Source organism: Streptococcus sp. S5 (assembly GCF_034134805.1).
GTDB classification, from domain to species: Bacteria; Bacillota; Bacilli; order Lactobacillales; family Streptococcaceae; genus Streptococcus; species Streptococcus lingualis.
In genome coordinates this window covers 1,612,344-1,668,728 of record NZ_CP139419.1, presented here as the reverse complement: position 1 = coordinate 1,668,728, position 56,385 = coordinate 1,612,344, and the positions used below count along the sequence as shown (strand labels likewise).

Sequence of the window (56,385 nt, the reverse complement as noted above, 5' to 3'; positions counted from 1 at the left end):
CTTTTAGTATGGTGAAGACGAAAGTAGTTTCGCTGGCCTGCTGCCATAGAGTGGAGAATATCGTCTTCTAAAAAGACGAGCGGCGTAGAAGTAGCGGCCCACTTGTAAAAGTCTGTCTCAAATTGGTGGTAATTCTCCGAAAAATAATCAAATTGTAATTCGTGTTTAGTTTGAATAGGTTTCATAGGCTGTTTCCTCAGATTCAATAAAAATGATAGAGTCTACGAGGAGACGGTGGTAGTGGCCATCGCTTTTGAGAAGAACCTCAGAAGCAGATAAGGTGTGAATCGAACCTGTGTAGGTAGCAAATTGATTCCCCTCTAGAGTTGTGATCGAAATCGTCGTTTGTTGTTGAAAGGCCTGCTCCAGGAGCTGGATCTGTTCAGCAAGTGGAAGAATCATGAGCTGACTGCGGTCAATTTCTTTTGTATGCAGGGCAGTTGTGTGTTCGGATAAAAAGAAGCCGGCCCATTTGGCCATGCCACGATCTTGAAATTCGCGAGCGGATTGATAAGGGAGATAAGAACGGTCAATCATGTTAATCCATCTAAGCCTCCTGCGGAATGTCCGCCTGTTAGTTTACTGCGTGCAATGGCGCGTGAGTTTTCTAGTAATGAGGAGCCTTTCTGAAGAGAGGTAAAGCCAAATTGATCCCGAATGCGGTCAATGGTCTGCTGGAGTTTCTCCTCTTTTTCCAAGGCTACTGGGTCATCGAAGAGAGAAAGGAGTTGAAGAGACTCCTCGACAAGTTCTCCATAAAAAACACCAATCTGCCGAATGGCGCCTCCTTCGTACTTGGAGCGAAAGAGCCGCAGAACCGTATCGGATAAAACCTTGGTGGATTGGGTAGGCTCAATCTTTTGCTGGCAGTGAATGGACGGAAGCCCCTCGATTTTGGAGTAGGAGGCATGAATGGAGACCAGCTGGGTCTTCTTTTTTTTCCGTCGCAAGCGAATAGCCACCTGTTCAGCCATCTCCCGAAATACCAGTTCAATGTCGGTTTGTAGATGGTAGTCATAGGGCAAGATTTGAGAGTTGCCAATGCCTCGTGATTTCGGACGATAAGGCTTGTGGACATTGCTTTCATCAATGCCATGAGCATGGAACCACAGTTGAAGGCCCATGACTCCGAATTCTTTCTTTAAGAGATCTGGGTGAGCCTGGGCCAGTTCAGCAATCGACGTGATCCCGATCTTTTGCAATCGTTTTTCAGTACGACGTCCAATGCCCCAAAAATCAGTGAGCTGGGGCAGTTTCCAGACCTTACTTTCTACATCTTCATAAGACCAATTGGAGCGCATATTTCGGCAATGCTTAGCTTCATTGTCCAAGGCTAGCTTGGCAAGAAGGGGATTGGCATTGCTGAGGCCGATGGTAGAGTAGATTCCAGTTTCCTGCCAGATCCGTTTTTGGATTCTGGCAGAAAGGAGATCCAGTTTTTCCTTTCGAGAGAGGGAGGGATCTGGAATAAAATAATTTAAGGAAGAGGTCAGATCGATAAAGCCTTCGTCAATCGAGTAAGGGAAAATATCATCTGGTGCTGCAAATTCCTGAAAGATTTTTTGAATCTCCATATTGACCTGAATGTAAGCATTCATCCGTGGAGGCACAATCAGAGTCCTCTTGGCCCAGGATTCAATGTAGGAAACAAAGGTTGGATCCGTTGGCAATCCTTGCTTTTTGGCGACGTAGCCATTAAATTTTCTGGTTTTGAGGTCAAAAGGTAGGTCGTAGCTACGGCTGACATTCTTCTTGCCAAAGACTTGTTTGAAAACGGGAGAACTCGCTAAAATCAGGCCAGCAGAATTGTCGCTTCGACTCATGACGCAAAGAGAAGTCGTCAAGGGATTGAGCCCCAGACGGACACATTCACAACTGGCATAAAAACTTTTCATATCCACAAAAGCAATATCAGAATGAGGCTCACGTGAATAATCAAATAGCATATTTAAACCTCGAGTGGGAGAAAATGCCCGACCACAATGCCGACGATTTTGGGCTCGTCTTCATAGGGAGCAAATAAATCATCGTAGTCAGGGTTGATGGATTCTAAGCGCAAGCCTTCAGCCTCCCGATAGACTTTCTTGATATAGGTCTTTCCATTCCAGATGAGGGCGTAGACAGCCCCATCATAGTCAAAGCCAGTCTGCTTCATGAGGGCAACAGAGCCGTTGGGGTAGAGAGGTTCCATCGAATCACCTGATACCCAAGAAGCGAAATCGTGCTGGATCTCTTGGTCAAAATAGACAGTTTCATAGTCTGTTTCGTTGTCATAAAAGGTATGTCCCAAACCGGCTGCTAGTTCAATCGAAAGAACCTTATAAGCAGTCAAGGAAACAACTTTTTGCTGCTGTTCGAATAACTGGCTGGCCAACTGGTCGACTTTCTTTTGATGAGGTGGGGTTAATAAAGGGTAGGTGTAGAGTGCGGAGTCTTTGTTAATAAAGTAGTCCTCTTTAACGGAGAGGCGCTTGGCCAACCTCCTGAGATTTTTTTCGTGTGGCTCTGCTAAGCCATTCTCCCAACTGGAGTAAGTCTTGCGAGAAATCTTGAGATCCTCGTAGACATCAGCTTGGGTCAAGCCTTTTTCTAGGCGTCTTTCTTTTAGTTTTTTTGCATCAAACATGTCGCTTCTCCTATGTAACGTTTTAAAAGTTACATACAGTTTATCAAAAATGAATCCTTTTTGCAAGAGAAAAATTCAGTTGAAAACGAATGAAAAGACTTGATTTTGATTGAAAAAAGAGTATAATCATTTCTAAAATGTCTATAAATGAGGAACTATATGAAAAAAAGTTTTATCCACCAACAAAAAGAAATTTCGTTTGTTAAAACGACTTTCACACAATATTTAAAAGATAAATTGGACATCATTGAAGTCCAAGGGCCAATTTTGAGCAAGGTCGGAGACGGGATGCAGGATAACCTTTCTGGGATTGAACATCCGGTATCTGTAAAGGTCCTTCAAATTCCTGATGAGACTTATGAAGTCGTGCATTCACTCGCAAAATGGAAACGCCATACCTTGGCACGTTTTGGTTTTGGCGAAGGAGAAGGTCTCTTTGTCCATATGAAGGCTCTTCGTCCAGATGAAGATTCGCTAGACGCTATCCACTCTGTTTATGTAGACCAATGGGACTGGGAAAAAGTCATCCCAAATGGTCAACGCAATATCGCCTACCTCAAAGAAACGGTTGAAAAAATCTACAAGGCGATTCGTTTAACAGAACTAGCAGTAGAAGCGCGCTATGACATTGAGTCAGTTCTTCCAAAACAAATTACCTTCGTTCACACAGAAGAGTTGGTGGAACGCTATCCAGATTTAACTCCAAAAGAGCGTGAAAATGCCATTGCCAAAGAATTCGGAGCCGTTTTCTTGATCGGGATTGGTGGAGAGCTTGCAGATGGCAAACCACACGATGGCCGTGCACCTGACTACGATGACTGGACAACAGAGTCTGAAAATGGCTACAAGGGCTTGAATGGTGATATCCTAGTCTGGAATGACGTTCTAGGTTCAGCCTTTGAGTTGTCTTCAATGGGGATCCGTGTCGATGAAGATACGCTTCGCCGTCAAGTTGCGATTACAGGGGACGAGGATCGTCTCCAATTAGAGTGGCACAAGGCTTTGTTAAATGGTCTCTTCCCACTCACGATTGGTGGAGGGATCGGACAATCTCGTTTGGCTATGTTCTTACTTCGTAAGAAACATATCGGTGAAGTCCAAACCAGTGTCTGGCCTCAATCTGTCCGCGATGAATATGAAAATATCCTATAAGGAAGAAAGAGAGTGGGACAGAAATCGGTAATTCGTTAGAATTCGATTTCGTCGTCCTACCTCCGCACAGTTGAGTAGGGCTGTAAAAGCTGATGAAATCAGCGTAGTAGAGCCCACTCAACTACTGCGTCTTGCTCGACAATCCAAAAATAATTGAGAGGCTAGGACTTTTGTCCCAGCCTCTTTTAGTTGTCGCTTGACCATATCAAATCTCAATTTTCTGATTTTTTTTGGTATAATGGTCCCTATGAAAATAGTATCTGGAACCTATGGGGGACGTCCCCTCAAAACACTTGAAGGAAAAACAACCAGGCCGACTTCTGATAAGGTCAGAGGGGCCATGTTCAATATGATTGGTCCTTACTTTGATGGTGGGAGAGTGCTGGATCTCTATGCAGGAAGCGGTGGGCTCTCTATCGAAGCAGTTTCTCGAGGCATGTCAGAGGCCGTTCTAGTGGAAAGAGATCGTAGAGCGCAGGAGATTGTAGCAGCCAATATTGCTATGACCAAGGAAAAGGAACGGTTTCAACTGCTAAAAATGGAGGCCAAGCAGGCCTTAGGGCTTTTAACGGGCACCTTTGACTTGGTGTTCTTGGACCCTCCGTATGCCAAGGAAGAGATTGTTCGCGATATCGAAACCTTGTGCGAGCGCCATCTCTTGTCAGAGGACATCCTAATTGTGTGCGAAACTGATAAACACGTAGAACTTCCTGAGGAAATCGGACAAGTGGGAATCTGGAAAGAAAAAATCTATGGAATTAGTAAGGTAACAGTATATGTCAGATAGAAGTGGATTGTTTACAGGATCGTTTGATCCGATTACCATTGGGCATGTGCAATTGATCGAGCGAGCTAGTCGCTTGTTTGACCGTGTCTATGTCGGAATTTTTTATAATCCGGAAAAAGTCGGACTCTTTTCCATTGAGCAGCGCGTGCGCATGGTGAAAGGGGCCCTGGCTCATTTGGAAAATGTTGAAATTGTGACGTCAACTCAAGAGTTGGCTGTGACAGTGGCGCGCAATCTTGGGGTCATCACCTTGATCCGGGGCTTGCGCAATGCACAGGATCTGGTATACGAAGCCAATATGGATTATTTTAATCACCAGTTGGCGCCTGAATTGGAGACGGTTTATCTCTATGCCCAGCCTCCTTACCAGGCCATTAGTTCAACGCGTATTCGAGAGTTGCTGGCTTTTCAGCAGGATATCTCACCTTATGTACCAAAGAGTGTAATGGAGGAAATCAAAGATGACACAAGCGAATAAACCAAGCTTGACCCCTAAAAAGAAAAAGGGACGGTTGAAAGAATACCGATGGCCGATTGCAGGCGTTCTTTTCTTGCTCCTTTTGCTAGCTGCTTTTGTGATTCGCCTTCCCTATTATATTGAGATGCCAGGAACGGCCGAAGACATTCGATCGGTCATGACAGTGGATGGAAAAATGGATACCAAGTCAGGGTCTTATGAATTTGTAACCGTGGCAGTGAAAGAAGCGACTCCGGCTGATTTGATCTATGCTTGGGCGACACCTTTTACAGATATCTACTCTGCCAAGGATATGACAGGTGGTAGTTCGAGCCAAGAATTTACGCGGATTAACCAATTCTATATGGAAACCTCGCAAAATATGGCCATCTACCAAGGGTTAAAGACAGCTGGAAAAGAAACCCAGATGGACTTTCTAGGTGTTTATGTTATGCAAGTGGCAGATGACTCGACCTTTAAGGGAATCTTGAACATTGCGGATACCGTCACCGGTGTGAATGGCAAGACCTTTAAGAGTTCCAAAGAATTGATTGACTATGTCGGTTCTCAAAAAATTGGCGACCCCGTTTCAGTGACCTATATTGAGGATGGACAAACCAAGACCGCAGACGGAAAGATCATCAAATTATCCAACGGGAAAAACGGGATCGGGATTAGCCTGATCGACCGGACTGAAGCCAAAGGCGATGTTCCTGTCCAGTTTGCGACCCAAGGAATTGGTGGACCAAGTGCCGGTATGATGTTTAGCCTAGCCATCTACACCCAAGTGGCTGATCCAGATCTTCGTCAGGGACGCCATATTGCAGGGACAGGAACCATTAACCAAGATGGAACGGTTGGCGATATCGGTGGGATTGACAAGAAAGTCGTCGCAGCAGATAAAGAAGGAGCAGAAATTTTCTTTGCCCCTAATAACCCTGTTTCCAAAGAAGAAAAGAAAGCCAATCCCAAGGCTAAATCAAACTACGAAACCGCTAAAGATGCAGCAAAACAAATTCATTCGAAGATGAAAATTGTGCCCGTCAAAACCCTTCAAGACGCTATTGATTATTTGAAGAAGTAGTAGAGTAGTATGCTGGACAAGTGATGGAATGAGAGAGAATCAATTTCTCATTTTTATGAAGGATTATGGGTCAAGAAAGTAATGAGTTTATGAAATCATATAATATGTTGCTAATGAATGGGATTATTGGGATTTTAGGAGCGATCGTAATCAGCTATGCCTCTTTTCAACGGTGGGAGTGGACTTTCGTTCATGCTGTTCCTGAGCTGGTTGAAAAAGGTGATTGGGGATTGGTAATCAATACAATCAGTCTCTTGTATCTTGTTATCTCTATACTTGCAATGGCCAACTATAGTGAAAATCCAAAAGTAAATAAGAAAAGTCATAAAATTCTCTTCATTGCCTCTATAGTTGGTTTCGTTCCTTTTGTATCGTCTTTAACTAGTGTGCTAGCAATCATTTCAAGTTTGTTATATCTATTCGATTATCAACAGTTATCAAATGAAAAGGAGTAAGCTTTGAAAAAGGTATTTGGTGGTATGAAGCGACACTGCAAAATGGTATGTATCTTCCTAGCCAGTTTTGTAGCTGTAGTGCTAGCCTATCAATGGGGACATTCTTATTTAGAATCAAACAGTGCTAAATATAACGATGAGAATCCTGCAACACATTTGAATATTCAAGTTTTTGACGATCAAAAATTTGTTTTAGTTAGTCAAAAAAATAGTGAAGGTTATATTTACTTTGGTCAGGATTATGTAACAACATTTTCGGAACATTCTTTGTTTACTGGGGATTTAAAAACTCCTCCTTTAATTGGTGAAGAAGAATTTTTTAAAGTAATTAGCTATAGCCTGAATCATTTAGGACAAAAAAAAGAATTTGATATATATCGTTTATTAGGTAAAGATAATACATACCGTAGTTTTGGGAAAGTACCTGATAGCTATGGATATTATAATGGGAACGATTATCTCACCTTATATTTACAAAAAATTGATAAAGATAATTATTCTGATTTGAAAGACTCTAATAATAAGCGGATTCTTTTCACAGCAAAAGGAGAAATTTTTCAAGATGATGTTGAGTCAAAGATCAAGAAATTAGAAGAACAACCGTCGATCTATGATCTAAAAGTTGATTGGGGCAGAGGCGGGATAAATGATCAACTTGAAAAAAATTTATCTGAAAAACATCTAACGATGTTACTATACGGTATTTCTAGTGATATAAAAAATAAAAGACAAGTTGATGTCTCTGGTACAAATTTTGCACGCCTCTATCCGGATGTTGCAAAAAATATGAAATATATAGAAAAATTGTATTTCCGTCCTAAACAATACAATGAACGCGAATGGTTTGATAAAATTATTCATTGGTTTGCGCCGGAAGGTCAAGAAGTCATGGAACTGTATGCCACAGACGAAACAACTGGAGAAAAAACACAAATTCACTCGTATGACGAGTTTGTAACATGGATAAAGGCCCATCCGAAGAATTAATCACCTTCTAATCAAATTCAAGTTTTTGCTTATCAATCTCTCTATTTTTAGAGGGATTTTTTCTTTATACTGGTATCAGAAAGAAAGGGAGGTAGTGAAATGATTCAAACCAGTTTGTTTTCCATTTCAGTATTCTTAGCGGGAGTTCTATCCTTTTTCTCCCCATGTATTTTGCCACTGATGCCAGTCTATGTAGGGATTCTATTGGATTCTGAACGTGTGAAAACTGTTCGAATTTTTGGAAGAGAAATTTCTTGGTATGGCTTGGTGAAGACTCTTTGTTTTATCGCAGGTCTATCAACTGTTTTCCTGATTCTAGGATACGGTGCAGGGGCCCTTGGGCAGGTGCTTTATGCTCCATGGTTTCGCTATCTGCTAGGAGGGATTGTGATCCTATTAGGGATTCACCAAATGGAAGTGATCAATCTGAGACAACTCCAAAAACAAAAGACCATCCAACTCAAAAAGAATCGGGAGCGCAATGAATTCTTCAATGCTTTTCTGATAGGGGTCACCTTTAGTTTTGGTTGGACCCCTTGTGTCGGACCAGTTTTGAGTTCGGTTCTAGCCATTGCCGCTTCTGGAGGAAATGGTGCTTTGCAAGGCGCTCTCCTGATGCTGGTCTATACATTAGGCTTGGCGCTCCCCTTCTTAGTCTTGGCTCTAGCTTCTAGCTGGGTTCTACAACATTTTGCTAAACTCAAGCCCCACATGGGAACCTTGAAAAAAATTGGTGGTGCCCTCATCATCTTGATGGGTATCTTGCTGATGCTTGGAAATCTTAATAGCCTCGCATCCCTGTTTCACTAATCTTAAAGGATTAAAGGAGAAAAATCATGAAAAAAATTCTTACACTTACCATTGCTACGCTTAGCCTCGTTACTTTAGCAGCTTGTTCTGGTCAAAAATCGGATTCAGATATGAAAAAAATGGACAATAGTAGCATGATGAAGAAGGACGATATGAAGAAGGACGACATGAAGAAGGATAACATGAAGGATTCGTCCATGTCCGATGATAAAATGAAAAAAGAGGACAAGAAAGATTCATCTATGATGTCTGACAGCAGTTCGGAAATGAAGGACGATATGAAAAAAGATGAGATGAAATCTAGCGATTCTAGCATGAAGGAGGATACGAACAACTCATCGGAAATGAAATCAGACAAGGAATGAAAGAAGGGAGAGGTCATCTGAGGATGACTTTCTCCTTGTTTAAAGAGGTGATAATGATGAAAAAATTAGCTTTAGTAGCTACAGGATTCGTATGCGCTGGACTTTTGGGGGCTTGTTCGAGTCAAGGAATGGCTACTTCTAATAAGGGCATGAGCCAACAAACAGCCAAAGCTGGGGCTAGGCAACCATCTGACAAGAAAGTGAAGGATTTTAGCCTGCAAGGAGTGGATAGCAAGACCTACCGCTTATCCGATTACAAGGGAAAGAAAGTTTACCTCAAATTTTGGGCTTCCTGGTGCTCTATTTGCCTGTCAACGTTAGAGGATACCAATGAGTTGGCAAAAGAAGAGGAGGGTAAGGATTATGTGGTTTTATCCGTTGTAGCTCCAACCTTTAATGGCGAAAAATCAGCAGCAGATTTCAAAAACTGGTACCAGTCTTTGGATTACAAAGATTTCCCAGTCTTGCTAGATAGTAAAGGGGAACTGCTCAAAGAATATGGGATTCGTTCTTATCCATCGGCACTCTTTATCAATAGTGATGGGACTTTAGCAAAGAGCCAGATCGGCTATATGAATAAAGAGGATATCCTCAAGACCCTAGAGAACATGCAGTAAGGAGATAGACAATGGAAACAAAGTGGAAAGTGTTTGCTATCCTTCTCATTGGCTTATTATCTATTGGTTTCTTTTTCTATATTAAGGGAGCAAACGGAATGGATCAATCAGAAACAAGCACTAAGATGATTAAAAAAGCATCGATGAGTCAGACTCCAGTAGCCAAAAAGGAAACAAAGGAAACGGTTGATCCAAAGGATCAGCGTGAAATTTATTTGGCTGGTGGTTGCTTCTGGGGCGTAGAGGAATATTTCTCACGTGTTCCAGGTGTGATTGATGCCGTATCAGGCTATGCCAATGGAAAGGGAGAAACGACCAAGTATGAATTGGTCCCTCAAACAGGCCATGCTGAAACAGTTCATATCACTTACAATGTCAAGAAGGTGTCTCTGAAAGAATTGCTCCTGCATTATTTCCGGATTATCGACCCAACGTCGAAGAATCGTCAAGGAAATGATCAAGGGACTCAATACCGAACAGGTGTCTATTATGTCTCTCAAGAAGATCTTCCAACCATTAATCAAGTTTTTGAAGAAGAAGCAAAAAAATACGACAAACCGTTAGCAGTGGAAAAAGAACCACTGACCAATTTCATCAAGGCTGAGGACTACCACCAGGATTATCTAAAGAAACATCCGAATGGGTACTGCCATATCGATGTCAATCAGGCTTCTTATCCTGTTATTGATGCTAGTCGCTACTCTAAGCCAAGCGATGAGGAAATCAAAAAGAAGTTATCTCCTGAAGAGTATGCGGTGACACAAAAAAATGATACCGAACGGGCCTTCTCCAATCGTTACTGGGATCAGTTTGATGCCGGTATTTATGTAGATGTCGTGACTGGTGAGCCGCTCTTTTCCTCTAAGGATAAATTTGATTCTGGTTGTGGTTGGCCAAGTTTCAGTCGTCCTATTAGTCCTGATGTGGCCATCTATAAGGAGGATAAGAGTTTCAATATGACGCGGACAGAAGTTCGGAGCCGTGTGGGAAATTCTCATCTGGGCCATGTTTTTACCGATGGTCCCAAGGAAAAAGGCGGCCTTCGCTATTGCATCAATAGTTTGTCTATTACCTTCATTCCCAAAGCAGAAATGAAAGAAAAGGGCTACGGTTATTTATTGGACTATGTCTGAGACATTTGGAACCATAATTTGCTATAATAAGTATAGCAAAGACAAGTAGGTGAAAGACATGTATGCGATCATGATTGTGGAAGATGAAGAGCTTATCCGGCAGGGACTGACTTCCTTAGTGGATTATGAACAGTTTGGAATGACCGTCATCAACCAGGCAGAAAATGGCCGTGAGGCTTGGGAGAAGTTTCAAGAGCAACCAGCCGACATCCTTCTAACTGATATCAATATGCCACAAATGAACGGCTTGGATCTGGCCCATCTCGTCAAGGAGAAGTCTCCGTCTTGTCATATCATTTTTTTGACGGGTTATGATGACTTTGAGTTTGCGAGGAAAGCCATCAAGTTAGGTGCAGATGATTATTTGCTGAAGCCTTTTTCAAAAGATGATATTGAAGAGATGTTAGCAAAGGTGAAAGGAAAACTTGATCAAGAGCGTAAGAAAGCGCAAGTCGAAGATTTGGTCAGTCAGGGTTATTCGACAGACTTGGAAGAAGCCATTCATGCTCGTTTAGCAGACTCTCAGTTAACTCTAAAGGATCTGGCCTATCAACTTGGTTTCAGTGCCTCGTATCTAAGTGTATTGATCAAGAAAAAATTGGGACTCCCCTTCCAAGACTACCTCATTCAAGAGCGAATGAAGAAGGCTCAACTCTTGCTTCTCACGACAGATTTAAAAATTTATGAGATCGCCGATCAGGTTGGTTTTGAAGATATGAACTATTTTTCTCAACGCTTTAAGCAGGTTGTTGGGGTGACACCAAGGCAGTACAAAAAAGGAGAGCATGAATGAAACGATATCCCTTGCTGATTCAGCTGGTCCTCTACTTTTTTCTCTTCATTCTCCTACTTTTTGGTCTTATTGGTGGCCTCTATTATCAAACGAGTTCAGGGACGATCCGCCAGCAAACGGAGCGGACGACAAGAAATAGTATCGATCAAAGCAGTCAGTTTATCACCTCCTATCTAAAAAAATTAAAGCAGACCACAACGGTACTTAGCAAGGAACAGGCTGTTCGCCAATTTGCCCAAGACAAGAGTGCGAATCAAGAAACAGTTCAGCACTTGATGCGAACGATGATTGAAACAGATCCGGACTTGGTCTCTGCGGTCTTGGTGACCAAGGATGGACGTCTGGTAGCGACAGATTCCAAAATCAGCATGCAGACTTCCTCAGATATGATGAATGAAAGTTGGTATCAAGAGGCGATTAAGGAAAGAGCCATGCCAGTTTTGACGCCAGCTCGAAAGGAATCCTTGACCTCGGAAAAAGAAAAATGGGTGGTTTCTATTACCCAAGAAGTGGTCGATCAGGCTGGTCAAAATCTCGGAGTAGTACGCTTGGATATTGGCTACGATAGCCTTCAGGCTTACTTGGATCACCTGCAACTAGGGAAGCAAGGCTTTAGTTTTATCATTAATCAAAAGCATGAGTTTGTCTATCATCCTAAAAAAGCGGTCTATTCCTCCAGCCAAGAAATGCAAGCCATGCAGCCCTATATTGCTGTGACAGATGGCTATACAAAAGGAGGACAGAATTTTATCTATCAGGTTCCGATTCCAGATAGCGATTGGACCTTGATTGGAGTGGCTTCACTTGAAGGACTTCAGATGCTGCAGTCGCAACTCCTGTACTCTTTCATTGGTCTAGGATTACTAGCTTTGATCATGTGTTTGATAGGGATCGGCTTTGTTCTGCGTTTGTGGATCAAACCCTTACAAGACCTTCAGACTATCATTTTGAGGATTGGAGCAGGAGATGCTCACGTGAGGGCTGCAGCCAAAGGATCTCCAGAATTGGTGGCCCTCGCTCAAGCGTTTAATGCCATGTTGGACCAAATCGATAACCTCATGCAACAGGTCAAGGAAGAGGAACAGAACGCACGGCGGTACGAGTTGCGGGCACTTTCTGCTCAGATAAATCCGCATTTCCTCTACAATACCTTGGATACGATTGTCTGGATGGCGGAGTTTAATGATAGTCGGCGCGTGGTCGACATCACCAAGTCTCTGGCTCAATATTTTCGACTAGCTCTCAACCAAGGCCAGGAACAAATCCTACTGAGAGATGAAATTGACCATGTCCGCCAGTATCTTTTCATTCAAAAACAACGTTATGGTGAAAAGCTCAACTATGAAATTCTAGAAGATGAAAGGTTGGGCGACTATCAGCTTCCGAAATTAGTGCTTCAACCCTTAGTGGAAAATGCGATTTACCATGGCATTAAAGAGATCGATCGGCCAGGTCTCATTCGAGTGACGACTGAAGTCAGTGGAGACTCCGCCTGCGTATCGATTTTTGACAATGGACGAGGGTTTGATTTATCAGAATCAACAGCCCAAACCCTTCTTCGTTTAGGAGGTGTTGGCTTGAAAAATGTGGACCAACGATTGCATCTTCAATTTGGCGAAGCCTATCATATGGAGATTGATTCTAAGGCCAATAGCTATACGAAAATCACTCTTTTTTTGCCCCTTTCATCATCTGATGAACATGTATAGAGACAAAGATTGCCATCTTTGTCTCTTTTTCCTTTTGGAAACTTTCAATGTTGAATTTCAACTCTTTTCTAGTCAAATCTGACGCAAGTCATCAAATTTATGATAAAATAAAGTGTTACAGTAAATAGATTTTGATGAAGGAACACTATGCGAAAAGAGATTGACCCTGAATTATATAATTACAATAAATTTCCTGGACCTGTGTTTCGTCAGGTAGGAGACCAGATCCTTTCAGAAAACCTCTCCTTTGAGCTCTTGAAAAATGAGAAGGAAGCTTTTGATGCGACTGTTTTTGGTCAGCGATTTTCTGAGATTTTAACCAAGTTTGATTACATTGTTGGTGATTGGAGCAATGAGCAGTTGCGCTTGCGTGGCTTCTATAAGGAAGAGCGCGATGTTGCAACGATGGATAAATTAAGTCGCTTAGACGATTATTTGTTAGAATATTGTAGCTATGGTTGTGCTTATTTTGTCCTTGAAAATAAGGAGCCCCATCGTGCTTCTTTTGATAAGAAATCACCGGTCAAAAAAGCTCAATCAGAAGAAAGAGAGCCGAAGAAGCGTTCGCGCAATCGCAAACAAAAAGATCGTTTCCAAAAACGAGAACGCGACAAGGGACAACCAGCCAAAAACTCGAAAAAAACAAGATCGTCTGCTGAGACTAAAAAGACAACTAAGACAGACAACAAACGTCATTTTGTGATTCGACAAAAAGAGGAGTAAGAAAGAATGAAACCATCCATTTATAGTTTAACACGCCAGGATATGATTGATTGGGCGGAAGAAAACGGCGAAAAGAAATTCCGTGCAGCACAAATCTGGGAATGGCTCTATCGCAAACGCGTCCAGTCCTTCGAAGAAATGACCAACCTTTCTAAGGACTTGATTGCGAAGTTGAATGATCAGTTTGTCGTCAACCCACTCAAGCAACGGATCGTGCAAGAGTCAGCAGACGGGACGGTCAAGTACCTCTTTGAATTGCCAGACGGCATGTTGATTGAAACCGTCTTGATGCGTCAGCACTATGGATTATCTGTCTGTGTAACGACTCAAGTAGGATGTAATATCGGTTGTACCTTCTGTGCTTCTGGTTTGATCAAAAAACAACGCGATTTGAACAATGGTGAAATCGTGTCTCAAATCATGTTGGTCCAAAAATACTTTGACGAACGTGGCCAAGATGAACGGGTCAGCCATATCGTTGTCATGGGGATCGGAGAACCATTTGACAACTATAACAATGTCTTGAAATTTATCCGGACGGTCAACGATGACAAGGGATTAGCGATTGGTGCTCGCCATATTACAGTGTCAACTTCTGGTTTGGCTCATAAAATTCGTGACTTTGCAAATGAAGGTGTGCAGGTCAATTTGGCAGTGTCTCTTCATGCACCAAACAATGACTTGCGCTCTAGCATTATGAAAATCAACCGAGCTTTCCCAATTGAAAAATTGTTTGCAGCGATTGAATACTATATTGAGACTACGAACCGTCGGGTGACCTTTGAGTATATCATGCTCAATGAAGTCAATGATGGGGTCGAGCAAGCCTTAGAATTGGCAGAATTGCTTAAGAATATCAAGAAATTGTCTTATGTTAACTTGATTCCTTACAATCCTGTCAGTGAGCATGACCAATATAGCCGGAGTCCAAAAGAACGGGTCATGGCCTTCTATGATACCTTGAAAAAACAAGGTGTTAACTGTGTAGTGCGTCAAGAGCACGGTACAGATATTGATGCAGCCTGTGGTCAATTGCGTTCAAATACCATGAAACGGGATCGGGAGAAAGCGATTGTTGAACATGCGCAACCTTAAACAAGGGCTGATGGATCATACAGAACTAACAAAAAGAGGAAGAAGGCTGTTACGGAGTGGCAGCTTCTTCTATTTTATCCTTTTGTGTCTGATGTGTTTTTTGCCCCAACAGCCAGAGCCGGGTATGGAAACACCGGGTATTCAACATTTCGGTCGCATCGTCGTCCTGCTGGTTCCTCTTAATTCGGTGATGAATCTTGGTCAGATCACCAGTGTCCTCCAACTCATTAAGGTCATTCTCCAAAATATAGCCAATATCTTTTTGTTAAGCCCGCTAGTCTTTCAACTCCTTTGGCTAAGGCCCTGGTTGAGGAGCCGCAAACGGGTCTTGTGCTTCGGCTTTGGGATGAGCTTGTGGATTGAATGTAGCCAAGTTCTGTTAGATCTCTTGTTTGATGCCAATCGTGTCTTTGAGCTAGATGATTTGTGGACCAATACCTTAGGCGCTTATCTGGCTTATTTAGGCTTTCAGTATTGCAGAGCACGATTGCTAGCAAAAAATGGGGAAATGTAAAATCCGAACATTTTAACCACTTTTTAAAATTTTTGTTGACAAAGTCAGAAGCGGGAGCTATAATAACTTCAAGACATCAGAAAAGTAGAGGTTTTTCTCACTTCCAGGGAGCTTGTGGTGATTGCGAACAAGCAGTGGTGAATCTTGAAATGGGCTGATGCGTTTATGATGATGAATTTGAAACAATAAAAATTCGGTGAGCACACCTTATCGTGCACCCTGTTGTTAGACAGGTCAGAGATGTAGGAGAAAAATAGCCTCCTACAATTGAGGTGGCACCGCGGTATCGAATCGTCCTCACACAGATTTTTCTGTGTGAGGTTTTTTGTATCTCAAAGGAACCCCAGTGAGACTGCAGCTCAAAGGGTCTGCGAGAGAAAAAGATCATAAACAGGATTAAAGATATAGAAAAGAGGACACAATCATGACAGAAACAAAAGGCTATTTCGGACAATTTGGTGGATCTTTCGTACCAGAACCCATTCAAAACTTGCTCAATCAATTAGAGGAAACCTTTGAACAATATAAAAATGATCCAGAATTTATCGCAGAATACAAACATTATTTGAAAGATTACTCTGGCCGGGAAACACCGCTCTACTTTGCGGAAAGTTTAACAGAGCATTTAGGTGGGGCAAAAATTTATTTGAAGCGCGAAGACTTGAATCACCTAGGTTCGCATAAATTGAATAACGTCTTGGGGCAAATCCTCTTGGCCAAACGCATGGGTAAAACGCGCGTGATTGCTGAAACAGGAGCCGGTCAACACGGTGTGGCTACAGCAGCAGCGGCAGCTAAGTTTGGCATGGCCTGTGATGTCTACATGGGGGCAGAAGATGTGGAACGCCAACGCTTGAATGTCTTCCGCATGGAAATGATGGGGGCAACCGTCCATGCGGTTGAAACCGGTACTAAGACCTTGAAAGACGCCGTTGATGCTGCATTTGGAGCATGGATGGCGGATCTGGATGCCTTTTACGTTTTGGGTTCTGCTGTTGGCCCTCACCCTTACCCAACCATTGTGCATGAATTCCAAAAGGTGATCAGTGAAGAATCTAAACGTCAAATCTTGGAAAAAGAAGGTCGTTTGCCAGACTATGTGATTGCCTGTGTCGGTGGTGGCTCTAATGCCATCGGTGCCTTTTCTGAATATGTCGCTGAAGAGGAAGTCGGCTTGATTGGGGTAGAAGCAGCTGGTCATGGCTTGGATACCGATCAGCACGCAGCGACTATGACCAAAGGGACTATCGGAGTGGTTGATGGTATGAAGACCTATGCAGTCTTTGGCGAAGATGGAAAAGTAGCGCCAGTGTACTCGATCTCTGCTGGTTTGGACTACCCAGGGGTTGGTCCAGAGCATGCTTTCTTTAAAGATTCTGGTCGTGTCGAATACGTAGCAGCAACAGATGATGAAGCAGTAGAAGCTCTTCTTCTTCTCAGTAAGACAGAAGGGATCCTCCCAGCTATTGAAAGCTCACACGCGATTGCAGAAGCAGTCAAACGTGCTCCACAATTGGATAAAGACAAGATCATCATCATCAATGTTTCCGGACGTGGGGACAAGGATGTGGCTGCCATCGCCGATTATCTAGAAGCGAAGGCTGCAAAATAAAAAGAATTTATCTGCAAAACATCGTATAAAGCAGTAAAGCGTGATAACTGAGAAAGAGACAGGGAACAAAGGGAATCCGGTCTCTTTCTTTTTTGAGAGCAAAGACGAGAATGCCTAAGATGGATGCGATCTGAATGAGAATGAGGATCTGGGTAGAAGAAAAGGTCAGCGAAAAGGTAGCTAGTAAGAGAAAATCTCCTGCTCCCATTCCGATAAAGAAAAAGTGAGCTCCGATTGCAAGGAGTAAAAAGATCAGCATGAGGAGATTACTACCGGATAAAAAGAGGACCAGGGCATGGAGACAGCACCAGATGAATAAAGGGTATTCCATAAAGCGAAGGTCATAAATGGCTAAAACGGCAGCTCCCAGTAGTGTTAGAATCTGAGGCAGAGAAAGGAAACCATTGGCGCAGGCTAAAAAGAGTAGGCCACTCCAGATCTCAAAAAGGCAGTACCAAAATGGATAGGTCTGATGACAATAGCGACAGCGAAAACGATGGAGTAGTTGCGAGATAATGGGGATGAGATCCCAAACTCCAAGGACGTGCTGACATTGATCACAATGACTACGAGGAGCGAGAATGGATTGGTTTGGGAAACGATCGACAACTAGCCCCAAAAAAGAGGCGATGCAAGTACCGATGGTAAAAAAATAAAAGTTGATCATACTTATTTATTCGTAAAGAAATCGAAAAATGTCATCATTTGCTTGAAAATCTTGTAAAGCCTTTCTAAATTTGATACAATAATGAACATGAAAAACCTGTATGATGTTCAACAATTTTTAAAACGTTTTGGAATCATCATTTACGTGGGGAAGCGCCTCTATGACATCGAATTGATGAAAATTGAGCTTCAACGTCTTTATGATGCAGGCCTAATGGAGCGGCTCGATTATTTAGAAGCCGATACCGTTTTAAGAAGAGAACACAAGCAAGAATTAGAATTTTTGAAAAAGAGTGAGGTAGAGTGATGGGAAATATCATTGTTTGGTTGGCTATTTTAGGAGTATTTGGATGGATGGCGTTTAATTATTTCCGCATCCGTAAAGCTGCTAAATTTGTGGACAATGCAACCTTTGAAGAGCTGATTCGTCAAGGGCAGTTGATTGACTTGCGAGAGCCAGCTGAGTTTCATGCCAAGCATATTTTAGGAGCACGCAACATTCCTTCTACTCAGTTGAAGTTGAGTCTTGCAGCCTTGCGCAAAGATAAACCAATTTTGCTCTATGAAAATAGCCGTAGTTCGCGTGTAACCAATGCGGCTCTCTATCTTAAGAAACAGGGCTATACAGACATTTATGTCTTGTCTTATGGTCTTGATTCTTGGAATGGGAAAGTGAAAAAAGACGCCTAATAAAAAGAGCTCTAACTGCACAAAGTGTGTGGTTAGAGCTTTTTTATCTCGTTTTTTCAAGGTAGTCTTTGACCCGTGTGAGCTCCACCTCATTCAAAGGTCGGCTTTCTCCAGGGGCTAACTGAGGATCCAAGGTAAAGGGACCAAAAGACAAGCGTTTTAAGGTCATTACTTTGACTCCAATGGCCAAAAACATTTTTTTCACTTGGTGGTATTTTCCTTCTGAGATTCGGACCTGGGCCTTGCTGTAGCTGGGGGTACTTTCTAGAATAGTCAAGGATGCAGGCTTGCAGATAGGGCCGTCTGTGAATGAAATCCCATTCTGAAATTGCTCGATGTGGGCTGCATAAAGCGGGCCATTGACTTCTACCTCATAGACCTTCTCCACATGGTATTGAGGATGGAGCAGTTGAAAGCCTAAGGGACCATTATCTGTGAGGAGGAGCAAACCACTGGTATCGCGATCGAGGCGACCAAGCGGATAGAGATCTGGGTACTCTTGCTGAGGGTCCACTAGATCGATCACCGTTGGATGGTGGGCGTCTCTTTTAGCGGTCACAGCCCCGATTGGTTTATGGAGCATGTAGTAGTGGTGACGCGGTTCTTGAATGATTCGTTCCCCGATTTGAATCTGTTGGAGTCCAGGGTCGATGTTTTGGGATAGCTTTTGAGCTGGTAGGTGATCGACCAAGATTTGCCTTCGGGCTAGAAGTTGTTTGATGTCTTTGCGAGCGTACTGATGGTCTGCCATCAATTGATCTAATCTCATGGAAGCCTCTTTTTCTGAAATTCTTATCATCAGTGTATCATGAAAAGAAAAGGAAATCGAGTCGGAGAAAAGAAATGAGGATGAAAACATTTACAACTAGCTGAACTGTGTTTTTTAGATAGGACTGTGGTATAATTGTTCAGTTAGAAATATTATTTAAAATTTTATAGAGGAAATCATGACAAAATTAAGAGAAGATATTCGTAACGTTGCGATCATTGCCCACGTTGACCATGGTAAAACAACCTTGGTAGACGAATTGTTAAAACAATCGCACACCTTGGATGAACGTAAAGAATTGCAAGAACGTGCAATGGACTCAAACGATCTTGAAAAAGAACGTGGGATCACGATCCTTGCTAAAAATACAGCCGTTGCTTATAACGGAACTCGAATCAATATCATGGATACACCGGGACACGCGGACTTTGGTGGAGAAGTGGAACGGATCATGAAAATGGTTGACGGGGTTGTATTGGTCGTAGATGCCTACGAAGGAACCATGCCTCAGACGCGTTTCGTATTGAAAAAAGCCTTGGAACAAGATCTTGTTCCGATCGTTGTAGTCAACAAAATCGATAAACCATCTGCTCGCCCAGAAGAAGTTGTAGATGAAGTTCTTGAACTCTTCATCGAATTGGGTGCGGATGATGACCAATTGGAATTCCCAGTTGTATATGCATCAGCGATCAACGGAACCTCTTCACTTTCAGATGATCCAGCTGATCAAGAGCACACAATGGCACCGATCTTTGATACCATCATTGATCACATCCCAGCTCCAGTTGATAACTCAGATGAGCCCCTTCAATTCCAAGTATCCCTGCTTGATTACAACGACTTCGTTGGACGTATCGGTATCGGACGTGTCTTCCGTGGTACTGTAAAAGTTGGGGACCAAGTAACCCTTTCTAAATTGGATGGAACAACTAAGAACTTCCGTGTTACCAAACTCTTTGGTTTCTTTGGTTTGGAACGTCGTGAAATTCAAGAAGCTAAAGCGGGTGACTTGATCGCTATCTCTGGTATGGAAGATATCTTCGTTGGAGAAACCATCACACCGACAGACGCAGTTGAAGCTCTTCCAATTCTTCACATTGATGAACCAACGCTTCAAATGACCTTCTTGGTTAACAACTCACCATTTGCTGGTCGCGAAGGGAAATGGGTGACCTCTCGTAAAGTTGAAGAACGCTTGCAAGCGGAATTGCAAACAGACGTCTCTCTTCGTGTTGACCCAACTGATTCACCTGATAAATGGACAGTTTCAGGACGTGGGGAATTGCACTTGTCTATCTTGATCGAAACCATGCGTCGTGAAGGATACGAATTGCAAGTATCTCGTCCAGAAGTTATCATCAAGGAAATTGATGGTGTCAAATGTGAACCATTTGAGCGCGTACAAATCGACACACCAGAAGAATACCAAGGATCTGTTATCCAAAGCCTTTCTGAACGTAAAGGTGAAATGTTGGATATGATCTCAACTGGTAACGGTCAAACTCGTTTGGTCTTCCTTGTCCCAGCGCGTGGGTTGATTGGATACTCAACAGAGTTCTTGTCAATGACACGTGGTTACGGAATTATGAACCACACATTTGATCAATACTTGCCAGTGATTCCAGGAGAAATCGGTGGACGTCACCGTGGTGCGCTTGTTTCAATCGATAACGGAAAAGCAACTACTTACTCTATCATGTCTATCGAAGAACGTGGTACGATCTTTGTCAATCCAGGTACAGAAGTTTACGAAGGAATGATCATCGGGGAAAACTCTCGTGAGAACGACTTGACCGTAAACATTACGAAAGCAAAACAAATGACCAACGTTCGTTCCGCTACTAAGGACCAAACAGCGGTTATCAAGACTCCTCGTATCTTGACCTTGGAAGAATCTCTTGAGTTCTTGAACGACGATGAGTACATGGAAGTAACGCCTGAATCTATCCGTTTGCGTAAACAGATCTTGAACAAAGCAGAACGCGAAAAAGCAAATAAAAAGAAAAAATCAGCAGCTGCTGAATAATACGAAAAGAAAGGAGAAACAAAATGGTCTATTTTATCTTAGGGATTTTGATTCTCCTTTTTTACCTTTTTATGACCCCAAAGAGTATTCGTGGTACCTTAAACAGTGTCACAATGGTGGTCTTGATCGTCTCTTTTATCGTCCTTGCTTGTCTAGCCATTTTTCAGATATTCCAACTACCGTCCGAGTTTTTTGTCGGTGCCTTTCTGGCCTTTGTTGGCTACATGGCTTTGGTAGATATTTCCAAAATGACGACCAAACAGAAAAAATAAACGGTGACGTGATTTTTAAAGCCCTTTGGGCTTTTTAATTTTGCTAAAAAAAGGTAAAATAGAGAGTGATAAAAATGGAGCGAAGAAATCATGAAATTTGTGAAACAATTTGAAAATAAAAAGGTTCTTGTATTAGGTTTGGCTAAGTCAGGCGAGTCAGCTGCCCGTTTGTTGGATCGCTTAGGAGCGATTGTGACCGTCAATGATGGCAAACCTTTTGAAGAAAATCCAGCAGCACAAAGTTTACTGGAAGAAGGGATTAAAGTTGTGACAGGAGGTCACCCTCTGGAACTGTTGGATGAAGACTTTGCAGTCATGGTCAAAAATCCAGGAATCCCTTATTCCAATCCAATGGTTGAAAAAGCGCTTGAAAAAGGCATTCCCATCCTCACTGAAGTGGAATTGGCCTATCTGATTTCGGATGCGCCAATTATTGGGATTACAGGATCAAACGGAAAAACGACGACAACAACCATGATCGGAGAAGTCTTGACGGCTGCCGGCCAAGGTGGTCTATTGTCTGGGAATATCGGTTTTCCAGCTAGTCAAGTTGCACAAACAGCAACAGAAAAGGATGTTCTGGTCATGGAATTGTCTTCTTTCCAATTGATGGGAATTGATGCATTCCATCCAGAGATTGCAGTGATTACCAACCTCATGCCAACTCATATCGACTATCATGGTTCTTTTGAAAATTATGTAGCTGCCAAATGGAATCTTCAAAAGAATATGACAGAAAAAGATGTCATTGTCTTGAACTTCAACCAAGACCTGGCCAAGGAACTCGCTACAAAAACCAAGCCAAGGGTCCTTCCATTTTCAACGGTTGAAAAAGTGGATGGGGCTTATTTGGAAGATGGACTTCTCAAGTTTAAGGGAGAAGCTGTCATGCGTGCAGATGAACTGGGCGTTCCAGGTAGTCACAATGTAGAGAATGCCTTGGCAACGATTGCTGTTGCAAAAGTCCGTGGTGTGGAGAATGAGGTCATTAAAGAAACCTTGTCAGCCTTTGGAGGAGTGAAACACCGTCTTCAATATGTGGATGAAATTCAAGGTGTCAAATTCTACAATGATAGCAAATCGACTAATATTCTAGCAACACAAAAAGCTCTTTCTGGTTTTGATAACAGCAAGGTGATCTTGATTGCAGGGGGGCTCGATCGTGGCAATGAATTTGATGAATTGGTGCCTCACATTACTGGCTTAAAGGAAATGGTAATTCTAGGGGAATCAGCTCCTCGAGTGAAACGTGCAGCCGATAAAGCAGGCGTCCCTTATGTCGATGCGGCAGATGTAGCAGATGCTACAAAGAAAGCCTTCGACTTGGCTAGCCCCGGAGATGTTGTACTACTAAGTCCTGCCAATGCCAGCTGGGATATGTATCCGAATTTTGAAGTGCGTGGGGATGAATTCCTTGCTACAGTAAAAGGGTTGAAATAAGATGAAAAAAATAATGTTTACTGGTGGGGGAACCGTGGGACATGTGACCCTTAATCTCCTCTTGATTCCAAAATTTATCGAAGATGGATGGGAAGTTCATTATATTGGGGACAAAAAAGGAATCGAATACCAAGAGATCAAAAAGTCTGGATTAGAGGTACGATTCCATTCGATTGCAACAGGGAAATTGCGCCGCTATTTCTCTTTCCAAAATATGATGGATGTGTTCAAGGTGGCTTGGGGGACGCTCCAGTCCATTGCAATCCTGCTTCGTGTGCGCCCACAAGTTCTCTTCTCAAAAGGAGGATTTGTTTCTGTGCCACCAGTGATCGCAGCCCGACTCACGCGTGTTCCTGTCTATATCCATGAGTCCGATCTTTCTATGGGATTGGCCAATAAAATTGCTTATAAATTTGCTACCAAGATGTACACGACTTTTGAGCAAGCACATGGTTTGACAAAGAGTGAGCATATCGGTGCGGTAACCAAGGTCACAGATCATATTCCGCCAACTTCAGAAGTTTTAGAAGAAAAAACAAAAGGTTTCCGAAAAGACTTGCCGACCCTTCTCTTTGTCGGAGGATCAGCCGGTGCGCGTGTCTTTAATGAATTTGTGACAGAGCACAAAGCAGAGCTCTTGCAGCACTACAATATCATCAATTTGACGGGTGATTCAACATTGAATCAGGCTGAGGGTGGCTTGTATCGAGTGGATTATGTAACCGATCAGTATTTACCAATGCTCCAAAAGGCTGATTTAGTGGTGACTAGGGGTGGAGCCAATACCTTATTTGAGCTCTTAGCTATGAACAAACTCCATTTGATTGTACCGCTAGGAAAAGAAGCCAGCCGTGGCGATCAGATTGAAAATGCCCAATATTTTGTGGATAAAGGTTATGCAGAGCAATTGCAGGAAGATCAATTGACGCTCGAAACCTTCAATGAAACCATTCAAGAAATGTTGAAGCAAAGCCAAGTCTACCACCAAGCAATGGAAAAATCGACAGAACTCCTTTCACTAGACGATTTTTATGGCCTGCTTCAAAAAGATATCAGTAAGGGAAAAGATGACGGACGACAATAAAAAAACGCCAACGGATGACAAAATTACAGAATTGTCAGCCTGGCAAAAAAGAAACAAAGAATATTTAGAAAAAAAAGCGCTTGAAAAAGCGGAAGAAGCTGAAACAGAGGAAACTGAAAGCGAAGAAGCAAAAGAAGACGAAGATCTTTCAGAAAAAGAGACAGCTTCCGTCTCAGAGGAAGAATCTGAAGAAATAGAAGAGTCTGAAGAGGAAGATGAATCTGAGGCCGAAGAGGATCCAGATGCGGATGGAGAAAGTTCAGAAGGAGAAGAAGTTGATCCGGCTAAAGAGGAGCTAGATCCTTCAGAGAAACAAGAGAAAAAGCCTTCATTTTTTAAAGGCTTGAAGACGAAAAAACCAAAGAAGGAACCGACAGTGGCAAAACGCCACATCTATCGTGCCCTTCCGGTTATCGGAATCAGCTCGATTGTCGCCCTTCTCTCGATCTACTTTTTAAGCCCCTTATCCACACAGAAAGTGATTGAATTTTCAGGGAACAAGGCGGTTGACCAGCAACTCTTGTATGAAAAAAGTCGCATCAAAGAAGAAGATTATACTCTGACGACTTTCCTTCATAAATCGGTCTATGAACAAAATATGAAAACGGCTAGTCCATGGATCAAAGAAGTGCACATGCATTATCAATTCCCAGTGACCTTTAAAGTCAATATCGTGGAACACAAAGTGGTTGCCTATTATGTGACGGGAGAAGACCACTATCCAGTATTGGAAAATGGAGAAGTAGTGGAGACAGTAACTCCAGCTTCGGAATTGCCGTCCTCCTATATTAGCTTAAAATTCTCAGATCGAGAATTAGTTAGACAATTTGTCCAAGAAATGAAGTCTATTTCTTCGTCCATTACGGATAAAATTGTTTCGGTAGATCTGACTCCGAGCAAGGTCACCAAGGATCTGGTGACCATCACTATGAAAAACGATAATAAAATCTTGGTGCCTGTTTCCCAAATTACCCGCAAGCTTCCTTACTATAAAGCCATTAGTAAGCAATTAGACGATGATTCGACTATCGATATGGAGGCTGGAGTTTTCAGCTATAGTGAACAATCCATCGCAGATGCCAAAGAGCAAGCTGAAAAAGAAAAGGCTGAAAGTACAGAAAAGCAAGAAGAACATTCTGAGGAAGCAAGCCAAGAACGGAATCAAGAACAGAATCCAGAAGGAGAGAATTCTTCTGGGAATGAGTAAAGCCCATAAATTATCTCAAATAATTGAAGAAAAAATGTCCATTTTAGGCTTCTTTGTGATATAATGAAGTTTGGATAGTTCCAACTAAAAGGGCTATAAATAGATGTAAAGTGAAAACAAATAAAGAGAGAGGACTGGTGTAATGGCTAGAGACGGCTTTTTTACAGGTTTAGATATCGGTACTAGTTCAATAAAAGTATTGGTGGCAGAACATGTCAATGGAGAAATGAATGTAATTGGAGTCAGCAATGCAAAAAGTGCTGGCGTCAAAGATGGAATTATAGTAGATATCGAAGCTGCTTCAAATGCAATTAAAAATGCAATCAGCCAAGCTGAAGAAAAAGCAGGGATTTCAATCAATCTAGTCAATGTTGGGTTGCCTGCAAACTTACTACAAATCGAAGCAACTCAAGGAATGATTCCAGTCACAAGTGATTCGAAAGAAATCACAGATGCAGATGTTGAAAATGTTGTCAAATCTGCACTCACAAAAAGTATGACACCGGATCGTGAAGTAATCACCTTCATTCCTGAAGAATTCACAGTAGATGGATTCCAAGGAATCCGCGATCCACGCGGAATGATGGGGATCCGACTTGAAATGCGTGGCCTTCTTTATACAGGACCTCGTACAATCTTGCACAATTTGCGTAAAACCGTTGAACGTGCAGGCTTACAAGTTGAAAACATCATCATTTCACCGCTTGCGATGATCAAAACAGTCTTGAATGAAGGCGAACGTGAATTTGGAGCAACGGTGATCGATATGGGTGGTGGCCAAACAACGGTGGCGTCTGTTCGTAGCCAAGAACTTCAATTTACAAATATCTACCAAGAAGGTGGCGATTATGTTACCAAAGATATTTCTAAAGTATTGAAAACTTCTCAAAAATTGGCTGAAGGCTTGAAGTTCAACTATGGTGAAGCCTATGTGCCATCTGCTGGGAATGAAGTCTTCCATGTAGAAGTCATCGGTGAAGTAGAGCCAGTTGAAGTGACTGAGAAGTACTTAGCTGAAATCATTTCAGCACGTATCAAACACATCTTTGAGCAAATCAAACAAGACCTTGAGAGAAGACATCTGTTGGATCTTCCTGGAGGTATTGTGATTATCGGTGGAGGTGCAATCCTTCCTGGTGTTGAAGAATTGGCTCAAGAAGTCTTTGGTGTAAATGTGAAATTGTTTGTTCCAAATCAAATTGGAATTCGCAATCCAGCTTTTGCCCATGTAATTAGCTTGTCTGAATATGCAGGCAATTTGACAGATGTGGATATTATTGCTCAAGCTGCGGTTCATGGAGACGAAGTCTTGCGTCAACAACCGATTCAATTTGATCGTCCAGTGCAACCACAAGTACAACCACAACCTGCTACTCCAGCACAACCGGTAGTACCTGCATACAATGCTGAGAAGATTGAATCTCCAGTGGATGCTCAAGAAATTCCAGCAGCAAGCAATGATAGCAAACAAGAACAAAAAACTACATTCACAGACCGAATGAAAAATTTGATCGGTAATATGTTTGATTAAGGAGTGTAAGTATTTATGACATTTTCATTTGACACAGCAGCGGCACAAGGTGCAGTAATTAAAGTAATCGGTGTCGGTGGCGGTGGCGGAAACGCCATCAATCGTATGATTGACGAAGGCGTTGCCGGTGTAGAATTCATCGCAGCTAATACAGATGTTCAAGCACTTTCAAGTGCAAAAGCTGAAACAGTTATCCAATTGGGTCCAAAATTGACTCGTGGATTGGGTGCTGGAGGTCAACCTGAAGTTGGTCGTAAGGCAGCTGAAGAAAGCGAAGAAGTATTAACAGAAGCTTTGCAAGGTGCAGACATGGTCTTCATCACTGCAGGGATGGGTGGAGGATCTGGTACAGGTGCTGCACCAGTCATCGCTCGTATTGCTAAAGCTGTAGGTGCTTTGACAGTAGCAGTTGTCACTCGTCCATTCGGGTTTGAAGGTTCAAAACGTGGCAACTTCGCTATTGAAGGGATCAACGAACTTCGCGAACATGTAGATACCTTGTTGATTATTTCTAATAACAACTTGCTTGAAATTGTAGACAAGAAGACACCGCTTCTTGAAGCTTTGAGTGAAGCAGATAACGTTCTTCGTCAAGGTGTTCAAGGGATCACTGACTTGATCACAAGTCCTGGATTGATCAACCTTGACTTTGCAGACGTGAAGACTGTTATGGAAAACAAAGGAAATGCCCTCATGGGTATTGGTGTTGGTAGCGGTGAAGAACGCGTTATCGAAGCGGCTCGTAAAGCTATTTACTCTCCACTTCTTGAAACTACAATTGATGGTGCAGAAGACGTGATCGTCAACGTAACAGGTGGTTTGGATATGACATTGATCGAAGCAGAAGAAGCTTCAGAAATTGTGAACCAAGCTGCAGGTCACGGAGTGAACATCTGGTTGGGTACATCTATTGATGAATCTCTTAAAGATGAAATCCGCGTGACGGTTGTTGCAACTGGTGTCCGTCAAGACAAGGTAGAACGCGTTAGTGGCATTGCTTCCTCACAACGTCCTTATAAAACAGGACCACGTGAACAACGCCCACAAGCTGCACCATTTGACCGTGAATTTGATTTGAAACAAGATGTTGAATTGCCAACAACTCCAAGTCGTCCAGCGGTAGAACCAAACCGTGGCTCAGCCTTTGGTGATTGGGATATTCGTCGTGAGAATATCGTTCGCCAAACTGAACCAACATCAACACATCAAGTTGATCGTTATGTAGATTCATCTTCAGATGATGATGAATTGGAAACACCACCATTCTTCCGGAATCGTTAATCATGAATCTGGTAGAGAATGCTGATCTTGTTCGGCAACAAGTAGAAACAGCAAGAAACAAAGCTAACCGTCAAGATCAAGTTAATGTGATAGCTGTCACCAAGTATGTGGATGTTGCCACAACAGAAGCACTGGTGAAAACAGGTATCCAACATATCGGTGAAAATCGTGTCGATAAATTCCTAGAAAAGTATCAAGCTCTCAAAGAGTATGACCTCACTTGGCACTTGATTGGGAGCCTCCAACGGCGGAAAGTAAAAGACGTGATCAATCTCGTCGATTACTTTCATGCCTTGGATTCGGTGAAGCTGGCTCAAGAAATTCAAAAGCGAGCAGAACACCCGATCAAGTGTTTCCTCCAAGTGAACATTTCTGGTGAAGAAAGTAAGCATGGATTTGCACCCGATGAACTGGATGATGTTTTAGCGGAAATCGCACAGCTGGACAAAATTGAAATTGTTGGTTTAATGACGATGGCTCCTTTTGAGGCTAGTCAAGAAGAGTTGCAGGATATTTTTTCAAAAACTCACCAACTTCAGAAACAACTAGAAAAGAAACAATTAAAAAATATGCCTTTTTCAGAACTAAGTATGGGTATGAGTCGTGACTTTGAAGTAGCCATTGCGAACGGAGCGACTTATGTAAGAATTGGGACATCATTTTTTAAATAGGAAAGAACTATGTCATTAAAAGATAAATTTAACAACTTTATTGACTACTTCACAGAAGACGGTGAAGAAGTAGAAGTTCGCGAGGCAAAAGCAGCTGGGGCGGAAACTCAACCAGTTCCACAGCCACAGCCGACTCCTCAAGTGACTTCTCCACGTCCACAGATTAGTCAAAAAGAACCGGTAAGACAAAAACCGACTCCTGTCGCACCTGTTACGACTCCAGTGTCTACAGCGGCAGTGAAGGAACCTGTTTCAACAACGAAAAATACATCTGAAAATATTACTCGCTTGCATGAACGTCAACGTGAATTGGCTGCTAATCGTGCGAATACAGATGAAAAGATTACCATTGATGTACGCTATCCCCGCAAATACGAGGAAGCGACTGAAATTGTTGATCTATTACTATCTAATGAGAGTATCTTGATTGACTTCCAATATATGACTGAAGTACAAGCACGTCGTTGTTTAGATTATTTGGATGGGGCACGTTATGTTTTAGCAGGAAATCTTCGTCGTGTTGCAAGTACCATGTACTTGTTGACTCCAATTAATGTAGTCGTTAACATTGAAGATATCCGCCTTCCAAATGATGTGGAAGTGACAGAATTTGACTATGATATGAAACGTAATCGTTAAGATGGTTATCTTTCAATACTTATCAAATATCATTCAAATCTATTCCATCATTCTTGTCATCTATGCCTTACTATCTTGGTTCCCTGGGGCACCTCAAAGTACTCTTGGACAAATGGTTCACCGCCTAGTTGAACCATTTTTGAGCCTTTTTAGAAAGTTACCATTACAGTTTGGGGGCTTGGATTTTACAGTTCTAGTAGCACTTTTGGTCTTGAACTTGATGAATCAGTTATTAGCCCGCTTGTTCCTATTTTTGATTGGATAGAATACGATGGGACAGACAGAGATTTACCAACATTTCAATCGCGAAGATCACGAATTCATTGATCGCTGTATTGAATTGTCTGAAAGAGTGGTGGAACGCTATTCTGTTGAGGTGACGGGTTTTTTAAACCCTCATCAGGTCACTATTTTACGAAATGTCGCGGCAAGCTACCAATTACAGGTCTTTGCTTCCAGTGATGAGCAGAAAATGGAGTATGCCAAGGTTATTGTTGCTCCGGATTATTACCAATTAGATCCAAGTGACTTTGATCTGGCCTTATTGGAAATGGTCTATGCTTCAAAATTTCATCACTTGACCCATTCCCAGGTACTGGGGACCATTGTTCACCAATTAGGTGTGGAGCGCAAGTCCTTTGGAGATATTCTGACGAGTGATGGAAAGATCCAAGTATTTGTTGAACGGCGTTTTGTTCACTATTTTATGGATCACATCCAGAAAATTTCTCGGGTACCTGTTAAGCTGAGGGAAGTTCCTCTCTCTGAACAAATGATCGTAGAGGAAGAAAGCCAGCAGCGAGATATTCTCGTGTCGAGTTATCGGTTAGATAAGGTGATTGCTGGGACCTTCAAGCTTTCACGCTCACAAGCTAGTCAGTTGATTAGTTCTGGTTTAGTGAAAGTTAACTATGCGACTACTTCCAATGTTAGCTATGCTGTAGGTCTGAATGATTTAGTCAGTGTCCGACGCTTTGGGCGTCTTAAAATTGTTTCTGAAAATGGTATTTCAAAGAGTGGAAAATATAAAATAACTGTTGAAGTACTCTTAAGTAAAAAATGAGGAGGAGTTATGGCTCTTACTGCTTTAGAAATTAAAGATAAAACTTTTGGCGTTAAATTTAGAGGGTATGATGCGAACGAAGTAGAAGAATTTCTAGATATCGTTGTTCGCGATTATGAAGATCTTGTTCGTTTAAATCATGATCAAGAAGCAAAAATTCAAGCTCTTGAAGAACGCTTAAACTATTTTGATGAAATGAAAGATTCATTGAGTCAATCTGTTTTGATTGCACAAGATACTGCGGAACGTGTCAAACAAGCCGCTAACGAACGTTCTGAAAATATTGTTCGTCAAGCTGAACAAGATGCACAGCACTTAGTAGATGAAGCAAAACAAAAAGCAAATGAAATCCTTCGTCATGCAACGGATAATGCCAAGAAGGTTGCCGTTGAAACAGAGGAATTGAAGAACAAGACACGCGTCTTCCATCAACGTTTGAAATCAACCATCGAAAGCCAATTGAGCATTATCGATACACCTGAATGGGATGAAATTCTTCGTCCAACAGCTATGTACATTCAAACAAGTGATGAAGCTTTCCGTGAAATTGTGGAGAAAGCTTTGGGTGAATCAGTTCACCATCATCATGCAGAAGATGATAACATTGATTTGACTCGTCAATTCTCTCCAGCTGAAATCGAAGAATTGCAAAAACGCATCGAAGCTGCTAATTTAGAATTGGGTGCAACACAAGCGTTTGAAGGCTTGAATGAAAAAGTTCAATCCGCTTTAGAAGAAGCAGAGCACGCTCGTCATGAAAATGAAGAAGTTGTTGCGGTTGAAGAAACTGTTCAACCTGAAGATGATGCAAATCGTGAATCTGTCAATATTTTATAATTTTGTAAAAACAGGTCCATTAATGATAGGTCTAGCGAGCAGATGATGGTGGAAGATCTGCACTCCCTCTTAATGGATGATCCTTTTACAGTATTCGTTCTGAACCCTTGAGTAAGAACGGACGTTTCCCTCGTTACGGGATGAGAGGAGAAAGTCGTTTGCGACTTCTCGAACAAAGGTGGTACCACGAGCAATCGTCCTTTTTAGGATGCTCGTGTTTTTTTTATAGCTTTTTAAATCAATAAGGAGACACAATGAAACTTAAAGAAACATTGAATCTTGGGAAAAGAGCTTTTCCAATGCGGGCTGGGCTTCCAACGAAAGAACCAGTTTGGCAAAAAGAATGGGAAGATGCAAAATTGTATCAACGCCGTCAAGAGTTGAATGAAGGAAAACCGCATTTTACGCTTCATGATGGCCCTCCCTATGCTAACGGAAATATTCACGTAGGACATGCCATGAACAAGATCTCAAAAGATATCATTGTTCGTTCTAAGTCTATGTCAGGATTTTACGCCCCTTATATTCCAGGTTGGGATACTCATGGTTTGCCAATTGAGCAAGTATTGGCTAAACAGGGTGTGAAACGCAAAGAAATGGATTTGGTTGAGTACCTGAAACTCTGCCGTGAATATGCTCTTTCTCAAGTAGATAAACAACGCGAAGACTTCAAACGTTTGGGTGTTTCAGGTGATTGGGATCACCCTTATGTAACCTTGACGCCTGACTATGAAGCAGCGCAAATCCGCGTCTTTGGTGAAATGGCCAATAAAGGCTATATCTACCGTGGAGCTAAGCCAGTTTACTGGTCTTGGTCTTCTGAGTCAGCCCTTGCTGAAGCAGAGATTGAATACCATGATTTGGTTTCAACGTCTCTTTACTATGCGAACAAAGTTAAAGATGGTAAGGGTGTCCTAGATACAGATACCTACATCGTTGTCTGGACAACAACTCCATTTACGGTTACAGCTTCTCGTGGATTGACGGTAGGTGCAGAGTTTGATTATGTCGTAGTGAAACCTGCTGGATCTGACCGCAAGTATGTTGTAGCATCTGAACTCTTGCCAAGCCTTTCTGAAAAATTCGGTTGGGAAAATGCTGAAGTCCTTGCAACTTACCAAGGAAAAGAATTGAACCATATCGTTACAGAACACCCATGGGATCCTGAAGTGGATGAATTGGTGATCCTTGGTGAGCATGTAACCCTTGATTCAGGTACTGGTATCGTCCATACCGCTCCTGGTTTTGGTGAGGATGACTACAATGTAGGGATTGCCAATGGTCTCGAAGTTGCTGTTACTGTTAACGAACGCGGAATCATGATGGAAAATGCTGGCCCTGACTTTGCAGGTCAGTTCTATGACAAGGTTGTTCCAACAGTTATCGAAAAACTTGGTGATTTGCTCCTTGCTCAAGAAGAAATCTCTCACTCCTACCCATTTGACTGGCGTACGAAAAAACCAATCATCTGGCGTGCAGTTCCACAATGGTTTGCCTCAGTATCGAAATTCCGTCAAGATATCTTGGACGAAATTGAAAAAGTGAAGTTCCACTCAGAATGGGGGAAAGTGCGTCTTTATAACATGATTCGTGACCGTGGTGACTGGGTCATCTCTCGTCAACGTGCCTGGGGTGTGCCTCTTCCAATCTTCTATGCAGAAGACGGAACACCAATCATGACAGCTGAAACCATCGAACATGTGGCTCAACTCTTTGAAGAGCATGGTTCGATCATCTGGTGGCAGTGTGAAGCGAAAGACCTCTTGCCAGAAGGGTTTACGCATCCTGGTTCACCGAATGGCGAATTTACAAAAGAAACAGATATCATGGACGTCTGGTTTGACTCAGGTTCATCATGGAATGGGGTTGTGGTGAACCGTCCAGAACTCAAATACCCAGCTGATCTTTACCTTGAAGGTTCAGACCAATATCGTGGTTGGTTCAACTCATCTCTTATCACATCTGTGGCGAATCATGGTGTTGCACCATACAAACAAATCTTGTCTCAAGGTTTTGCTTTAGATGGTAAAGGTGAGAAAATGTCTAAATCACTTGGAAATACCATTGCCCCAAGTGATGTTGAAAAGCAATTTGGTGCTGAAATCTTGCGTCTCTGGGTAACCAGTGTAGACTCAAGTAATGACGTGCGTATCTCAATGGATATCTTGAGCCAAGTGTCTGAGACTTACCGTAAGATCCGGAATACTCTTCGTTTCTTGATTGCCAATACTTCTGACTTTAACCCAGCTGAGGATGCAGTTGCTTATGATGAGCTTCGTTCAGTGGACAAGTACATGACCATTCGCTTTAACCAGCTTGTTAAGACCATCCGTGATGCTTATGAAAACTTTGAGTTCTTGACGATCTACAAGGCGCTTGTTAACTTTATCAACGTTGACTTGTCAGCCTTCTACCTGGATTTTGCCAAGGATGTTGTTTACATCGAAGGAGCGAAATCGCTAGAACGCCGTCAAATGCAAACAGTCTTCTATGATATTTTGGTGAAAATCACGAAACTCTTGACGCCAATTCTTCCTCACACTGCTGAAGAAATCTGGTCTTACCTTGAGTTTGAAGAGGAAGACTTCGTTCAATTGTCAGAATTACCAGAAGCTCAAACATTTGCCAACCAAGAGGAAATCTTGGATACATGGTCAGCCTTCATGGACTTCCGTGGTCAAGCTCAAAAAGCCTTGGAAGAAGCGCGGAATGAAAAAGTGATCGGTAAATCTCTTGAAGCTCACTTAACTGTTTATCCAAATGAAGTTGTGAAAACTCTTCTTGGAGCTGTTGATAGCGATGTTGCTCAACTCTTGATTGTTTCTGAGTTGACCATCGCAGAAGGACCAGCTCCAGAAGGTGCAGTGACCTTTGAAGATGTAGCCTTCACAGTTGAACGTGCCGCTGGTGAAGTTTGTGACCGTTGCCGTCGCATCGATCCAACAACGGCTGAACGTCACTACCACGCAACCATCTGTGATCACTGTGCAAGCATCGTCGAAGAGAACTTTGCGGATGCAGTCGCAGAAGGATTTGAAGCTAAATAAAAGACATTAAAAGAAGTTCCATAAAGGAACTTCTTTTATATTGAAGACAAAATCATCTTAAAAACTTTCCTTAGGTGAGTACGGACGTCAGCGAACTTCTTTGAAGTTCCATGACTAATTATTGAGCCTAAGGTCTCAATAATTCCGAGTGCCTGAAACGTTGTTGTTTCAGGCACTTTTCTCACAGCGGAAAGTTTCAGTATTTTCTTAAATTGATTTAAAAATTGGGACTCAAATTTATTTTTTTGCAGAATCACTTAACTTATTTTACTTTAAAATAGTTTGTTTACATTCTAAATGAAGTTCCATTATGGCACTTTTTTTTGGTGACAGAATGGTGTAGAGATTCATGCATTAAGGAAATAAAAAAAGTAAGGCAAATTGGCCTTACTTAGTAATTGGAAAGGAAATTTCAATTAGTTTATCAGAGTAGAGGGTTTTAATAGCGGATTGGTCAATGTTTTGAAGATCAATCTTACGTTTTAAAAAGAACTCACGAATTAATTCTACTTCAGTTTCACGAATAGCTCGGTGTTTGTTGCTGATCAACAATTCGTAGTGGGTTGGGGCTTGTGTAAAAATAACATCAGTATTGCCCGCGGAATAAACCTCGACAAGCAAGGCGTCAGTACTAGCAAGTTGATTTTTAACCAAGGTAGCATGACTATTGGTGGTATTAATGAGCTTCATATGAGTTCCTCCTGACCTCTATCTTCATTTATTATAGCACTTTTTTTTATTTTGTGAAAGAAGTCCTTTAGTTTTTATGGGCAATTTTCCACTGTTCAATGCCCCATTTATGGCTGCCTCGTTTCAGTTTTTCAATCGCTTCCTCTACTGGGAACCAAGAGAGATTGTTAAAATCTTCCAGTGGTTTTTGAGTTTCTGTGTAGTCGACGACTTCATAAATATAGGCAGGATTGTAGTAGTAGGTATCCCGGTGGCTAGAATAAAAATACTCGTCTGCTTGGCCATAGTATCGCCCTAAAATAGCAGTAAAGCCTAATTCTTCGATCAGTTCCCGTTTCAGAGCTTGCAAGTGATCTTCACCCGCCTCGATTTCCCCGCCAGGTAAGAACCAAGCCCCATTTGGAGCTTGAACGAGGATGATCTGATCCTGATCCTTATTGGGAATAACAGCGTAGACACCGTATCGGTTCACATACGCAACATCTTGTTTCTTTTCACCAAAACTTGGAATGGTCATGGTTTTCTCTTTTCTTATTTTTTCATCATTATATCATATTTTTTAGCAAAAATCTGGAGGAAAAAAAGAAAGAGACTGGATTTTCCAGTCTCTGAATGTACATTTACTGATTATGATTCTGAAGTCTGTTCAACTGGTTTGTGAGCAGACTTGATAGAGATTTTCCCATTGCTGGTCATGACGGCTTTGAGTTGTTTCTCACTTGGATGTTCCAGGTAATAATCGGTAATGGCATCTTCGATATGGTCTTGGATGGTACGACGGAGTGGGCGGGCCCCCATTTTTGGATCGTATCCCAGATCGACCAATTTTTCTTTGACCTTCTCTGTCACATCCAGATGAATCTCATTTTGTGCGAGACGTTGACTGACTTCATCGAGCATGAGGGTAACGATTTGGAGAAGGTTTTCTTTTGATAGAGGTTGGAATTCAATGATGCCATCAAAACGGTTCATGAATTCAGGGCTAAAGAAGTTCCCGAGTTCTCCAAGTACAGAGTTGGTTCGACCTTCGCGAGCAGCTCCAAAACCAACATTGGCCTCAGCCTTGCCGGTTCCAGCATTAGAGGTCATGATGATAATGGTATCTTTAAAGCTGACGGTACGGCCTTGACCATCTGTCAAACGGCCATCATCTAAAACTTGCAAGAACATGTGCATGACATCTGGATGGGCTTTTTCCACTTCATCCAACAACACGAGGGAGTAAGGATTGCGACGAACCTTTTCCGTTAGTTGTCCAGCTTCATCGTAGCCAACATAGCCCGGAGGAGCTCCGACTAGTTTCGCTACGCTATGTTTTTCCATGTATTCGCTCATGTCAAAGCGGATCATATTGTCTGCAGAGCCAAAGAGCTCGATCGCTAATTGTTTAGACAGTTCGGTCTTTCCGACACCAGTTGGTCCGACAAAGAGGAAGCTTCCGATTGGACGGTTAGGCGATCCTAAGCCGACACGATTGCGTCGAATGGCTTTCGCGATTTTATCTACTGCATCGTCTTGACCAATCACATGAGCTTTCAAATCAGAAGCCAGATTGATCAATTGAGACTGTTCTTTTTCTTTCAAATCACCAACAGGAATATTGGTCTTTTGTTCAACGATGTGTTCAATCGTTTTTTCACTGATGACAGGGGTCTCCTGATCAGTGACATGTTGACCTTGCATTTCCTTGTATTTCGCGATTTGATCGCGGAAGTAGGCTGCTTTTTCAAAGTCTTCTTCGCGCGTCGCTTGAGCTTTGAGGTTTTCCGCTTCAATCAAGCGCTGATCGATCACTTTTGGATCCACAAAGTTTAGGGTCAGGTTCATCTTAGATCCCGCTTCATCCAACAGATCAATGGCCTTGTCTGGCAGGAAGCGATCTTGGATGTAACGGTTTGAAAGAATAGCTGCCGCTTCGATGGCACCGTCTGTATAGTGGACGTGGTGGTAGTCTTCGTATTTTTTCTGGATGCCCTTGAGGATGGTGATGGTTTCTTCAACCGTTGGTTCATCGACCTTAACGGGCTGCATCCGACGTTCCAAGGCCGCATCTTTTTCAATGATACGGTATTCATTGAGGGTAGTAGCCCCAACTAATTGGAGTTCTCCACGCGCCAAGGCTGGTTTGAGGATATTTCCAGCGTCCATATTGCCTTCGCCGGCTGATCCTGCGCCAACAATTTCATGGATTTCGTCGATGAACAGAATAACATCTTCGCGTTGACGAATTTCATCCATTAATTTTTGCATGCGTTCTTCGAATTGACCACGGATGCCTGTGCCCTGAACGAGGCTCACGACGTCTAGGCGGATGACTTCTTTTCCTTGCAATTTATGTGGAACGTCGCCATCGACGATTTTTTGAGCCAGGCCTTCCACAACGGCAGTTTTTCCGACCCCAGGTTCTCCAATCAGAACCGGGTTGTTCTTGGTTCGACGGTTGAGAATTTCGATGACACGGATAATCTCCTCATCACGGCCAATGACAGGGTCAATATCCCCTTTGCGGGCAATTTCTGTGACATTGATGCCGAACTCTTCTAAAAGACCTTTTGGCTTTTGAGGACGGGCTTGACGAGGGTCTTGACCACCACGGTTATTGTTTTGGCCGTAGCCGCCACCTCCATAACTGCCTCCGGATTGAGTTGGAGGGGTTTGAGGTTCTTGCGGACTTTTGAAGTTTCCAAGGTTATTGAAGAAATCTTCAAAAGGATCTCCAGTGAGTTGGCTACGTTGGGTCATGCCTTTCAAGAAGCTGTTATTAGGGTCTGTTTTCATAATTTTATAGCAATTTTGACAGAGGTCTACTTGCTGCTGACGTCCATTTACATTTGTATATAAATGGATGGTTGATTCATTTATTTTACAATTTTGACAAAGCATATACATACCTCACAGTAGGTTTTTGATGGTTTTCCATCAAGAGACGAGCCTATTTTTGAAAGGTCAAAAATAGTCAAAGATTTATAGTTTCATTATATCAGTATTCTAGAAGTTTGCAAGAATTTGCTACGGAATGTCGCTAAGGAGTGAAGGAGAGAGCAAATCAATGGAAAAATGTGAATTTTTATTGGAAGAGCTTTCTCTTTTATGATAAAATAGGAGAGTAGAAAGTAAAGAGGAGAAATAAAATGGAATCACATTTAGTACGGATTATCAACCGTTTGGAGACGATGACAAAAGACGGTGGAAACTTGAAACGTAATTTTGAACGTGACGGTGTTGTTGTCGCTGAAGTAGCCTACAACCACAATGAAGAAGAGGGTTCAACCTTTACACTTCGTGATGTTGAAGCGCGTGAAACCTATACATTTGATAGCATTGATTTAATTGCAATGGAAATTTATGAATTGCTTTACTAAGCAGCTGTGTGGATGAGTTTGGGGTGGTCTCAAGCTCATTTTTTGTCCATCTGGCTATAGTTTTCGTCTATAAGAAATTCTAAATAGGAACAGTTAGGTTTGAGAGTTGAAATCTGCTATAATAGAGAGGACTATTTTCATTACTTGACTAGAAAGAGAATTGATATGACGACAATCATTGATGGGAAGGCGCTCGCTACAAAATTACAGGGTGAGATTGCGGAGAAAACAGCACGATTAAAAAAAGAGACAGGAGTTGTGCCTGGCCTCGTTGTCATCGTGGTAGGAGATAATCCAGCTAGCAAAATCTATGTAAGAAATAAAGAGCGTTCTGCTATTGCGGCAGGCTTTCGGAGTGAAGTGAGACGACTTCCTGAAAGCATCAGCCAAGCTGAATTATTAGAAGTGATCGAACACTACAATCAAGATCCCCTTTGGCATGGGATTTTGGTGCAGTTGCCACTGCCTAAGCATATCGATGCGGATGCAGTCCTTTTAGCCATTGATCCGACAAAAGATGTGGATGGCTTTCATCCATTGAATATGGGACGCTTGTGGGCTGGGAATCCTCTCATGGTGCCTTCAACTCCCGCTGGGATCATGGAGATGTTCAAAGAGTACGGGATTGATCTAGAAGGGAAGCGAGCAGTCGTGATTGGTCGTTCCAATATCGTTGGAAAACCAATGGCACAGTTGCTCCTCGCCAAAAATGCGACGGTAACCTTGACCCATTCCCGGACCCATCATCTGCCTAAAATTGCTAGAAGAGCAGATATCTTGGTTGTTGCGATCGGTCGTGCGAAATTTGTAACAGCAGACTTCGTGAAAGAAGGCGCCGTTGTTATTGACGTCGGAATGAATCGCGATGAGAATGGCAAATTGTGTGGGGATGTCGATTTTGACTCCGTTGCCCCTTTGGCCAGTCATATTACCCCGGTACCAGGAGGGGTTGGGCCTATGACCGTCACCATGCTGATGGAGCAGACCTACGAAGCAGCTGTTCGTGCCTTAAAAAAATGAAAGTGTGAACAAGATGAAGTTTGTATTTGATTTAGATGGAACCCTGTCATTCGATGGTGTCACAATCGATGATGAAATCAAACAGGTCTTATTGAGAGCAGAAGAATTTGGCCATGAAGTTGCCTTTGCTTCTGCACGTTCTTACCGGGACTGCTTGGGCCTTTTAGGGGACTCATTGAGTCAGCAACTCGTGATTGGTTTAAATGGTGGATTGGCCTATCGCCAGGGGCAATTAGTATATGAGGAACAATTGGACAAGGATGTGTATCGGGAAGTCCTTGGCTTTTGTCGCCATTACAATCTACCATTTTTTGTGGATGATACCTTTGATTATAGCGGACAGATTTTGGAAAAGATTCCTTTTGTTGCTAATGTGGATCCCCTCAAGAAAGCCCAATATCGCTCGTTAGAGGAGCTGACAGATCCGATTAAGGTCGTGATCTATATGGGTGGTCATGAGGAGCTCGTGGATGAGATCATCGAGCGGATCGAAAAGACAGAAAAGGCCCATATCCGCTATCATGCGCATGAAAAATGCATCTATCTCAATCCAGCAGACACGCATAAAGCCACAACGGTAGAAGAACTCTGTGGAGAGAATTTCGTGGCTTTTGGCAATGATCAAAATGATATCGAGCTCTTTGAAAAAGCTCTTTATGCAGTTCAAATTGGTGATTTTCCAGCCCTTCAGCCTTATGCGGATGATCAATTGGTAGCCAAACAAAATCAACCACAAGCTGTGGCTGCTAAGATCTTGCAAGTCTTTGCAGAATTCAGAGGAAAATAAAAGATGGAGGGGGAGTCGTGGCTTCTCCTTTTTCACTAGAAATGAGGAAGGTATGAGAACAGTTCAGAAAGAAGAGATCCAGCGTGTTATTGTGAAGCGAGAGGAGAATTCTTATAAGGGCGATTTTGGTCGCCTGCTCTTGATTGGGGGAACTTACCCCTATGGAGGAGCTATTATTATGGCAGCCCTTGCTGCGGTTCATAGTGGTGCGGGGCTGGTTACTGTCGCAACAGATCCTGATAATCTGACAGCCCTTCATAGCCATCTTCCTGAAGCCATGGGCTTTGATCTAGCCGATCACGAACTCCTTTGTGAGCAGCTCCAAAAAGCCGGTGTGATTCTCGTAGGACCGGGCTTAAAGGAAGCAAGAGAAAGCCAAGCGATCTTACACATGATTTTTGAGCATGTCTCTAGCCAGCAGGTCTTGATATTAGATGGCGGAGCTATTAGTCTTTTTGCAGCTTCTCAGTTTGACCTGCCAGAGGCTCAGTTGGTCTTTACCCCTCATCAAAAGGAATGGGAAAAACTGTCAGGGCTTGATCTAACAAGCCAGACTGAAGATAGAAGTCGAGAAGCGGTTCAAAGTTTTCCTAAAGGGACTGTCATTGTAGAAAAAGGGCCACACACCCGCATTTGGACAAGTGGGCAAGATGAGGGCTATCAGCTAGATGTTGGTGGTCCCTATCAGGCAACAGGGGGTATGGGAGATACCTTGGCAGGGATGATCGCAGGATTTGCGGGTCAATTCCCACAGGTCAGTCTCTATGAGCGCGTGGTGGTTGCGACCTATCTCCATTCAGCCATTGCAGAAGACTTGAGTAAGGAAGCTTATGTGGTTCTACCGACGACCATTAGCCAAGAAATCCCAAAATGGATGAAAAAGTGGAGTGACAATTCAAACGAAAATGTTGAAAATGAAACGTTTTCATGATAGTATGGATGAAAGGAGGTGAGAAAATGAATGAGCAAAAAAAATCGATTACGATGAAAGATGTTGCAGCAGAAGCTGGGGTTAGTGTTGGGACAGTCTCTCGTGTTATCAATAACGAAAAAGGCATTAAAGAGGTGACATTAAAAAAAGTTCAACAAGCGATTGAAAAATTGTCTTATGTGCCAGATGAATATGCGAGAGGATTAAAAACGAATCGTAGTAATATTATCGCTTTACTTATTCCAACCATTTGGCATCCATTCTTTTCTGAGTTTGCATATCATGTAGAAAAGGAATTGTTGAAAAATCAATGTAAATTATTGATTTGTAATGCAGATAAAGATGCTCAAAACGAGATAGAGTACATAAAATTACTTGAAAAAAATAAGGTAGATGGGATCATTGGGATCACCTATTCAGATATCGATAAGTATATCTCCTCTAATTTACCTTTTGTTAGTATTGACCGTCATTTTTCTGAAAATGTCTATTACGTAACCTCTGAAAATTATCATGGTGGTCAACTAGCTTGCCGAGAGTTAGTCAAACGAGGTTGCCAAAATTTAGCTTATATCAGCGGTGTGAACAAACATTTGAATGAAACAACGGAACGGGGAAGGGGGTTTAAAGATGAAGCTAAGCAGCAAAATACAAAACTCTGTAGTCTTGAAATGCCAGAACCGTTAGATCAAGCAGAAAGACAAATTAAGTCCTTTTTTGAAGCTCATCCTCAGATTGATGGGATTTTTACAGTAAATGATTTTATGGCTCTACGTGTTATAAAAGTTTTGACGGAGATGGGAAAAACTCCTCTAGAGGACTATCAAATTATTGGTTTTGATGGGTTAAGACCTGCTTTTGATCAACCGTACTTACTTTCGACCATTGTTCAAGAAATAGCTCAGATGGCCCAAGCGGCAGTAGAATTATTACTTAAATTGATTCGTAAAGAAAAAATAGAAAAGAATGTGATTAGTTTACCCGTACATTTCTTTGAAGGGAACACTACAAAAAAATTATAAAAAGTGCTTGACAAATTATGAAAGCGCTGTTATAATTTAGCTATAAAATGAAACGTTTCAAAAAACTCAACTATTTTAGCTTGAGTTGAAAATATAACCAAAAAAATGAAACGTTTCAAAAAGGAGGACGCTATGCGTAAAGGTATTAAGTTATCTGTAGTTGCAGCACTATCATTAGGATTGCTTGCAGGATGTGGTGGGGGATCAAAATCCAAAACTGCAAGTTCTTCAAATGAGATTAAAGTCTGGGTTCAGTTCTCAGATGAAACAGCTGAGGGAAAAGCTTGGCAACAAGTTGTTGATAATTTCAACAAATCAAAGAAAACAAAATATAAGGTTGTGACAGAATTTATTCCACGTAGCGGTAGTGGTGGTGGATATGAAGATAAGGTTAACGCCGCTGTTACGACAAATAGTTTACCAGATGTCATTACACTAGATGGTCCTAATACTGCAGCCTATGCAAAATCAAAGGTGATTGCTCCTTTGGATGATTATCTAAAAGACGATAATATGGATGATGTACTGGACAGTATTAAACAACAGGGAACTTATGATGGTAAATTTTATGCATTTGGTTATTCAGAATCCAATGTAGGTGTTTACTATAATAAGAAAATGTTTAAGGAAGCAGGGATTGATGAAGCTAGTTTGCCAACCCTAGAAAAACCATGGACATGGTCTGAGTTTAATGCCATTGCTAAGAAATTAAAAGATCATTTTAACAAACCAGCAATTGATTTCCGTTTGAATTCAAACGATGAGATGTTGCCATATGCTTACATGCCTCTTATTTGGTCAAATGGTGGATCTGTTGTGAATTCTAAAGGAACAAAAGCGGAAGGCTACTTCAATAGCAAAGAAAGTGTTGAAGCTGTTCAATTTATTCAAGATCTTGTGAAGGATGGATATACGACAGTTAGTCCTGTTGAAAAAGGTTTTGAAACCGGTGAATATCCTATGGTTCTGAGCGGTTCTTGGACGATTGCAGACCTACAAACAAATTACAAAGATATTGATTTTGGTATTCTTCCTTATCCAGTTTCAGATAAAACGAAGAAATTGGTATCACCTTCAGGTAGTTGGCAATTAGCCGTTACAACAAAATCTGATAAAAAAGAAGCAGCCGCTGAATTTGTTAAGTTTGCTACAAATACTGAATCTAGTGAAATTCTAAGCTTAGGTAACAGTGTTCTTCCAATCAGAAAATCAACAATTAAAAATATTAAGGACAAAGTATCTGAGCCAATGCGTTTCTTGATGGAACAAAATGCTAAAACGGCTCATGCTCGTCCAGTTGTAGTAGCTTATCCACAAGTTTCACGCGCTTTCCAACAAGCAATGCAAGATATCAGCTATTATAAAGATAATCCAGATGTACAAAAAGTATTAGATGCTCGTGCGAAAGAAATGCAAACAGCAATCGACCAATCTTTAAATAAATAGTTGACATTCAAAAAGGTGGAAGGTAAGTTATGGAATGTACCTTCCACCTTATTTTATTTAATAGTTTCATCTTAGGAGACGAACAATGAGCGAAAAAAATAAAGTCGAAACAAAAAAGAAAGAACGCCTTAAAGAAAATATTATGGGCTATAGCTTTTTAGCTCCAGCTTTAATATTACTTTTCATCTTTTTAGTGATACCTGTTGGTATGGTGATCTATTATGCCTTTACAGATTATTACCTATTAACGCCTGAGGATAGAAAATTTGTAGGACTACAAAATTTTATGCGCTTAGCACAAGATCCAATCTTTATAAAAAGCTTCTTGAATACCTTGAAATTTGTAGTTTGGATTATTCCAGTGCAACTTGGTGCGGCTCTCGGGATGGCCTTAATTGTTAATAAGAAACGTAAAGGAAATATGTTCTTTAAGGTAGCATTTTTTGCTCCTGTTGTGATGTCTCTTGTCGTTATCTCTATCCTCTGGTTATACTTGTTAAATCCAAATAATGGTTTGCTCAATGCTCTACTGAATAAAATTGGTATTTCTTCACAACCATTCTTGACAAGTCCAAAACAAGCCATGTATGCCATTGTATTTGTTTCTGCATGGCAGGGTGCAGGTTATCAAATGTTGTTATTCCTTGGAGGAATGCAAAATATTCCACAAGATATTTATGAGGCGGCAGAGTTGGATGGATTTTCAAAATGGGCTCAATTTAGATATATCACGATGCCTTTATTGAAACCAACTGCCTTGTTTGTACTCTTGACAACATTGATTTCAGCATTTAAATTGATTGTGCAACCAATGGTCATGACTCAAGGTGGTCCATTGAACTCAACAATCACTATGGTATATTACATTTATCAACAAGGTTTCACTGACCGTCTTGTTGGTTACTCAAGTTCGATTGCCTTAGTATTTACAACATTGATTGGTATGATTAGTCTTGTACAACGGCGAGTTTTGAAGGAGGATGATTAGGATGAAACGTTTAAAACCGACTATTATTTTAGAATATGTTTTATTAATTCTATTAGCAGGCCTCTTTCTATTTCCTATGATCTGGATGGTGGTTTCAGCAATGAAGCCAGAAGCAGATGTGTATAAGAATTTAACAAGTTGGAAAGCATTCTTACCTAGTTTTAATCCAGCTGATTGGTTTAAACCCTACCAAGAGGTTCTTGCCCGTTTTAGTATTCTAACATATCTAGGGAACAGTATTTTTTATGCAGGAACATTTGCACTTGGGTCTATTATAGTAAACGCCTTAGCGGGATTTGCATTTGCAAAAATTAATTTTACAGGTAAAAAAATTCTGTTTGGCTTTTTATTGGCCTTGTTAATCATTCCGATGGAAACAGTGTTGATTCCACAATTTACAATTATTAATTCACTTGGCTTAGTTAATAATCGTTTAGCGGTTATTATCCCTGGATTAGCTAGTGTCTTTAATATTTATCTTTTCCGAAACTTCTTTATTGCCATTCCAGAAGAAATTATCGAATCTGCAAAAATAGATGGTGCAAGTATCTTACGGATCTTTTTCAAGATTATGTTGCCGATGTCGAAACCAGCGGTTGCAACAGTAGGTGTTCTTTCCTTTATTTCTAGTTGGAATGATTATATCTGGCCGTTGATGGTTTTAACCGATTCGTCAAAATTTTCAATGCAGGTGGCAATTACAACCATTAATACAACTCAACCAGTTTATATCAATCAAGTAATGGCTGTTTTGACAATTTCTACAATTCCACTTATTCTAGTATATATCGTAGCACAAAAATATATTATTCAAGGTCTAGGTGGATCTGGTACAGGTATTAAGTAGGTGATCAGTATGAAGGAAAGCATTCGGAAGGCAAATCAGTATATCGATGAAAACAGGGAGAAGGTTGACCAGCAATATAGAGGGGCATTTCATTTGCTCCCTCCAATCGGCTGGATGAACGATCCAAATGGCTTTGTTTATTTCCGTGGGGAATACCATTTGTTTTACCAATTCTATCCCTATGATAGTGTTTGGGGACCCATGCATTGGGGGCATGCCAAATCAAAAGATCTCCTCCATTGGGAAGAATTGCCAGTAGCTTTAGCACCAAGTGAAAGCTATGACAAGGATGGTTGTTTCTCGGGTAGTGCTATTGTGAAAGATGACAAGCTTTATTTGCTGTATACGGGTCATGTAGACGATGAGGAAAAGCGAGAAGAGACGCAGTGTCTTGCGGTTTCGACAGATGGCATTACCTTTGAAAAGTTGCCTACTAATCCAGTGATCCATGCTCAACATATTGAGGGGATCGCAGATATTGCAGATTTTCGTGATCCTAAAGTATTTGAATACCAAGGAAGCTATTACGCTGTCGTTGCTTCTAAGACGCCAGATGATAGAGGTCAAATTCTCCTATTTGCATCAAGTAATCTAGTAGATTGGGCCTTTACATCAGTTCTTTTAGAAGGTGAAAAAGGGCAAGGGATTATGTGGGAGTGTCCCGATTTCTTCCCTTTAGATGGCAAATGGGTCTTGATCCTGTCACCCATTGAAATGGAAAGACAGCAAGAAAAATACTGGAACTTAAATTCGACGGTTGCCTTTATCGGTGACATGAATTGGGAAACAGGGCGCTTTCATGTCGATTCCTATGATGAAATGGATGGTGGTTTGGATTTCTATGCCCCTCAAACTTGTCAAGGACCAAATGGCGAACGATACATGGTTGCCTGGATGCAAATGTGGCACCGGTCTATCCCCAGTCATGATTTAGCTCATGGGTGGGCAGGTAGTATGACTCTTCCAAGAAAATTGTCTCTGAAAGACGGACGATTGGTTCAGGAGTTACCTGAGTCAGTGAACGAACACTTTCTTGTAGAGCATGCGTCAGAAACCATTGTTAAGGGCAATCAGATCACGATCCCAGCGAAAGGGAAACAAACCTTGTTTGAGCTAGATACCAAACCGGGTCGCTCCTTTATCCTTGGATATGGTGATGAAACTGATCCTGATAGTGTCTTGCAATTGGTTTATGATGCCTCTCAAAAACGCTTTAGCTTAAGTCGAGACCAATTTGGGCACCCCATTTCTGGAAAAGAAAATCCAGCATTTCAATCGAGATGGATTCAGTTGGATGCTGAAAAAGATCATCATTTTTCGATCATTCGCGATACCAACTCAATTGAAGTATTCGTGGATGGTAAAACTCTCTCCATGACCTTTTATGAAACGAGTCAGAATCCCGTCTATACCCTCACGGCAGATGAAGGGGTCGATTGGGTCTTGAAAACCTATCAAGAATAGGAAAGCAATAGCCTCCTAAAGAATAAAAGACAAGTTCTATGACTTGTCTTTTTGTTGTATCCTAAATAGGATTTGTGTTCATCGAAGAAAATTTGGGAATTGGTCTCATGACGGATCTGACTCTCTTTCCAGAATATCCAAATCTTGTCAAAATTCCGCTGGTTGAAGAGGAAAAAACAGTCTTCTATATTAGTTATGCCTATCCAAATGAAGGGGAACCCCAAGCACGTCTTAGCTCCTTTATTGAACGGTTAGAGAAGTGTGAAAAATAAGGAAGCTGGTTTAAAATAGACCAGTAGAAAGTGTCTTGAATAAAATGAGGCTTGTAGAGAAAGGAAATTCATGATTTCGCTTTGTCTGCCAGCCTTTTTTGGTGTTTTTTGGTATAATTAAACTTGATCATATTCTGCAGAAAGGAGTTCCTATGTCCAACTATTTATCCGTATCAAGTTTGACCAAATATTTGAAATTAAAATTTGATAAGGATCCCTATTTGGAAAGGGTTTATCTGACAGGGCAGGTCTCCAATTTCCGAAAACGTCCCAACCACCAGTATTTCTCTCTAAAGGATGAAAAGGCTGTGATTCAGGCGACGGTCTGGGCTGGGGTTTATCGAAGCTTTGGTTTTGAGCTAGAAGAAGGCATGAAGATCAATGTCATCGGTCGCATTCAGCTCTATGAGCCAAGTGGGAGTTATTCCATTGTCATTGAAAAGGCTGAACCAGATGGGGTAGGGGCCTTGGCCATCCAATTTGAGCAACTCAAGAAAAAGTTGACCGAAGAAGGGCTTTTTCAGGATCGGTGGAAGCAAGCTCTGCCACAATTTCCAAGAAAGATCGGGGTCATCACCAGTCAAAGCGGGGCCGTGATTCGCGATATTATCACAACGGTGAGCCGACGCTTCCCTGGTGTTGAGATTGTGCTCTACCCGACCAAGGTTCAGGGTGAAGGTGCATCTAGTGAGGTGGTTGCTAATATTCAAAGGGCTAACCAACGGGATGATTTGGATGTCTTGATTATCGGTCGTGGGGGTGGTTCAATTGAAGATCTCTGGGCCTTTAATGAAGAAGCAGTGGTGCGAGCCATTTTTGAATCGCGGATTTCGATTATCTCCAGTGTTGGACATGAGACAGATACGACTCTAGCCGATTTTGTAGCAGACCGACGAGCCGCTACTCCGACAGCCGCTGCTGAATTGGCCACTCCAGTAACGAAGTTGGATCTCTTGTCCCATTTACAAAAGCAGGAAAATCGCATGGCAACAGCGATGTCCAATCGCTTGGCCTATAATCGTGAACGCTTGGCAAAATTAAGTCAATCGGTTATTTTTAGACAGCCTGAAAGACTCTATGATGGCTACCTGCAAAAGATTGACCAGTTGCAATTGCGATTGAAACAAGGGATGCGCGATGCTTATGGACAAGGGGCCAATCAGCTGCAAGGTCTGCGTCATCGCTTAGAAGCTACGTCTCCTTTGCATCGCATCGAGCGCTACCAAGACCGCCTGCTCCAAGATAAGAGAATCTTAACCAACCGAATGGAACAAGTCCTAAAAGAGCAAAAGATCAAGGTACAAGGCTTATCAGAAGCCCTCTTGATGCTTGATACCAGTCGGATTATTGCGCGTGGCTATGCCATGGTTAAGGAAGGGGATCAGGTACTAGATTCGGTTGCAAAAGTAACAGAAGGGGACCCGCTGTCACTCATCATGAGAGATGGCCAGTTAGAAGTAGAGGTAAAACATGTCGAAAGAAAAGAAATTTGAAGAAAATTTAGCAGATTTGGAAGCCATCGTCCAAAAATTGGAAAGTGGGGATGTGGCTCTTGAAGAAGCTATTACAGAATTCCAAAAAGGAATGAAGTTGTCAAAAGAATTGCAAGATACCTTGGATCAAGCAGAGAAAACCTTGGTCAAGGTCATGCAGGCAGATGGTACTGAAGCGGATCTAGCATGAGACAAGAAGAAAAACGAAATAGAGTAGAGCAAGCAGTTCGCTCTTTTTATGAGGAGAAAGCCGTCGCCCCCCATTTAGTGGAGTCGGTCCTGTATTCGATCCAGGCAGGCGGAAAACGCCTGCGCCCCATGCTCCTTCTAGAATTGTTAGAGGCCTTTGGACTGGAATTGACGGAGGCTCACTTTCAAGTGGCAGGAGCTTTGGAGATGATCCATACAGGAAGCCTTATTCACGATGATCTGCCTGCCATGGACAATGATGATTACCGTCGGGGACAATTGACCAATCATAAGAAATTCGGAGAAGACCTGGCGATTTTAGCAGGGGATGCGCTTTTTCTCGATCCCTTTGGGATGATAGCTGCGAGTGCCCTTCCTGATGCGGTCAAGGTCTCTTTGATCCTTGAATTGTCGGATGCATCCGGAAGTCGTGGAATGGTAGCTGGCCAAGTCCTTGATATGGAAGGGGAGCACAAACAGCTAACTCTAGCAGAGTTGCAGACTATCCATGCCAATAAGACAGGACGCCTCCTTGCCTATCCTTTCATCGCAGCCGGTTTGATTTTAGAGTTGCAAGCAGACATTGGTCGGCTCTTAGAAAAAATCGGGAAAAAATTAGGCCTGGCTTTTCAAGTGCGGGATGATATTTTGGATTTGGTCGCTGATTTTGAAGCTTTGGGGAAGACCCCTCAAAAGGACTTGGTAGCTGAAAAATCGACCTATCCAGCCCTGTTGGGATTGGAAGAATCAAAAGCTTTGCTGACAAGTGAATTAGACGCTTGCGAGGACTTGTTGGATCAGATTACAGCTGCTTGCGACTTTGATCCGCGAGCGATCAAGAAATTAATAGAAGGATTACGAATAGATGGCTAAGGAAAGAGTGGATGTATTAGCCTATAAACAAGGCCTATTTGATACCCGCGAACAAGCCAAAAGAGGGGTGATGGCAGGCCTTGTCGTTGCCGTTATCAATGGTGAGCGCTTTGATAAACCGGGTGAAAAAATTGATGAAGCAACCGAGTTGAAATTAAAAGGTGAAAAGCTCAAATATGTCAGCCGGGGCGGTCTTAAATTAGAAAAAGCCTTGAACCACTTCGGTTTATCTGTAGAGGGTAAAATTGCGATTGATATCGGGGCTTCTACAGGTGGCTTTACAGATGTCATGCTGCAAAATGGAGCCAGCCAGGTCTTTTCGGTGGATGTCGGGACCAATCAGTTGGCCTGGAAATTGCGCAATGATCCTCGGGTGGTCTCGATGGAGCAGTTCAATTTCCGCTATGCCGAGCCAGATGATTTTGAAGCGACACCGAGCTTTGCGAGTATCGATGTCAGCTTTATTTCCTTGGACTTAATTCTGCCAGCCCTTCACCGGATTTTGGCAGATAATGGACAAGTCGTGGCCTTGGTGAAACCTCAGTTTGAAGCAGGGCGCGAGCAGATCGGAAAAAATGGGATCATTAAGGATCCTAAGATTCATTTAGCGGTCCTTAAAAAGGTCGCTACATTTGCAGGGACACATGGCTTTGCGGTAATGGGAGTAGATTATTCCCCTATCCAAGGAGGCCATGGCAACATCGAATTTTTGATGTATCTAGAAAAAAAAGAAGAGAAAACAAAGCCGACTACAGAGCAGCTGGAGGCTGTTGTGGAGCTGGCACACAAGGAATTTAAACATGAAGAGTAAGAATATCAGATTAGAAAAAATTCGTCGCTTCATTCGCGATCATGAAGTGGGGACGCAAGAAGAGATCGTCGAACATTTGAAAGAAGAAGGCATCTCAGCAACCCAAGCGACAGTATCACGGGATATCAAAGAATTGGGCATCGTAAAACGCCCTCTGAAAGATATGACCTATGTCTATGAATTGCCACGTAAGCACCACCAAGGGATCGGGATGATCGAAAGCAATATCTTGTCTCATCGTCGGATGGGAGAATATGTCAATTTCACCATGGTTCCAGGGACAGCTCCTTTAGTTAAACGTCGCTTGCGGGAGATTTATAAGGAGCATATCTTTAGTATTGTTGCAGATGATGATACGATCTTGTTGATTGCTTATTCCGCACCAGAAGCAGAGAATATCCTCAAATCAATCTTTGGGTGGTAAGAGCCTATGCTATTAGAAATTTCGATTAAGAACTTTGCCATTATCGAAGAGATTTCCTTAAATTTTGAAAAGGGAATGACGGTACTGACAGGGGAAACAGGTGCAGGGAAATCCATCATTATCGATGCCATGAACATGATGCTGGGAAGCCGCGCAACGACGGACGTCATTCGACATGGAGCCCCAAAAGCGGAAATCGAAGGTCTCTTCACCGTTGAGAGCAATCGCCATCTGACAGCTCTCTTTGAAGAGCAAGGACTAGAGTGGACCGATGAATTGATCATTCGCCGAGAGATCTTGCAAAATGGACGAAGTGTCAGCCGGATCAATGGTCAAATGGTGAATTTATCTGTCTTAAAGGCAGTCGGTCAACATTTGGTGGACATCCATGGCCAGCATGATCAGGAAGAACTCATGCGGCCCCAATTGCATATCGCTATGCTGGATGAATTTGGGGATGCAGCCTTTTTCCAAACCAAAGACGCTTATCGTCAGACCTTCGAAGACTACAAACGCCTGCGCAAACAAGTGGTGGAACTCCAGCGCAACCAGCAGGAAAACAAGGCTCGTATCGAGATGTTGGAGTTTCAAATTGCAGAGATTGAGGCAGCTGCCTTGGAAGTGGATGAGGACCTGCGTCTGGAGCAAGAACGCCAACGCCTGCTCAATCACAAGATGATTGCAGATACCCTAACCAATGCCTATACCATGCTGGATGCAGAAGAGTTTTCGAGCCTCTCCAATGTTCGCTCAGCCATGAATGATCTGGAAAGCATTGAAGAATATGATCCCAGCTACAAAGAGCTCTCAAGCCAGCTATCTGAAACCTTCTATGCCCTTGAGGATATTACCAAGCGCTTAGAAGATGTAGTAGATGGTCTGGAGTTTGATGGCAATCGCCTCATGCAGGTGGAATCACGTTTAGATTTGATCCACTCCATCACGCGCAAGTATGGTGGCCAAGTCAAGGACGTCTTGGAATACCTGGCGCAAATCACCAAAGAATATAGCCTCCTCACCGGAAGTGACCTCTCGTCTGAGGACATGGAAAAAGAACTCAAACGTCTAGAAAAGAGCTTGGTCACCTTGGCTCAAGATTTGAGTGATCAGCGGCATACTCTGGCCCAAGCTTTGGAAAATGAAATCCAGCAAGAATTGGCAGATCTCTACATGGACAAGGCGCGCTTTCAAGTACGTTTTAGTAAGGCTAAGTTTAATCGCGAGGGAAATGAAGCTGTCGAATTTTACATTTCGACCAACCCAGGTGAGGACTTTAAACCCCTTGTCAAGGTAGCATCTGGCGGAGAATTGTCACGTTTGATGTTGGCTATTAAGTCTGCTTTTTCTCGAAAAGAAGGAAAAACCAGTATCGTCTTTGACGAGGTGGATACAGGAGTCTCTGGGCGCGTGGCTCAAGCCATCGCAGCGAAAATTCATAAGATTGGTCAAAATGGCCAGGTGCTTGCCATTTCTCACTTGCCGCAAGTCATCGCTGCAGCAGATTATCAATTCTATATTGAGAAAATCAGTGATGAACACTCAACTGTATCTACTGTGCGTTTGCTCAATAGAGAAGAACGAATCGAAGAAATTGCCAAGATGCTGGCAGGAGAGGATCTAACGGAAGCTGCCCGTCAACAAGCAGAGCAACTTCTCAAGCGATAAGAGAAAGAAGGTTTGAAACAATGTCAACATACTTTGTAGTCGGAGATATTCACGGAAAAGCACAAATGCTAGAAGAGCTCATGACAGAGTGGGATGGAAAATCTCAATTGGTCTTTTTAGGAGATTTGATAGATCGAGGCGAAAACAGCAAACGATCGATTGAAATTGTAAAAGACTACGTAGACCATCACGGAGCTGTTTGCCTTTCCGGAAATCACGAGTACATGTTTTTAGCCTGGTTGGACAATCCAGAAGAGCGTTATGATCACTACCGAAGAAATGGTGGCGATACGACCATCAACTCTCTGTTAGGCCGGCCACTCGATGCTCCTGTAGATGGCATTGCGGATGCGCAAGCAGTAGAAAATGCCGTTCCTGACTTGGTGGCTTTCATCCGTAGTTTGCCTTTTGACTACGAGACAGAGACCTATTATTTTGTCCACGCTGGTGTGGATCTAACCCTTGAAAATTGGCGGGAAACCAGTGATTACCAAAAAGTCTGGATTCGAAAACCATTCCATGAAGCAGAGAATCATACAGGCAAATGGATCGTCTTTGGCCATACACCAGTCTATGGACTGCTCAATAAGCCAGTCGGTACTGAAAATCTTTGGATTTCAGATCAAAAAATGGGCGTCGATGGGGGCGCTGTCTATGGTGGAGTCCTTCATGGATTGCTCTTGGATGATCAAGGCATTGTCCAAGACCATGTCCTTCACAATACAGGTTTTTCTGCCGCAGACGATTGAGGAGGCAGGAATGGATATCTTTCACTGCAAAACCCTGTGTTTTTTGATATAATGAAAGCAGAACATTCTTAGGAAGAGTATAGAAATATATGGCAAATATTAAAATAGTTACAGACTCATCTATTACAATTGAGCCTGAAGTGGTTGAAGAATATGGCATTACCATTGTGCCACTTTCTGTTATGGTGGATGGAGTCCTTTATTCCGACAGTGAGTTGGGCGAAGGGGACTTCTTGCGCTTAATGCAGTCTAGCAAAAATCTTCCAAAGACCAGCCAACCACCCGTTGGAGTCTTTGCGGAGGTGTATGAAAAGTTAGCAGCAGACGGAGCTCATATCGTTTCAATTCATATGTCTCATGCCTTGTCAGGAACCGTAGAGGCGGCTCGTCAAGGGGCAACCTTGTCAGGAGCAGATGTTACTGTGATTGATAGTGGCTTTACAGACCAAGCCATGAAGTTCCAGGTGGTTGAGGCAGCCAAGTTGGCCAAAGACGGAGCTGATTTAGACACTGTCTTGGCTCGCATCGAAGAAGTCAAAGAAAAGACAGAGTTGTATATCGGTGTTTCTACCTTGGAAAATCTGGTTAAAGGTGGGCGCATTGGCCGTGTTACCGGACTTTTGAGCTCCCTTCTTAACATCCGTGTCGTGATGCAAATGAAGGACCATCAGTTGGAACCAATTGTCAAGGGCCGTGGAAACAAGACCTTTAAGAAGTGGTTGGATGAATTGGTAGAGAAACTTTCCCATAGTAAGGTGGCTGAGATCGGGATTTCTTACGCAGGGACACCAGAATGGGCCAATGAAATGAAGGCTCAGTTGCAATCGCTCGTTGAAAATGCGATCCCAGTTCTCGAAACTGGATCGATTATTCAAACCCATACAGGTGAGAATGCATTTGCAGTTTTGGTGCGCTACGAATAAGCTGAATAAATGTTTGAAAAAACAGGTTTAGTACTTGACCTAAAGGCTTTTTTTAGATATTATAGTACTGTTAAGGCGTAAAGCCTAAAAAAATTTGGAGGATTTGTTAAATGGCTAACAAACAAGATTTGATCGCAAAAGTGGCAGAAGCTACAGAATTGACTAAAAAAGATTCAGCAGCAGCTGTTGACGCTGTATTCGCAGCAGTTTCAGAATACCTTTCAAAAGGTGAAAAAGTTCAATTGATCGGTTTCGGTAACTTCGAAGTTCGTGAACGTGCAGCTCGTAAAGGTCGCAACCCACAAACTGGTAAAGAAATCAAAATCGCAGCTTCTAAAGTTCCAGCATTCAAAGCTGGTAAAGCTCTTAAAGAAGCAGTTAAATAATTGCATTTTGAAAAGCCATCCTAGATTTCTAGGATGGTTTTTTTGTTATGTGACTTTCAGTCCGTCTCTCTCCGTTAGGTGCGAGACAAAAAAACCACCCGCTATGCGGGTGCGCATCGAAGGTTATACCAAAAAAACTCCAAACGCGATACAATTAAGGTGTTCAAGCCAATTGTAAAGCGAAAGGAGAAAAATATGGCTCAAAAAGCACATAGTTTATCACACACAAAATGGATGTGTAAATATCACATTGTGTTCACCCCTAAGTATAGACGAAAAGTGATCTATAATCAATATCGAAGTAGTTTGGGAGAAATATTCCATAGATTATGTAGTTATAAAGGTGTTGAGATTATCGAAGGCCATTTAATGCCAGATCATGTTCATATGTTGGTAAGCATTCCACCTAGAATTAGTGTTGCAAGCTTCATGGGATATTTAAAAGGTAAAAGTGCTCTAATGATGTTCGATAAACACGCAAATCTGAAATATAAGTTTGGAAATCGACATTTTTGGGCAGAGGGATATTATGTAAGTACAGTTGGCCTCAATGAAGCCACAATAAAGAAATACATTCAGGAACAAGAGCGAAAAGATATTGCTTTAGATAAGTTGAGTGTAAAAGAATATGAAGATCCCTTTAGGGATAGTGGCAAGTAGTACGTATACCTCTTTGAGAGGTCTGTGACGAGTCAAATGCAATAAGGCTTGAACAAAGTGAAAGCCAGCGTCTTTAGGCGCTGGCTAGTTATCTGGGCTTATAGCCCTGGTACAAACCACCCGTTTGACGGGTGGTCATGATTGGACAGCTCTATAGGATAAGGGTATAATAGGAAAAAAGAAAGAGAGAAAAGACCATGCGATTCATTTTAGGACTCTTTGCCTTGTTGTTTATCCGACCTATTTTGTATCTACTGAAAGGGTTGTGGTTCGTACTGGAATTTTGCTTTATGATCCTCGTGGTCAAAATGCTCTTAGGAACCGTGCGCTGGATGACCAGTTGGATCGGCTGAGAGTAGATGAATCTATTTCAGGCTCGTGAATCAATGTCCCCTGGACATAACCTCGCTTTTCCGTTTTCAGGCTCGTGAATCAATGTCCACTGGACATTTTTTTTAATTAAAAGCATTCTAAATAGTGATTTATTTTGAAACATGATATAATAAGGGTAACGAATCGATTAAATCATATTGGAAAGGGGGAATCATAGTGAACGCATTGCATCGTCATGAAGAAGAGCGCGTGGAAGAAGTCTTGCAAAATTTGCGTGCCAAGGGCATTCGGATTACCGATACCCGCAGAGCAGTTCTTTCCTATTTAGTGGCGAGTCATGAACATCCAAGCGCTGAGAAGATCTATCGCGATTTATTGCCTCAGTTTCCAAGCATGAGTCTAGCAACTGTCTACAACAATATCAAGGTTTTAATTGATGAGGGGGTTGTCTCTGAGATCAAGGTTCGCAATGATACCACGACCTATTTTGATTTCATGGGGCATGACCATTTGAATGTGGTATGTGAAAAATGTGGCCGTATCGCTGATGTGGACATTGAAGTCCCAGATCTTCGCGAAGAAGCAGCCAGTCAAAGTGGCTACCAGATCACCAAGACCCAGATGACGGTCTATGGCATTTGCCCAGACTGTCAAAAAAATTAATGTTAGCGAAACCAGAGCCGTCAGGCTCTTTTTTGTATGGTAAAGCCACACTAGGATAGTGAAGGAAAAATAGGAGAAATCATGATATAATATACTTTTGAAATCAAACAATAGGAGAACGAGATGAAGAAGCTGGAGAATTTTTCTTGGAAAATATGGCATATTCTTTCCCTAGTTGCCGTGACCGTTCTAATGGTTGGCGGTATTTGGAGCTTCCTTTACCTAAAAGAAGCAGTACATGTTGT

At 42.2% G+C, this 56,385-nt stretch carries 61 protein-coding genes, 1 pseudogene and 1 other annotated feature (2 of these 63 running past the window's edge); of the genes and pseudogenes, 53 read left to right on the top strand and 9 right to left on the bottom strand.

From position 1 onward, the window contains the following. The 4 genes in view from SM123_RS08015 to SM123_RS08000 are tightly spaced (at most 2 nt apart) and all read right to left on the bottom strand, a layout consistent with a single transcriptional unit that may run on beyond the window. On the bottom strand, nt 1–185 hold the 5' portion of the coding sequence (locus SM123_RS08015; protein WP_070594369.1) for a DUF5960 family protein. 142 nt of this gene lie to the left of the window's left edge; the window shows 185 of its 327 coding nt (coding positions 1–185); its start codon is at nt 183–185; its stop codon lies beyond the left edge, outside the window. Next, nucleotides 166–537: a hypothetical protein gene (locus SM123_RS08010; protein ID WP_070594370.1), complete on the bottom strand. Its 372-nt coding sequence runs from the start codon at nt 535–537 to the stop codon at nt 166–168. The genes SM123_RS08015 and SM123_RS08010 overlap by 20 nt, the downstream gene beginning before the upstream one ends. After that, nucleotides 534–1,946, bottom strand: a complete 1,413-nt coding sequence (locus SM123_RS08005; protein WP_320909399.1) for a Y-family DNA polymerase — start codon at nt 1,944–1,946, stop codon at nt 534–536. The genes SM123_RS08010 and SM123_RS08005 overlap by 4 nt, the downstream gene beginning before the upstream one ends. 2 nt (nt 1,947–1,948) lie before the next feature. Continuing rightward, nucleotides 1,949–2,626: a helix-turn-helix domain-containing protein gene (locus tag SM123_RS08000; RefSeq protein WP_003011690.1), complete on the bottom strand. Its 678-nt coding sequence runs from the start codon at nt 2,624–2,626 to the stop codon at nt 1,949–1,951. Between the two features lie 159 nt (nt 2,627–2,785). Between SM123_RS08000 and asnA the strand changes: the two genes are divergently transcribed. The 16 genes from asnA to trpB all read left to right on the top strand — a co-directional run bounded on the left by asnA (nt 2,786) and on the right by trpB (nt 16,919). Continuing rightward, complete coding sequence (gene asnA, locus SM123_RS07995) at nt 2,786–3,778, top strand: aspartate--ammonia ligase (protein WP_003005888.1); 993 nt, start codon at nt 2,786–2,788, stop codon at nt 3,776–3,778. 247 nt (nt 3,779–4,025) lie between these two features. Next, the gene (gene rsmD, locus SM123_RS07990) at nt 4,026–4,565 is read left to right on the top strand and encodes a 16S rRNA (guanine(966)-N(2))-methyltransferase RsmD (RefSeq protein ID WP_041818095.1); all 540 of its coding nucleotides are present in this window, start codon (nt 4,026–4,028) and stop codon (nt 4,563–4,565) included. Then, complete coding sequence (gene coaD, locus SM123_RS07985) at nt 4,555–5,043, top strand: pantetheine-phosphate adenylyltransferase (RefSeq protein WP_003011880.1); 489 nt, start codon at nt 4,555–4,557, stop codon at nt 5,041–5,043. Before rsmD ends, coaD begins: the two co-directional genes overlap by 11 nt. Continuing rightward, a complete protein-coding gene (locus SM123_RS07980; protein ID WP_320909398.1) occupies nt 5,027–6,106 on the top strand; it encodes a SepM family pheromone-processing serine protease in 1,080 nt (359 codons plus the stop codon). Before coaD ends, SM123_RS07980 begins: the two co-directional genes overlap by 17 nt. A 65-nt stretch (nt 6,107–6,171) precedes the next feature. Next, entirely contained in the window at nt 6,172–6,561 is a 390-nt protein-coding gene (locus tag SM123_RS07975; RefSeq protein WP_320909397.1) for an insulin activator factor, read from the top strand. Nucleotides 6,562–6,564: 3 nt separating this feature from the next. Continuing rightward, complete coding sequence (locus tag SM123_RS07970) at nt 6,565–7,548, top strand: hypothetical protein (RefSeq protein ID WP_320909396.1); 984 nt, start codon at nt 6,565–6,567, stop codon at nt 7,546–7,548. A gap of 99 nt (nt 7,549–7,647) precedes the next feature. Then, nucleotides 7,648–8,358, top strand: a complete 711-nt coding sequence (gene ccdA2 / locus SM123_RS07965; RefSeq protein WP_320909395.1) for a thiol-disulfide oxidoreductase-associated membrane protein CcdA2 — start codon at nt 7,648–7,650, stop codon at nt 8,356–8,358. A 26-nt stretch (nt 8,359–8,384) separates the two neighbouring features. Further along, a complete protein-coding gene (locus SM123_RS07960; RefSeq protein ID WP_320909394.1) occupies nt 8,385–8,723 on the top strand; it encodes a hypothetical protein in 339 nt (112 codons plus the stop codon). A 56-nt stretch (nt 8,724–8,779) separates the two neighbouring features. Next, nucleotides 8,780–9,340, top strand: a complete 561-nt coding sequence (locus SM123_RS07955; RefSeq protein ID WP_320910005.1) for a redoxin family protein — start codon at nt 8,780–8,782, stop codon at nt 9,338–9,340. An 11-nt stretch (nt 9,341–9,351) separates the two neighbouring features. Further along, nucleotides 9,352–10,473, top strand: a complete 1,122-nt coding sequence (msrB, locus tag SM123_RS07950) for a peptide-methionine (R)-S-oxide reductase MsrB (protein WP_320909393.1) — start codon at nt 9,352–9,354, stop codon at nt 10,471–10,473. Nucleotides 10,474–10,531: 58 nt separating this feature from the next. After that, nucleotides 10,532–11,266 carry a response regulator transcription factor gene (locus tag SM123_RS07945; RefSeq protein ID WP_320910004.1) on the top strand — a complete coding sequence of 245 codons (735 nt, stop codon included), beginning with the start codon at nt 10,532–10,534 and terminating at the stop codon, nt 11,264–11,266. Beyond that, nucleotides 11,263–12,975 (top strand): cache domain-containing sensor histidine kinase, encoded by a 1,713-nt coding sequence (locus SM123_RS07940; RefSeq protein WP_320909392.1) that lies wholly within the window; start codon nt 11,263–11,265, stop codon nt 12,973–12,975. The genes SM123_RS07945 and SM123_RS07940 overlap by 4 nt, the downstream gene beginning before the upstream one ends. 147 nt (nt 12,976–13,122) lie before the next feature. Next, entirely contained in the window at nt 13,123–13,698 is a 576-nt protein-coding gene (locus SM123_RS07935) for a YutD family protein (protein WP_049507012.1), read from the top strand. A 6-nt stretch (nt 13,699–13,704) separates the two neighbouring features. After that, the gene (gene rlmN, locus SM123_RS07930) at nt 13,705–14,793 is read left to right on the top strand and encodes a dual-specificity RNA methyltransferase RlmN (RefSeq protein WP_003005918.1); all 1,089 of its coding nucleotides are present in this window, start codon (nt 13,705–13,707) and stop codon (nt 14,791–14,793) included. Next, entirely contained in the window at nt 14,780–15,307 is a 528-nt protein-coding gene (locus SM123_RS07925; RefSeq protein WP_257738707.1) for a VanZ family protein, read from the top strand. The genes rlmN and SM123_RS07925 overlap by 14 nt, the downstream gene beginning before the upstream one ends. A gap of 62 nt (nt 15,308–15,369) precedes the next feature. Continuing rightward, nucleotides 15,370–15,609 (top strand) — a binding site (T-box leader). Nucleotides 15,610–15,731: 122 nt separating this feature from the next. Further along, a complete protein-coding gene (gene trpB / locus SM123_RS07920) occupies nt 15,732–16,919 on the top strand; it encodes a tryptophan synthase subunit beta (RefSeq protein WP_003017923.1) in 1,188 nt (395 codons plus the stop codon). Between the two features lie 7 nt (nt 16,920–16,926). Here the strand turns inward: trpB and SM123_RS07915 are convergent, their stop codons facing one another. Next, the gene (locus SM123_RS07915; protein ID WP_320909391.1) at nt 16,927–17,586 is read right to left on the bottom strand and encodes a prepilin peptidase; all 660 of its coding nucleotides are present in this window, start codon (nt 17,584–17,586) and stop codon (nt 16,927–16,929) included. 87 nt (nt 17,587–17,673) lie between these two features. Here SM123_RS07915 and SM123_RS07910 point away from each other — a divergent pair, with 87 nt between their 5' ends. After that, nucleotides 17,674–17,892: a YqgQ family protein gene (locus tag SM123_RS07910; protein ID WP_003017930.1), complete on the top strand. Its 219-nt coding sequence runs from the start codon at nt 17,674–17,676 to the stop codon at nt 17,890–17,892. Beyond that, nucleotides 17,892–18,275, top strand: a complete 384-nt coding sequence (locus tag SM123_RS07905) for a rhodanese-like domain-containing protein (protein ID WP_070666476.1) — start codon at nt 17,892–17,894, stop codon at nt 18,273–18,275. The genes SM123_RS07910 and SM123_RS07905 overlap by 1 nt, the downstream gene beginning before the upstream one ends. 43 nt (nt 18,276–18,318) lie before the next feature. Here SM123_RS07905 and SM123_RS07900 read toward each other — a convergent pair whose 3' ends face one another. Continuing rightward, complete coding sequence (locus SM123_RS07900) at nt 18,319–19,044, bottom strand: 16S rRNA pseudouridine(516) synthase (RefSeq protein ID WP_320909390.1); 726 nt, start codon at nt 19,042–19,044, stop codon at nt 18,319–18,321. Between the two features lie 178 nt (nt 19,045–19,222). Between SM123_RS07900 and typA the strand changes: the two genes are divergently transcribed. The 13 genes and pseudogenes from typA to ileS all read left to right on the top strand — a co-directional run bounded on the left by typA (nt 19,223) and on the right by ileS (nt 34,142). Then, complete coding sequence (gene typA / locus SM123_RS07895; protein ID WP_003017941.1) at nt 19,223–21,070, top strand: translational GTPase TypA; 1,848 nt, start codon at nt 19,223–19,225, stop codon at nt 21,068–21,070. A gap of 23 nt (nt 21,071–21,093) precedes the next feature. Further along, a complete protein-coding gene (locus SM123_RS07890; RefSeq protein WP_024055332.1) occupies nt 21,094–21,342 on the top strand; it encodes a DUF3165 family protein in 249 nt (82 codons plus the stop codon). A 90-nt stretch (nt 21,343–21,432) separates the two neighbouring features. Continuing rightward, on the top strand, nt 21,433–22,782 hold the full coding sequence (gene murD, locus SM123_RS07885) for a UDP-N-acetylmuramoyl-L-alanine--D-glutamate ligase (RefSeq protein WP_320909389.1): 1,350 nt from the start codon (nt 21,433–21,435) through the stop codon (nt 22,780–22,782). Nucleotide 22,783: 1 nt separating this feature from the next. Further along, on the top strand, nt 22,784–23,866 hold the full coding sequence (locus tag SM123_RS07880) for a UDP-N-acetylglucosamine--N-acetylmuramyl-(pentapeptide) pyrophosphoryl-undecaprenol N-acetylglucosamine transferase (protein WP_042759943.1): 1,083 nt from the start codon (nt 22,784–22,786) through the stop codon (nt 23,864–23,866). After that, nucleotides 23,850–25,073 (top strand): cell division protein FtsQ/DivIB, encoded by a 1,224-nt coding sequence (locus SM123_RS07875; protein ID WP_320909388.1) that lies wholly within the window; start codon nt 23,850–23,852, stop codon nt 25,071–25,073. Before SM123_RS07880 ends, SM123_RS07875 begins: the two co-directional genes overlap by 17 nt. Nucleotides 25,074–25,215: 142 nt before the next feature. After that, nucleotides 25,216–26,604 carry a cell division protein FtsA gene (gene ftsA, locus SM123_RS07870; RefSeq protein ID WP_320909387.1) on the top strand — a complete coding sequence of 463 codons (1,389 nt, stop codon included), beginning with the start codon at nt 25,216–25,218 and terminating at the stop codon, nt 26,602–26,604. Nucleotides 26,605–26,619: 15 nt separating this feature from the next. Further along, nucleotides 26,620–27,885 carry a cell division protein FtsZ gene (gene ftsZ / locus SM123_RS07865; RefSeq protein WP_003005955.1) on the top strand — a complete coding sequence of 422 codons (1,266 nt, stop codon included), beginning with the start codon at nt 26,620–26,622 and terminating at the stop codon, nt 27,883–27,885. Nucleotides 27,886–27,887: 2 nt separating this feature from the next. Further along, nucleotides 27,888–28,556, top strand: coding sequence for a YggS family pyridoxal phosphate-dependent enzyme (locus SM123_RS07860; RefSeq protein WP_003011742.1), 669 nt, complete (start codon nt 27,888–27,890; stop codon nt 28,554–28,556). 267 nt (nt 28,557–28,823) lie between these two features. Further along, nucleotides 28,824–29,195, top strand: a pseudogene (locus SM123_RS10285) (cell division protein SepF); the annotation flags it as partial. A gap of 1 nt (nt 29,196) precedes the next feature. After that, nucleotides 29,197–29,460, top strand: coding sequence for a YggT family protein (locus SM123_RS07850; RefSeq protein WP_003005966.1), 264 nt, complete (start codon nt 29,197–29,199; stop codon nt 29,458–29,460). 6 nt (nt 29,461–29,466) lie between these two features. Beyond that, a complete protein-coding gene (locus SM123_RS07845; protein WP_150905504.1) occupies nt 29,467–30,258 on the top strand; it encodes a YlmH family RNA-binding protein in 792 nt (263 codons plus the stop codon). 9 nt (nt 30,259–30,267) lie between these two features. Continuing rightward, complete coding sequence (locus SM123_RS07840; protein ID WP_003005971.1) at nt 30,268–31,095, top strand: DivIVA domain-containing protein; 828 nt, start codon at nt 30,268–30,270, stop codon at nt 31,093–31,095. 254 nt (nt 31,096–31,349) lie between these two features. Next, a complete protein-coding gene (ileS, locus tag SM123_RS07835; protein WP_320909385.1) occupies nt 31,350–34,142 on the top strand; it encodes an isoleucine--tRNA ligase in 2,793 nt (930 codons plus the stop codon). A gap of 387 nt (nt 34,143–34,529) precedes the next feature. Here ileS and SM123_RS07830 read toward each other — a convergent pair whose 3' ends face one another. The 3 genes from SM123_RS07830 to SM123_RS07820 all read right to left on the bottom strand — a co-directional run bounded on the left by SM123_RS07830 (nt 34,530) and on the right by SM123_RS07820 (nt 37,715). Then, nucleotides 34,530–34,832, bottom strand: a complete 303-nt coding sequence (locus SM123_RS07830) for a DUF1827 family protein (RefSeq protein WP_155168825.1) — start codon at nt 34,830–34,832, stop codon at nt 34,530–34,532. A gap of 67 nt (nt 34,833–34,899) precedes the next feature. Then, entirely contained in the window at nt 34,900–35,349 is a 450-nt protein-coding gene (locus SM123_RS07825; RefSeq protein WP_155168827.1) for an NUDIX hydrolase, read from the bottom strand. 110 nt (nt 35,350–35,459) lie between these two features. After that, the gene (locus SM123_RS07820) at nt 35,460–37,715 is read right to left on the bottom strand and encodes an ATP-dependent Clp protease ATP-binding subunit (RefSeq protein ID WP_320909384.1); all 2,256 of its coding nucleotides are present in this window, start codon (nt 37,713–37,715) and stop codon (nt 35,460–35,462) included. Nucleotides 37,716–37,963: 248 nt separating this feature from the next. Between SM123_RS07820 and SM123_RS07815 the strand changes: the two genes are divergently transcribed. The 22 genes from SM123_RS07815 to SM123_RS07710 form a co-directional block, all read left to right on the top strand. Further along, nucleotides 37,964–38,194, top strand: a complete 231-nt coding sequence (locus SM123_RS07815) for a DUF1797 family protein (RefSeq protein WP_003005989.1) — start codon at nt 37,964–37,966, stop codon at nt 38,192–38,194. 165 nt (nt 38,195–38,359) lie between these two features. Next, nucleotides 38,360–39,214: a bifunctional methylenetetrahydrofolate dehydrogenase/methenyltetrahydrofolate cyclohydrolase gene (locus SM123_RS07810; RefSeq protein ID WP_003002422.1), complete on the top strand. Its 855-nt coding sequence runs from the start codon at nt 38,360–38,362 to the stop codon at nt 39,212–39,214. 13 nt (nt 39,215–39,227) lie between these two features. Beyond that, the gene (locus tag SM123_RS07805; RefSeq protein ID WP_004219876.1) at nt 39,228–40,001 is read left to right on the top strand and encodes an HAD-IIB family hydrolase; all 774 of its coding nucleotides are present in this window, start codon (nt 39,228–39,230) and stop codon (nt 39,999–40,001) included. A gap of 52 nt (nt 40,002–40,053) precedes the next feature. Then, nucleotides 40,054–40,932, top strand: a complete 879-nt coding sequence (locus SM123_RS07800; protein ID WP_070845306.1) for an NAD(P)H-hydrate dehydratase — start codon at nt 40,054–40,056, stop codon at nt 40,930–40,932. Nucleotides 40,933–40,958: 26 nt separating this feature from the next. Next, nucleotides 40,959–41,954, top strand: coding sequence for a LacI family DNA-binding transcriptional regulator (locus SM123_RS07795; protein ID WP_070845308.1), 996 nt, complete (start codon nt 40,959–40,961; stop codon nt 41,952–41,954). Nucleotides 41,955–42,086: 132 nt separating this feature from the next. Continuing rightward, nucleotides 42,087–43,400 carry an ABC transporter substrate-binding protein gene (locus SM123_RS07790; protein ID WP_041826251.1) on the top strand — a complete coding sequence of 438 codons (1,314 nt, stop codon included), beginning with the start codon at nt 42,087–42,089 and terminating at the stop codon, nt 43,398–43,400. A gap of 85 nt (nt 43,401–43,485) precedes the next feature. Further along, entirely contained in the window at nt 43,486–44,388 is a 903-nt protein-coding gene (locus tag SM123_RS07785; RefSeq protein WP_014712989.1) for a carbohydrate ABC transporter permease, read from the top strand. 1 nt (nt 44,389) lies between these two features. After that, nucleotides 44,390–45,235 (top strand): carbohydrate ABC transporter permease, encoded by an 846-nt coding sequence (locus SM123_RS07780; RefSeq protein ID WP_176745622.1) that lies wholly within the window; start codon nt 44,390–44,392, stop codon nt 45,233–45,235. A gap of 9 nt (nt 45,236–45,244) precedes the next feature. Continuing rightward, nucleotides 45,245–46,699 (top strand): glycoside hydrolase family 32 protein, encoded by a 1,455-nt coding sequence (locus SM123_RS07775; protein WP_070845312.1) that lies wholly within the window; start codon nt 45,245–45,247, stop codon nt 46,697–46,699. 74 nt (nt 46,700–46,773) lie between these two features. Then, complete coding sequence (locus SM123_RS07770; RefSeq protein WP_049486562.1) at nt 46,774–46,971, top strand: type 2 periplasmic-binding domain-containing protein; 198 nt, start codon at nt 46,774–46,776, stop codon at nt 46,969–46,971. A 152-nt stretch (nt 46,972–47,123) separates the two neighbouring features. After that, nucleotides 47,124–48,464 (top strand): exodeoxyribonuclease VII large subunit, encoded by a 1,341-nt coding sequence (gene xseA, locus SM123_RS07765; RefSeq protein WP_049486561.1) that lies wholly within the window; start codon nt 47,124–47,126, stop codon nt 48,462–48,464. Beyond that, complete coding sequence (locus SM123_RS07760) at nt 48,442–48,654, top strand: exodeoxyribonuclease VII small subunit (protein WP_003006013.1); 213 nt, start codon at nt 48,442–48,444, stop codon at nt 48,652–48,654. Before xseA ends, SM123_RS07760 begins: the two co-directional genes overlap by 23 nt. Continuing rightward, nucleotides 48,651–49,526 (top strand): polyprenyl synthetase family protein, encoded by an 876-nt coding sequence (locus tag SM123_RS07755; RefSeq protein WP_049486560.1) that lies wholly within the window; start codon nt 48,651–48,653, stop codon nt 49,524–49,526. Before SM123_RS07760 ends, SM123_RS07755 begins: the two co-directional genes overlap by 4 nt. After that, a complete protein-coding gene (locus SM123_RS07750; protein WP_320909383.1) occupies nt 49,519–50,337 on the top strand; it encodes a TlyA family RNA methyltransferase in 819 nt (272 codons plus the stop codon). The genes SM123_RS07755 and SM123_RS07750 overlap by 8 nt, the downstream gene beginning before the upstream one ends. Further along, nucleotides 50,327–50,761, top strand: a complete 435-nt coding sequence (locus tag SM123_RS07745) for an arginine repressor (RefSeq protein WP_003006022.1) — start codon at nt 50,327–50,329, stop codon at nt 50,759–50,761. Before SM123_RS07750 ends, SM123_RS07745 begins: the two co-directional genes overlap by 11 nt. A 6-nt stretch (nt 50,762–50,767) precedes the next feature. Further along, the gene (recN, locus tag SM123_RS07740) at nt 50,768–52,426 is read left to right on the top strand and encodes a DNA repair protein RecN (protein ID WP_320909382.1); all 1,659 of its coding nucleotides are present in this window, start codon (nt 50,768–50,770) and stop codon (nt 52,424–52,426) included. 20 nt (nt 52,427–52,446) lie between these two features. Beyond that, the gene (locus SM123_RS07735) at nt 52,447–53,175 is read left to right on the top strand and encodes a metallophosphoesterase (RefSeq protein ID WP_320909381.1); all 729 of its coding nucleotides are present in this window, start codon (nt 52,447–52,449) and stop codon (nt 53,173–53,175) included. An 89-nt stretch (nt 53,176–53,264) separates the two neighbouring features. Further along, nucleotides 53,265–54,098, top strand: a complete 834-nt coding sequence (locus SM123_RS07730; protein WP_320909380.1) for a DegV family protein — start codon at nt 53,265–53,267, stop codon at nt 54,096–54,098. Nucleotides 54,099–54,208: 110 nt separating this feature from the next. After that, nucleotides 54,209–54,484, top strand: coding sequence for an HU family DNA-binding protein (locus tag SM123_RS07725; protein WP_003006038.1), 276 nt, complete (start codon nt 54,209–54,211; stop codon nt 54,482–54,484). Between the two features lie 195 nt (nt 54,485–54,679). Continuing rightward, nucleotides 54,680–55,144, top strand: coding sequence for an IS200/IS605 family transposase (gene tnpA, locus SM123_RS07720; protein WP_037616840.1), 465 nt, complete (start codon nt 54,680–54,682; stop codon nt 55,142–55,144). A 549-nt stretch (nt 55,145–55,693) separates the two neighbouring features. Further along, nucleotides 55,694–56,140, top strand: coding sequence for a Fur family transcriptional regulator (locus tag SM123_RS07715; protein ID WP_003006041.1), 447 nt, complete (start codon nt 55,694–55,696; stop codon nt 56,138–56,140). Between the two features lie 123 nt (nt 56,141–56,263). After that, nucleotides 56,264–56,385, top strand: partial view of a hypothetical protein gene (locus tag SM123_RS07710; protein ID WP_049474238.1) — the 5' end (the start) only. It continues 916 nt past the right edge of the window; the window shows 122 of its 1,038 coding nt (coding positions 1–122); the start codon lies at nt 56,264–56,266; its stop codon lies off the right edge, out of view.

Bases quoted from the DNA above. Each gene is read 5' to 3' on its own strand.
- SM123_RS07730 (WP_320909380.1), top strand. From the start codon at position 53,265: ATGGCAAATATTAAAATAGTTACAGACTCATCTATTACAATTGAGCCT.
- SM123_RS07790 (WP_041826251.1), top strand. From the start codon at position 42,087: ATGCGTAAAGGTATTAAGTTATCTGTAGTTGCAGCACTATCATTAGGA.
- tnpA (WP_037616840.1), top strand. From the start codon at position 54,680: ATGGCTCAAAAAGCACATAGTTTATCACACACAAAATGGATGTGTAAA.
- SM123_RS07880 (WP_042759943.1), top strand. From the start codon at position 22,784: ATGAAAAAAATAATGTTTACTGGTGGGGGAACCGTGGGACATGTGACC.
- SM123_RS07960 (WP_320909394.1), top strand. From the start codon at position 8,385: ATGAAAAAAATTCTTACACTTACCATTGCTACGCTTAGCCTCGTTACT.
- SM123_RS07815 (WP_003005989.1), top strand. From the start codon at position 37,964: ATGGAATCACATTTAGTACGGATTATCAACCGTTTGGAGACGATGACA.
- SM123_RS07910 (WP_003017930.1), top strand. From the start codon at position 17,674: ATGAAAAACCTGTATGATGTTCAACAATTTTTAAAACGTTTTGGAATC.
- SM123_RS07945 (WP_320910004.1), top strand. From the start codon at position 10,532: ATGTATGCGATCATGATTGTGGAAGATGAAGAGCTTATCCGGCAGGGA.
- ftsZ (WP_003005955.1), top strand. From the start codon at position 26,620: ATGACATTTTCATTTGACACAGCAGCGGCACAAGGTGCAGTAATTAAA.
- SM123_RS07925 (WP_257738707.1), top strand. From the start codon at position 14,780: ATGCGCAACCTTAAACAAGGGCTGATGGATCATACAGAACTAACAAAA.
- SM123_RS07900 (WP_320909390.1), bottom strand. From the start codon at position 19,044: ATGAGATTAGATCAATTGATGGCAGACCATCAGTACGCTCGCAAAGAC.
- ftsA (WP_320909387.1), top strand. From the start codon at position 25,216: ATGGCTAGAGACGGCTTTTTTACAGGTTTAGATATCGGTACTAGTTCA.
- xseA (WP_049486561.1), top strand. From the start codon at position 47,124: ATGTCCAACTATTTATCCGTATCAAGTTTGACCAAATATTTGAAATTA.
- SM123_RS07820 (WP_320909384.1), bottom strand. From the start codon at position 37,715: ATGCTTTGTCAAAATTGTAAAATAAATGAATCAACCATCCATTTATAT.
- murD (WP_320909389.1), top strand. From the start codon at position 21,433: ATGAAATTTGTGAAACAATTTGAAAATAAAAAGGTTCTTGTATTAGGT.
- SM123_RS07975 (WP_320909397.1), top strand. From the start codon at position 6,172: ATGGGTCAAGAAAGTAATGAGTTTATGAAATCATATAATATGTTGCTA.
- SM123_RS07795 (WP_070845308.1), top strand. From the start codon at position 40,959: ATGAATGAGCAAAAAAAATCGATTACGATGAAAGATGTTGCAGCAGAA.
- SM123_RS07725 (WP_003006038.1), top strand. From the start codon at position 54,209: ATGGCTAACAAACAAGATTTGATCGCAAAAGTGGCAGAAGCTACAGAA.
- SM123_RS07760 (WP_003006013.1), top strand. From the start codon at position 48,442: ATGTCGAAAGAAAAGAAATTTGAAGAAAATTTAGCAGATTTGGAAGCC.
- rlmN (WP_003005918.1), top strand. From the start codon at position 13,705: ATGAAACCATCCATTTATAGTTTAACACGCCAGGATATGATTGATTGG.
- SM123_RS07800 (WP_070845306.1), top strand. From the start codon at position 40,054: ATGAGAACAGTTCAGAAAGAAGAGATCCAGCGTGTTATTGTGAAGCGA.
- SM123_RS07785 (WP_014712989.1), top strand. From the start codon at position 43,486: ATGAGCGAAAAAAATAAAGTCGAAACAAAAAAGAAAGAACGCCTTAAA.
- trpB (WP_003017923.1), top strand. From the start codon at position 15,732: ATGACAGAAACAAAAGGCTATTTCGGACAATTTGGTGGATCTTTCGTA.
- asnA (WP_003005888.1), top strand. From the start codon at position 2,786: ATGAAAAAAAGTTTTATCCACCAACAAAAAGAAATTTCGTTTGTTAAA.
- SM123_RS07860 (WP_003011742.1), top strand. From the start codon at position 27,888: ATGAATCTGGTAGAGAATGCTGATCTTGTTCGGCAACAAGTAGAAACA.
- SM123_RS07840 (WP_003005971.1), top strand. From the start codon at position 30,268: ATGGCTCTTACTGCTTTAGAAATTAAAGATAAAACTTTTGGCGTTAAA.
- SM123_RS07875 (WP_320909388.1), top strand. From the start codon at position 23,850: ATGACGGACGACAATAAAAAAACGCCAACGGATGACAAAATTACAGAA.
- SM123_RS07980 (WP_320909398.1), top strand. From the start codon at position 5,027: ATGACACAAGCGAATAAACCAAGCTTGACCCCTAAAAAGAAAAAGGGA.
- SM123_RS07775 (WP_070845312.1), top strand. From the start codon at position 45,245: ATGAAGGAAAGCATTCGGAAGGCAAATCAGTATATCGATGAAAACAGG.
- SM123_RS07955 (WP_320910005.1), top strand. From the start codon at position 8,780: ATGAAAAAATTAGCTTTAGTAGCTACAGGATTCGTATGCGCTGGACTT.
- SM123_RS07890 (WP_024055332.1), top strand. From the start codon at position 21,094: ATGGTCTATTTTATCTTAGGGATTTTGATTCTCCTTTTTTACCTTTTT.
- SM123_RS07780 (WP_176745622.1), top strand. From the start codon at position 44,390: ATGAAACGTTTAAAACCGACTATTATTTTAGAATATGTTTTATTAATT.
- SM123_RS07735 (WP_320909381.1), top strand. From the start codon at position 52,447: ATGTCAACATACTTTGTAGTCGGAGATATTCACGGAAAAGCACAAATG.
- msrB (WP_320909393.1), top strand. From the start codon at position 9,352: ATGGAAACAAAGTGGAAAGTGTTTGCTATCCTTCTCATTGGCTTATTA.
- SM123_RS07825 (WP_155168827.1), bottom strand. From the start codon at position 35,349: ATGACCATTCCAAGTTTTGGTGAAAAGAAACAAGATGTTGCGTATGTG.
- coaD (WP_003011880.1), top strand. From the start codon at position 4,555: ATGTCAGATAGAAGTGGATTGTTTACAGGATCGTTTGATCCGATTACC.
- SM123_RS07805 (WP_004219876.1), top strand. From the start codon at position 39,228: ATGAAGTTTGTATTTGATTTAGATGGAACCCTGTCATTCGATGGTGTC.
- SM123_RS07905 (WP_070666476.1), top strand. From the start codon at position 17,892: ATGGGAAATATCATTGTTTGGTTGGCTATTTTAGGAGTATTTGGATGG.
- typA (WP_003017941.1), top strand. From the start codon at position 19,223: ATGACAAAATTAAGAGAAGATATTCGTAACGTTGCGATCATTGCCCAC.
- SM123_RS08000 (WP_003011690.1), bottom strand. From the start codon at position 2,626: ATGTTTGATGCAAAAAAACTAAAAGAAAGACGCCTAGAAAAAGGCTTG.
- recN (WP_320909382.1), top strand. From the start codon at position 50,768: ATGCTATTAGAAATTTCGATTAAGAACTTTGCCATTATCGAAGAGATT.
- ccdA2 (WP_320909395.1), top strand. From the start codon at position 7,648: ATGATTCAAACCAGTTTGTTTTCCATTTCAGTATTCTTAGCGGGAGTT.
- SM123_RS07755 (WP_049486560.1), top strand. From the start codon at position 48,651: ATGAGACAAGAAGAAAAACGAAATAGAGTAGAGCAAGCAGTTCGCTCT.
- SM123_RS07935 (WP_049507012.1), top strand. From the start codon at position 13,123: ATGCGAAAAGAGATTGACCCTGAATTATATAATTACAATAAATTTCCT.
- SM123_RS07745 (WP_003006022.1), top strand. From the start codon at position 50,327: ATGAAGAGTAAGAATATCAGATTAGAAAAAATTCGTCGCTTCATTCGC.
- SM123_RS08005 (WP_320909399.1), bottom strand. From the start codon at position 1,946: ATGCTATTTGATTATTCACGTGAGCCTCATTCTGATATTGCTTTTGTG.
- SM123_RS08010 (WP_070594370.1), bottom strand. From the start codon at position 537: ATGATTGACCGTTCTTATCTCCCTTATCAATCCGCTCGCGAATTTCAA.
- rsmD (WP_041818095.1), top strand. From the start codon at position 4,026: ATGAAAATAGTATCTGGAACCTATGGGGGACGTCCCCTCAAAACACTT.
- SM123_RS07750 (WP_320909383.1), top strand. From the start codon at position 49,519: ATGGCTAAGGAAAGAGTGGATGTATTAGCCTATAAACAAGGCCTATTT.
- ileS (WP_320909385.1), top strand. From the start codon at position 31,350: ATGAAACTTAAAGAAACATTGAATCTTGGGAAAAGAGCTTTTCCAATG.
- SM123_RS07850 (WP_003005966.1), top strand. From the start codon at position 29,197: ATGGTTATCTTTCAATACTTATCAAATATCATTCAAATCTATTCCATC.
- SM123_RS07845 (WP_150905504.1), top strand. From the start codon at position 29,467: ATGGGACAGACAGAGATTTACCAACATTTCAATCGCGAAGATCACGAA.
- SM123_RS07810 (WP_003002422.1), top strand. From the start codon at position 38,360: ATGACGACAATCATTGATGGGAAGGCGCTCGCTACAAAATTACAGGGT.
- SM123_RS07940 (WP_320909392.1), top strand. From the start codon at position 11,263: ATGAAACGATATCCCTTGCTGATTCAGCTGGTCCTCTACTTTTTTCTC.
- SM123_RS07915 (WP_320909391.1), bottom strand. From the start codon at position 17,586: ATGATCAACTTTTATTTTTTTACCATCGGTACTTGCATCGCCTCTTTT.
- SM123_RS07830 (WP_155168825.1), bottom strand. From the start codon at position 34,832: ATGAAGCTCATTAATACCACCAATAGTCATGCTACCTTGGTTAAAAAT.